This is a genomic window from Marmoricola sp. RAF53, assembly GCF_052114005.1.
Lineage (GTDB): Bacteria > Actinomycetota > Actinomycetes > Propionibacteriales > Nocardioidaceae > Marmoricola.
In genome coordinates this window covers 57672-113213 of record NZ_JBFRDX010000012.1, presented here as the reverse complement: position 1 = coordinate 113213, position 55542 = coordinate 57672, and the positions used below count along the sequence as shown (strand labels likewise).

The 55542-nt window shown below is 71.9% G+C and carries 54 protein-coding genes (2 of these 54 running past the window's edge); 34 read left to right on the top strand and 20 right to left on the bottom strand.

The window, feature by feature from the left end:
• The 3 genes in view from AB4Y76_RS12660 to AB4Y76_RS12650 are tightly spaced (at most 4 nt apart) and all read right to left on the bottom strand, a layout consistent with a single transcriptional unit that may run on beyond the window.
• Positions 1–1620 carry the 5' portion of an MFS transporter gene (locus tag AB4Y76_RS12660; RefSeq protein WP_441925748.1) on the bottom strand. The gene continues 144 nt to the left of window position 1, outside the view, so the window shows 1620 of its 1764 coding nt (coding positions 1–1620); its start codon is at positions 1618–1620; its stop codon lies beyond the left edge, outside the window.
• Positions 1617–2324 (bottom strand): LppX_LprAFG lipoprotein, encoded by a 708-nt coding sequence (locus AB4Y76_RS12655; protein WP_441925746.1) that lies wholly within the window; start codon positions 2322–2324, stop codon positions 1617–1619. The genes AB4Y76_RS12660 and AB4Y76_RS12655 overlap by 4 nt, the downstream gene beginning before the upstream one ends.
• 4 nt (positions 2325–2328) lie before the next feature.
• On the bottom strand, positions 2329–4803 hold the full coding sequence (locus AB4Y76_RS12650) for a DNA gyrase/topoisomerase IV subunit A (RefSeq protein WP_441925744.1): 2475 nt from the start codon (positions 4801–4803) through the stop codon (positions 2329–2331).
• 110 nt (positions 4804–4913) lie between these two features.
• Between AB4Y76_RS12650 and AB4Y76_RS12645 the strand changes: the two genes are divergently transcribed.
• The 3 genes from AB4Y76_RS12645 to AB4Y76_RS12635 are packed head-to-tail and all read left to right on the top strand — an operon-like array spanning position 4914 to position 9426.
• Entirely contained in the window at positions 4914–7637 is a 2724-nt protein-coding gene (locus AB4Y76_RS12645; RefSeq protein WP_441925742.1) for a bifunctional acetate--CoA ligase family protein/GNAT family N-acetyltransferase, read from the top strand.
• A 56-nt stretch (positions 7638–7693) separates the two neighbouring features.
• Positions 7694–8278 (top strand): DUF5998 family protein, encoded by a 585-nt coding sequence (locus AB4Y76_RS12640; RefSeq protein WP_441925740.1) that lies wholly within the window; start codon positions 7694–7696, stop codon positions 8276–8278.
• Positions 8279–8286: 8 nt separating this feature from the next.
• On the top strand, positions 8287–9426 hold the full coding sequence (locus AB4Y76_RS12635) for an alkaline phosphatase family protein (RefSeq protein WP_441925738.1): 1140 nt from the start codon (positions 8287–8289) through the stop codon (positions 9424–9426).
• An 11-nt stretch (positions 9427–9437) separates the two neighbouring features.
• Here the strand turns inward: AB4Y76_RS12635 and AB4Y76_RS12630 are convergent, their stop codons facing one another.
• Positions 9438–10094: a thymidine kinase gene (locus tag AB4Y76_RS12630; protein WP_441925737.1), complete on the bottom strand. Its 657-nt coding sequence runs from the start codon at positions 10092–10094 to the stop codon at positions 9438–9440.
• Between the two features lie 16 nt (positions 10095–10110).
• On the opposite strand from AB4Y76_RS12630, the gene AB4Y76_RS12625 reads away from it, so the two are divergent.
• On the top strand, positions 10111–10938 hold the full coding sequence (locus AB4Y76_RS12625) for a sulfurtransferase (RefSeq protein ID WP_441925735.1): 828 nt from the start codon (positions 10111–10113) through the stop codon (positions 10936–10938).
• Here AB4Y76_RS12625 and AB4Y76_RS12620 read toward each other — a convergent pair.
• From AB4Y76_RS12620 to sepH, 3 genes are all read right to left on the bottom strand, one after another.
• Entirely contained in the window at positions 10935–11165 is a 231-nt protein-coding gene (locus AB4Y76_RS12620; RefSeq protein WP_441925733.1) for a hypothetical protein, read from the bottom strand. The genes AB4Y76_RS12625 and AB4Y76_RS12620 overlap by 4 nt on opposite strands.
• Positions 11162–13165, bottom strand: coding sequence for an SDR family oxidoreductase (locus AB4Y76_RS12615; protein ID WP_441925731.1), 2004 nt, complete (start codon positions 13163–13165; stop codon positions 11162–11164). The genes AB4Y76_RS12620 and AB4Y76_RS12615 overlap by 4 nt, the downstream gene beginning before the upstream one ends.
• 130 nt (positions 13166–13295) lie before the next feature.
• Complete coding sequence (gene sepH / locus AB4Y76_RS12610; RefSeq protein ID WP_441925729.1) at positions 13296–14471, bottom strand: septation protein SepH; 1176 nt, start codon at positions 14469–14471, stop codon at positions 13296–13298.
• A gap of 127 nt (positions 14472–14598) precedes the next feature.
• Between sepH and AB4Y76_RS12605 the strand changes: the two genes are divergently transcribed.
• A complete protein-coding gene (locus AB4Y76_RS12605) occupies positions 14599–15228 on the top strand; it encodes a trimeric intracellular cation channel family protein (protein WP_441925727.1) in 630 nt (209 codons plus the stop codon).
• Positions 15229–15255: 27 nt separating this feature from the next.
• Here AB4Y76_RS12605 and AB4Y76_RS12600 read toward each other — a convergent pair whose 3' ends face one another.
• Both AB4Y76_RS12600 and AB4Y76_RS12595 read right to left on the bottom strand, forming a co-directional pair.
• Complete coding sequence (locus tag AB4Y76_RS12600; RefSeq protein ID WP_441925725.1) at positions 15256–16563, bottom strand: D-arabinono-1,4-lactone oxidase; 1308 nt, start codon at positions 16561–16563, stop codon at positions 15256–15258.
• Positions 16564–16572: 9 nt separating this feature from the next.
• Entirely contained in the window at positions 16573–17778 is a 1206-nt protein-coding gene (locus AB4Y76_RS12595; RefSeq protein WP_441925723.1) for an MFS transporter, read from the bottom strand.
• A 78-nt stretch (positions 17779–17856) separates the two neighbouring features.
• Here AB4Y76_RS12595 and AB4Y76_RS12590 point away from each other — a divergent pair, with 78 nt between their 5' ends.
• The 3 genes from AB4Y76_RS12590 to AB4Y76_RS12580 all read left to right on the top strand — a co-directional run bounded on the left by AB4Y76_RS12590 (position 17857) and on the right by AB4Y76_RS12580 (position 20259).
• Positions 17857–18942, top strand: a complete 1086-nt coding sequence (locus tag AB4Y76_RS12590) for a ferrochelatase (protein WP_441925721.1) — start codon at positions 17857–17859, stop codon at positions 18940–18942.
• A 4-nt stretch (positions 18943–18946) separates the two neighbouring features.
• Complete coding sequence (locus AB4Y76_RS12585) at positions 18947–19762, top strand: inositol monophosphatase family protein (RefSeq protein WP_441925719.1); 816 nt, start codon at positions 18947–18949, stop codon at positions 19760–19762.
• A 206-nt stretch (positions 19763–19968) separates the two neighbouring features.
• Positions 19969–20259, top strand: a complete 291-nt coding sequence (locus tag AB4Y76_RS12580; protein ID WP_297748736.1) for a DUF4193 domain-containing protein — start codon at positions 19969–19971, stop codon at positions 20257–20259.
• A gap of 84 nt (positions 20260–20343) precedes the next feature.
• Here AB4Y76_RS12580 and AB4Y76_RS12575 read toward each other — a convergent pair whose 3' ends face one another.
• Together AB4Y76_RS12575 and AB4Y76_RS12570 are read right to left on the bottom strand one after the other, a co-directional pair.
• A complete protein-coding gene (locus AB4Y76_RS12575; RefSeq protein WP_441925717.1) occupies positions 20344–20700 on the bottom strand; it encodes a DUF4235 domain-containing protein in 357 nt (118 codons plus the stop codon).
• 47 nt (positions 20701–20747) lie between these two features.
• Entirely contained in the window at positions 20748–21203 is a 456-nt protein-coding gene (locus tag AB4Y76_RS12570) for a DUF3093 domain-containing protein (RefSeq protein ID WP_441925715.1), read from the bottom strand.
• Between the two features lie 111 nt (positions 21204–21314).
• Here AB4Y76_RS12570 and dut point away from each other — a divergent pair, with 111 nt between their 5' ends.
• From dut to AB4Y76_RS12550, 4 genes are all read left to right on the top strand, one after another.
• Entirely contained in the window at positions 21315–21764 is a 450-nt protein-coding gene (gene dut, locus AB4Y76_RS12565) for a dUTP diphosphatase (protein WP_441925713.1), read from the top strand.
• A complete protein-coding gene (locus AB4Y76_RS12560) occupies positions 21764–22426 on the top strand; it encodes a DUF3710 domain-containing protein (protein ID WP_441925711.1) in 663 nt (220 codons plus the stop codon). Before dut ends, AB4Y76_RS12560 begins: the two co-directional genes overlap by 1 nt.
• Before the next feature lie 10 nt (positions 22427–22436).
• Positions 22437–22802: an OB-fold nucleic acid binding domain-containing protein gene (locus AB4Y76_RS12555; protein ID WP_441925709.1), complete on the top strand. Its 366-nt coding sequence runs from the start codon at positions 22437–22439 to the stop codon at positions 22800–22802.
• A gap of 112 nt (positions 22803–22914) precedes the next feature.
• Positions 22915–23526 carry a DUF3159 domain-containing protein gene (locus tag AB4Y76_RS12550; protein ID WP_441925790.1) on the top strand — a complete coding sequence of 204 codons (612 nt, stop codon included), beginning with the start codon at positions 22915–22917 and terminating at the stop codon, positions 23524–23526.
• A 15-nt stretch (positions 23527–23541) separates the two neighbouring features.
• Here AB4Y76_RS12550 and AB4Y76_RS12545 read toward each other — a convergent pair whose 3' ends face one another.
• Positions 23542–24213 (bottom strand): potassium channel family protein, encoded by a 672-nt coding sequence (locus AB4Y76_RS12545; protein ID WP_441925707.1) that lies wholly within the window; start codon positions 24211–24213, stop codon positions 23542–23544.
• Between the two features lie 7 nt (positions 24214–24220).
• Positions 24221–24883: an NAD-binding protein gene (locus AB4Y76_RS12540; protein ID WP_441925705.1), complete on the bottom strand. Its 663-nt coding sequence runs from the start codon at positions 24881–24883 to the stop codon at positions 24221–24223.
• Positions 24884–24951: 68 nt separating this feature from the next.
• Between AB4Y76_RS12540 and AB4Y76_RS12535 the strand changes: the two genes are divergently transcribed.
• Positions 24952–26973, top strand: a complete 2022-nt coding sequence (locus tag AB4Y76_RS12535) for an APC family permease (RefSeq protein ID WP_441925703.1) — start codon at positions 24952–24954, stop codon at positions 26971–26973.
• Positions 26970–28121 carry a class I SAM-dependent RNA methyltransferase gene (locus tag AB4Y76_RS12530; protein ID WP_441925701.1) on the top strand — a complete coding sequence of 384 codons (1152 nt, stop codon included), beginning with the start codon at positions 26970–26972 and terminating at the stop codon, positions 28119–28121. The genes AB4Y76_RS12535 and AB4Y76_RS12530 overlap by 4 nt, the downstream gene beginning before the upstream one ends.
• Here the strand turns inward: AB4Y76_RS12530 and AB4Y76_RS12525 are convergent.
• Positions 28118–28789 carry an ion channel gene (locus AB4Y76_RS12525; protein WP_441925699.1) on the bottom strand — a complete coding sequence of 224 codons (672 nt, stop codon included), beginning with the start codon at positions 28787–28789 and terminating at the stop codon, positions 28118–28120. The genes AB4Y76_RS12530 and AB4Y76_RS12525 overlap by 4 nt on opposite strands.
• A gap of 48 nt (positions 28790–28837) precedes the next feature.
• Here AB4Y76_RS12525 and AB4Y76_RS12520 point away from each other — a divergent pair, with 48 nt between their 5' ends.
• The 5 genes from AB4Y76_RS12520 (at position 28838) to AB4Y76_RS12500 (ending at position 34969) form a co-directional block, all read left to right on the top strand.
• Positions 28838–29722, top strand: a complete 885-nt coding sequence (locus AB4Y76_RS12520; RefSeq protein ID WP_441925697.1) for an LLM class flavin-dependent oxidoreductase — start codon at positions 28838–28840, stop codon at positions 29720–29722.
• 123 nt (positions 29723–29845) lie between these two features.
• Complete coding sequence (gene acnA / locus AB4Y76_RS12515) at positions 29846–32533, top strand: aconitate hydratase AcnA (protein WP_441925695.1); 2688 nt, start codon at positions 29846–29848, stop codon at positions 32531–32533.
• A 102-nt stretch (positions 32534–32635) separates the two neighbouring features.
• Positions 32636–34030: a hypothetical protein gene (locus AB4Y76_RS12510; protein ID WP_441925693.1), complete on the top strand. Its 1395-nt coding sequence runs from the start codon at positions 32636–32638 to the stop codon at positions 34028–34030.
• Positions 34017–34520, top strand: a complete 504-nt coding sequence (locus AB4Y76_RS12505; RefSeq protein WP_441925691.1) for a SigE family RNA polymerase sigma factor — start codon at positions 34017–34019, stop codon at positions 34518–34520. The genes AB4Y76_RS12510 and AB4Y76_RS12505 overlap by 14 nt, the downstream gene beginning before the upstream one ends.
• 143 nt (positions 34521–34663) lie before the next feature.
• On the top strand, positions 34664–34969 hold the full coding sequence (locus AB4Y76_RS12500) for an MTH1187 family thiamine-binding protein (RefSeq protein WP_441925689.1): 306 nt from the start codon (positions 34664–34666) through the stop codon (positions 34967–34969).
• Between the two features lie 103 nt (positions 34970–35072).
• Here the strand turns inward: AB4Y76_RS12500 and AB4Y76_RS12495 are convergent, their stop codons facing one another.
• A complete protein-coding gene (locus tag AB4Y76_RS12495) occupies positions 35073–35495 on the bottom strand; it encodes an SsgA family sporulation/cell division regulator (RefSeq protein WP_441925688.1) in 423 nt (140 codons plus the stop codon).
• 247 nt (positions 35496–35742) lie between these two features.
• Here AB4Y76_RS12495 and AB4Y76_RS12490 point away from each other — a divergent pair, with 247 nt between their 5' ends.
• The 8 genes from AB4Y76_RS12490 to AB4Y76_RS12455 all read left to right on the top strand — a co-directional run bounded on the left by AB4Y76_RS12490 (position 35743) and on the right by AB4Y76_RS12455 (position 43289).
• Positions 35743–36243 carry a DoxX family protein gene (locus AB4Y76_RS12490; protein WP_441925686.1) on the top strand — a complete coding sequence of 167 codons (501 nt, stop codon included), beginning with the start codon at positions 35743–35745 and terminating at the stop codon, positions 36241–36243.
• 39 nt (positions 36244–36282) lie between these two features.
• Complete coding sequence (locus tag AB4Y76_RS12485) at positions 36283–36708, top strand: hypothetical protein (RefSeq protein ID WP_441925685.1); 426 nt, start codon at positions 36283–36285, stop codon at positions 36706–36708.
• Between the two features lie 42 nt (positions 36709–36750).
• Positions 36751–37182 carry an NUDIX domain-containing protein gene (locus AB4Y76_RS12480; RefSeq protein WP_441925683.1) on the top strand — a complete coding sequence of 144 codons (432 nt, stop codon included), beginning with the start codon at positions 36751–36753 and terminating at the stop codon, positions 37180–37182.
• A gap of 32 nt (positions 37183–37214) precedes the next feature.
• Positions 37215–38150: an SMP-30/gluconolactonase/LRE family protein gene (locus AB4Y76_RS12475; RefSeq protein ID WP_441925681.1), complete on the top strand. Its 936-nt coding sequence runs from the start codon at positions 37215–37217 to the stop codon at positions 38148–38150.
• Between the two features lie 51 nt (positions 38151–38201).
• Positions 38202–40100, top strand: a complete 1899-nt coding sequence (gene dxs, locus AB4Y76_RS12470; RefSeq protein WP_441925679.1) for a 1-deoxy-D-xylulose-5-phosphate synthase — start codon at positions 38202–38204, stop codon at positions 40098–40100.
• Positions 40101–40109: 9 nt separating this feature from the next.
• Positions 40110–41390 (top strand): hypothetical protein, encoded by a 1281-nt coding sequence (locus tag AB4Y76_RS12465; RefSeq protein ID WP_441925677.1) that lies wholly within the window; start codon positions 40110–40112, stop codon positions 41388–41390.
• A 94-nt stretch (positions 41391–41484) separates the two neighbouring features.
• A complete protein-coding gene (locus AB4Y76_RS12460) occupies positions 41485–42420 on the top strand; it encodes a proteasome assembly chaperone family protein (RefSeq protein ID WP_441925675.1) in 936 nt (311 codons plus the stop codon).
• A complete protein-coding gene (locus AB4Y76_RS12455; RefSeq protein ID WP_441925673.1) occupies positions 42420–43289 on the top strand; it encodes an acyl-CoA thioesterase in 870 nt (289 codons plus the stop codon). The genes AB4Y76_RS12460 and AB4Y76_RS12455 overlap by 1 nt, the downstream gene beginning before the upstream one ends.
• Positions 43290–43329: 40 nt before the next feature.
• Here the strand turns inward: AB4Y76_RS12455 and AB4Y76_RS12450 are convergent, their stop codons facing one another.
• Positions 43330–44232: a MaoC family dehydratase gene (locus AB4Y76_RS12450; protein WP_441925671.1), complete on the bottom strand. Its 903-nt coding sequence runs from the start codon at positions 44230–44232 to the stop codon at positions 43330–43332.
• Position 44233: 1 nt separating this feature from the next.
• Positions 44234–45571 (bottom strand): 3-oxoacyl-ACP reductase, encoded by a 1338-nt coding sequence (locus tag AB4Y76_RS12445; RefSeq protein WP_441925669.1) that lies wholly within the window; start codon positions 45569–45571, stop codon positions 44234–44236.
• Positions 45572–45761: 190 nt separating this feature from the next.
• Between AB4Y76_RS12445 and AB4Y76_RS12440 the strand changes: the two genes are divergently transcribed.
• Entirely contained in the window at positions 45762–47042 is a 1281-nt protein-coding gene (locus tag AB4Y76_RS12440; protein WP_441925667.1) for an acetyl-CoA C-acetyltransferase, read from the top strand.
• 85 nt (positions 47043–47127) lie between these two features.
• Here the strand turns inward: AB4Y76_RS12440 and AB4Y76_RS12435 are convergent, their stop codons facing one another.
• The gene (locus AB4Y76_RS12435) at positions 47128–47808 is read right to left on the bottom strand and encodes a TetR/AcrR family transcriptional regulator (RefSeq protein ID WP_441925665.1); all 681 of its coding nucleotides are present in this window, start codon (positions 47806–47808) and stop codon (positions 47128–47130) included.
• A 97-nt stretch (positions 47809–47905) separates the two neighbouring features.
• Here AB4Y76_RS12435 and AB4Y76_RS12430 point away from each other — a divergent pair, with 97 nt between their 5' ends.
• Positions 47906–48451, top strand: a complete 546-nt coding sequence (locus AB4Y76_RS12430; protein WP_441925663.1) for a CYTH domain-containing protein — start codon at positions 47906–47908, stop codon at positions 48449–48451.
• On the opposite strand, the gene AB4Y76_RS12425 is transcribed toward AB4Y76_RS12430, so the two are convergent.
• Entirely contained in the window at positions 48441–49970 is a 1530-nt protein-coding gene (locus AB4Y76_RS12425) for an ATP-dependent DNA ligase (RefSeq protein ID WP_441925661.1), read from the bottom strand. The genes AB4Y76_RS12430 and AB4Y76_RS12425 overlap by 11 nt on opposite strands.
• Before the next feature lie 57 nt (positions 49971–50027).
• Here AB4Y76_RS12425 and AB4Y76_RS12420 point away from each other — a divergent pair, with 57 nt between their 5' ends.
• The gene (locus AB4Y76_RS12420; protein ID WP_441925659.1) at positions 50028–50972 is read left to right on the top strand and encodes a DNA-3-methyladenine glycosylase family protein; all 945 of its coding nucleotides are present in this window, start codon (positions 50028–50030) and stop codon (positions 50970–50972) included.
• A gap of 55 nt (positions 50973–51027) precedes the next feature.
• On the opposite strand, the gene AB4Y76_RS12415 is transcribed toward AB4Y76_RS12420, so the two are convergent.
• Entirely contained in the window at positions 51028–52278 is a 1251-nt protein-coding gene (locus AB4Y76_RS12415) for a choice-of-anchor P family protein (protein WP_441925657.1), read from the bottom strand.
• A 209-nt stretch (positions 52279–52487) separates the two neighbouring features.
• On the opposite strand from AB4Y76_RS12415, the gene AB4Y76_RS12410 reads away from it, so the two are divergent.
• The 4 genes from AB4Y76_RS12410 to AB4Y76_RS12395 all read left to right on the top strand — a co-directional run.
• Entirely contained in the window at positions 52488–53291 is an 804-nt protein-coding gene (locus tag AB4Y76_RS12410) for an SCP2 sterol-binding domain-containing protein (RefSeq protein ID WP_441925655.1), read from the top strand.
• Positions 53292–53420: 129 nt separating this feature from the next.
• Positions 53421–54248, top strand: a complete 828-nt coding sequence (locus AB4Y76_RS12405) for an MlaE family ABC transporter permease (protein WP_441925653.1) — start codon at positions 53421–53423, stop codon at positions 54246–54248.
• Positions 54245–55105, top strand: a complete 861-nt coding sequence (locus AB4Y76_RS12400) for an MlaE family ABC transporter permease (protein WP_441925651.1) — start codon at positions 54245–54247, stop codon at positions 55103–55105. The genes AB4Y76_RS12405 and AB4Y76_RS12400 overlap by 4 nt, the downstream gene beginning before the upstream one ends.
• A gap of 5 nt (positions 55106–55110) precedes the next feature.
• Positions 55111–55542 carry the 5' portion of an MCE family protein gene (locus AB4Y76_RS12395; protein WP_441925649.1) on the top strand. 669 nt of this gene lie beyond the right edge of the window, so 432 of the gene's 1101 nt are visible here — the first part of the coding sequence; it begins with the start codon at positions 55111–55113; its stop codon lies off the right edge, out of view.

The following is a 55542-nucleotide window of genomic DNA, read 5'->3' as shown; positions in this document are numbered from 1 at the left end:
CAGGTCGGAGTAGGCGTCGCAGCGGCTCTTGCCGTCACAGACCTCGGTCGGCGCCGGGAAGTCCGCGGAGACGGCGTAGTAGCGGCGCAGCCCGAGCGTCGTGAGCGCCGAGATCCCGACCAGCATGCCGACCATCCGGCTGACCACGAGCAGCGCGCTGGTGACGCCGTGGACGGCGTCGTCGGTGCAGGCCAGCAGGGCCGCGTTCACCGGGGCGAGCGCCAGCCCGAACCCGAGCCCGGTCAGCGCCAGGACAGCGCTGGACGACAGGTGGTGCAGCGCGTCGACGTCCCACCGGCTCATCGCCCAGAAGCCGACCGCGGCGGCCACCATGCCGGTGGCCGCGACCGCGCCCGCGGGGAACGCCCGGGTCAGGTAGCCGCCGAGGACCGCGCCGATCGGCAGCGCCACCAGGAACTCGACCAGCACCAGCGCGGCCTTGACCTGCGAGTCGCCGTAGATGCTGACCCGGGCGAAGACCGGGATGTCGACGAGCGCGGCGATCAGCGCCGAACCGACCAGGAAGCTGACCACCAGCGCGCCCCAGGCCGGCCGCTGCGCGAACGACCCACGCGGCACCAGCGGGGAACGCGCCCGGCGCTGGTGGAGCACGAAACCGACGGTCGAGAGGGCCGCGACAGCCAGGTACCAGGGGCCGGCGGGGGAGAAGACCTGGACCTCCGGGTCCGCGGACGCGAACGCGAGGATGACCCCGCCGAGCGCCACCGCGAGCAGCAGCGCGCCGAGCAGGTCGGCCTGCCGGGCGCTCGCGCCCCAGTCGCGCAGGTCGAGGAACGGCTGCGGCGCCAGCAGCAGCCAGGCCACCAGGGCGCACCCGAGGCCCGCGGCGACCAGGCCCAGCGGGGACCACCAGACCGAGCCGGTCAACCCGCCGCCGTCGCCGAACGGGACGAACGGCCCGCCCCAGTCGACGGAGGTGACCAGCCGGTCCGGCTGCCGCATCACCAGCAGCAGCGCCGCCAGCCACAGGCCCAGCAGGGTGAGCCCGACCAGGTCGGCGCGGCGCCGGGGCCCGGGTTCCCGGCCGGTGGCGCCGCGGCGGTGCAGGGCCGCGATGCCGGCGGCCAGGACCAGCCCGACCGCCAGGTTGATCCAGAAGATGTCGCGCCAGGTGCCGAAGACGAGCACCACCGCGCCGTACAGGGGCCCGAGCACGCTGCCGAGCTCCTGCACCGCGCCGACCACGCCGAGCGGGACGCTGCGGCGTTCGGCGGGGTAGATGTCGGCGACCAGGGCCAGCGTCACCGGGACCAGCCCGCCGCCGCCCACGCCCTGCAGGAAGCGGCCGAGCACCAGGCTCGGCAGGTCGTACGCCGCCGCGGTGACCAGCGAGCCGAACGCGAAGACGAGCAGCGACGCGGTCAGCACCGGGATCCGGCCGCGGAGGTCGGCGATCCGCCCGATCAGCGGGAGCATCGCCACGTAACCGAGCAGGAAGCCGCTGATGATCGGTGCCGCCCGCTGCAGCTCCTCGACGCTGAGCCCGACCGAGCCCATCATCTCCGGCAGCGACAGCACCACCACGTAGGTGTCGGCCGCGGCGAACGCGACCGCCACCGAGGCGAGGGCCAGCAGCGGCCCCGGACGCGGTCCGGTCACGGCGCGGTGACGGTGACGGCTTCGTCGTAGTCGGTGAACACCAGGTCGTAGGTCACGTCGCCGGAACCGGAGAAGAAGTCGCCGGTGACCTTGAGCGTCGCGATCCGGCCGTCCTCGTCGATCCCGACCACGACCTGGTAGGTCCCGGACGCGTCCGCGCTCGGGATGATCGGCGCCACCAGGTCGCCGGGCAGCGTCCCGGAGTAGGTGGTGATCACCTGCTTGCCGACCCGCTTCTGACCGGTCTCCTTCAGGTCCTCGATCTTGAGGAGCAGTCCGGAGATGCCCGTGTCCGGGTCGACGAACCCGGCCGGGTCGGGGGCGCCGTAGGCGCTCGGGTCGATCGCCGCGAACTTCGGCGTCAGCGGGATCTTCGCGTAGACCTTGCCGTCGACCGCGACCACCGGGATCGTCGTGTTGAAGCCGCTGAACAGCACCTTCACGTCGCCCTTGAAGGCGGGCTGGTCGGTGAGCGTGCCGTTCGCCCCGAGGACGGCGTTGCCCTCGGTCGGCAGCGAGTCGGTGGCCATCGCCAGGTGGACGCTGGAGGCCTCGTCGAACTGCTTCTTCGCCGCCGTCATCACGGCCTGCGGGTCCGCGCCGCCCTTCTTCTCCGACGAGCCGCCGCAGCCGGCCACCGCGACGGACATCGCGGCGACCGCGACCAGGGCGGCCGCGGCGCGACGGGTGCGGGTCAGGTTCATGCGCCTAGCCTCCCACGACGCCGTCGGCCGGCCTGTGCGCGACCGGGCCGGCGCAGGCGACGATCGGCTGGCTGGCCGGCGTACCGGAGCCGTCGCGGCGGCCGTCGGCCTCGGGCAGGTCGACCGGGGCGCCGCTGGCGGCCGCGGCCCGGGCGGGAGCCTGACCCGCCCACGCGAACACCAGGGTGTCCTCGCCCTTGAGGAAGCGGTGGCAGYGGACGCCGCCGGTCGCGCGGCCCTTGGCGGGGTACTCGGCGAACGGGGTGACCTTGACCGCGCCGGACTCCGTCCCGGGCAGGGCGGTGCTCGCGCCGGAGACGGTGACCACCACCGCGTCCTCGCCGTTCGTGATCGCGCCGAACCAGGAGACCGCGGCGCCCGGCCCGAGCTTGATGCCGGCGATGCCGCCGCCGGAACGGCCCTGCGGCCGGACCCCGTCCGCACCGAAGTGCAGCAGCTGCGCGTCGTCGGTGACGAAGCAGAGGGTCTCCTCGCCGGTGACCAGCTGGACGGCGCCGACCACGCGGTCGCCGTCCTTGAGGGCGATGAGGTCCCAGTCGTCCCTGTTGCTCAGGTACTCCTGGTTGACCCGCTTCACCACCCCCTGTGCGGTGCCGAGCGCCACGCCCTGGGCGTCGGGGTCGAAGCTCATCAGCGCCAACGGGCGCTCGTCCGCGTCGAGGGTGAGGAACTCGCCGACCGGGGCGCCGCCGGACAGGTTCGGGTGGTTGGCGGTGGCCGGCAGGGCCGGGACCTCCAGCACGCCGAGCTTGAGCACCCGGCCGGCACTCGTCACGACGCCGACCTCGCCGCGCGCGGTGGTGCGCACCGCGGAGACGATCACGTCGTGCTTGGCGCGCCCGCCGCCCTCGCCGACCGGGTCGTCGCCGGTGGTCCGGGCGAGCAGCCCGGTGGAGGAGAGGTAGACGTGGCACGGGTCGTCGGCCACCTCCAGCGGTGTGGCCGTCGCGGTCGCGGAGACGCCGGAGCCCTCCAGCAGGACGGTGCGCCGCGGGGTCCCGTAGGTCTTGGCGACCTCGGCCAGCTCGTCGGAGACGACCTTCCGCAGCGCCTTCTCGTCGCCGAGGATCTCGTCCAGGCCCGCGATCGTGGCGAGCAGCTGGTCCTTCTCCTTGTCGAGCTCGAGCTTGGAGTACTTGGTCAGCCGGCGCAGCGGCATGTCGAGGATGAAGTTGGCCTGGATCTCGGAGAGGTCGAAGACCGACATCAGCCGCCCGCGCGCCTCCTCGGCGTTCTCGCTGGCCCGGATCAGCTGGATGACCTCGTCGATGTCGAGGATCGCGAGCAGCAGGCCCTCGACCAGGTGCAGCCGGTCGGCGGCCTTGCCGCGCCGGAAGGTCGACCGGCGGCGGACGACTTCGTAGCGGTGGTCGAGGAAGACCTCGAGCATCTGCTTGAGCCCGAGGGTGCGCGGCTGGCCGTCGACCAGGGCGACCGCGTTGATCCCGAAGGAGTCCTCCAGCGGGGTGCTCTTGTAGAGCTGCTCCAGCAGCGCCTCGGGGTGGAAGCCGTTCTTGACCTCGATGACCAGGCGCAGGCCCTTCTCGCGGTCGGTGAGGTCCTTCACGTCCGCGATGCCCTGGACCTTCTTGGCCTGGACCAGCTTCTTGATCGCCTCGATCACGCGCTCGGTGCCGACGCCGTACGGCAGCTCGGTGACCACGATGCCCTTGCGGCGGGCGGTCACCGACTCGATCCTCGCGGTCGCCCGCATCTTGAACGAGCCCTTGCCGCTGTCGTAGGCGTCCCGGATGCCGTCGAGGCCGATGATCTTGCCGCCGGTCGGCAGGTCCGGGCCGGGGATGAACCGCATCAGCGCGTCCAGGTCGGCGTTCGGGTGGTTGATCAGGTGCCGCAGCGCCTGGACGACCTCGACCAGGTTGTGCGGCGCCATGTTGGTCGCCATGCCGACCGCGATGCCGGTGGCGCCGTTGACCACCAGGTGCGGGATCGCCGCCGGCAGCACCGAGGGCTCCACCTCGCGGCCGTCGTAGTTGGGCCGGAAGTCGACGGTGTCCTCGTCGATGGTCGCCGTCATCGCGACCGCGGCCGGCGCCATCCGGCACTCGGTGTACCGCATCGCGGCCGGCGGGTCGTCGGGCGAGCCGAAGTTGCCGTGGCCGTCGATGGTCGGGACCCGCAGCGACCAGGACTGGGCCTGGCGGACCAGGGCGTCGTAGATCGCCGTGTCGCCGTGCGGGTGGAACCGGCCCATCGTCTCGCCGACGACGCGGGAGGACTTCACGTGGCCGCGGTCGGGGCGCAGGCCCATGTCGTGCATCGAGTAGAGGATCCGGCGCTGCACCGGCTTCAGCCCGTCCCGGGCGTCCGGGAGCGCGCGGGAGTAGATCACCGAGTAGGCGTACTCGAGGAAGCTGGCCCTCATCTCGTCGCCGACGTCGATGTCGACAATGTGTTCCTCGAAGTCCTCGGGCGGTGCAGGTGTACGACGGGCCATGGCGGGCATTCTCGCAACAGCGGGGGACCATCCGGCGCAGGGGCACGCCAGAGCGCCCCGACTGCGCTGCCGGACACCTGCCCGTTACCTGCGCCCGGTACATTTCCATCGTGACGCCTGCCGATCCCACGCCAGCCCCAGCGGAGAGCGGAGGCCGCGACTACCCGGCCCACTGGGAGGCCGACGTCGTGCTCCGTGACGGCCGGACCGCGCACATGCGCCCGATCGTCCCCGAGGACGCCGAGGCCCTGGTCGAGTTCTACGAGCAGGTCTCCGACCAGTCCAAGTACTTCCGGTTCTTCGCCCCGATGCCGACGCTGTCGGAGCGTGACGTCCGCCGGTTCACCCAGGTCGACCACCACGCCCGGGTCGCCTTCGTGCTCACCGTCGCCGAGAAGATCCTGGCGGTCGCCAGCTACGAGCTGCTGCCCTCCGGCGAGGCCGAGGTCGCCTTCCTGGTCCAGGACGCCCACCAGGGCCGCGGGATCGGCCAGCTGCTGCTGGAGCACCTCGCGCAGGCCGCCCGTGAGCGCGGCGTGCACCGGTTCACCGCCGAGGTGCTCCCGGACAACCAGCGGATGCTGCAGGTCTTCTACGAGCAGGGCTACCAGGTGGCCGGTGGCTGGGACGAGGGCGTGATGCACCTCGAGTTCGACATCGACCCGACCGACACCGCGATCGGGGTGATGTCCGCGCGCGAGCACCGCGCCGAGGCGGCCTCGATCGAGGCGTTCCTGAGCGCCCGCAGCGTCGCCGTGATCGGTGCCTCGCGGCGCTCGGACACGATCGGTGCCGCGCTGGTCCGCAACCTCGTGCTCGGCGACTACGCCGGCCGGGTCTACGTGGTCAACCCGACCGCCGACGCGGTGGCCGGCATGCCGGCGTACGCGCGGGTGGGGGACATCCCCGGCGACGTGGACGTCGCGATCGTCGCGGTCCCGGCCGACGCGGTGCAGGACGTCGTGCTCGACTGCGCCGCCAAGGGAGTGCACGGCCTGATCGTGATCTCCTCCGGCTTCGCCGAGACCGGCGAGGACGGCCGGCTCCGGCAGCGCCGCCTGGTCGGCCTGGCCCGCTCCTACGGCCTGCGGCTGATCGGCCCGAACGCGCTCGGCGTGATCAACACCGCCTCCTCGATCTCGCTCAACGCCTCGCTGTCGCCGATCATGCCGCCGCGCGGCCGGGCCGGCTTCTTCTGCCAGTCCGGCGCGCTCGGCTCGGCGATCCTGGAGAAGGTCCAGGGCCGCGGCCTCGGCCTGTCCACCTTCGTCAGCGCCGGCAACCGTGCCGACGTCTCCGGCAACGACCTGCTCCAGTACTGGGAGGAGGACGACGCCACGGAGGTCGTGCTCCTCTACCTGGAGTCCATCGGCAACCCGCGCAAGTTCTCCCGGATCGCGCGCCGCGTCTCCCGCAACAAGCCGGTGATCGCGGTCCGCTCGGGCCGCACCACCCAGGGCGTCCCGATGGGCCACGTGGTGCGCAGCATCGAGGCGCCGCAGGCCGCCGTCGACGCCATGTTCAAGCAGGCCGGCGTGATCCAGGTCGACACCCTGGACGAGATGTTCGACGTCGCCCAGCTGCTCGCCCACCAGCCGCTGCCGCGCGGGTCCCGGGTCGCGGTCGTCGGAAACTCCGACGCGCTCGGGCTGCTCGCCGCCGACGCCGCCGCGGCCAGCGGGCTCGAGGTGACCCGGTCGGTCGCCCTGGGCGTCGAGGCAGGTGCCGAGGACTTCGAGGACGCGCTCGACGAGGTGATCGACGACGCGGACGTCGACGCGGTCGTGGCCATCTACATCCCGCCGCTGAACGCCGGTGGCGCCGACGTCGCGAACGCGCTCGCCGCGGTCGCCGAGCAGTCCGACAAGCCGATGGTCTCCACCTTCCTCGGGCGCGAGGGCGTTCCCGAGCTGCTCCGGGTGCCCGACCTGGCCGGCAACACCGCCGGCCGCGGCTCGGTGCCGTCGTACCCGGCTGTCGAGCAGGCGGTCCGCGCGCTCGCCCGCGTCGTCGAGTACGCCGCCTGGCGCGACCGGCTCGCCGGGGACGACGAGGTCCCCGCGGACATCGACCACGACGCCGCGGCCCGGATGCTCACCCAGCTGCTCATCGAGCACCCCGAGGGCCGCGACCTGTCCTTCGAGGAGATCCAGGAGCTGCTCGGCCACTACGGGGTCGTGCTCTGGGACCGGTTCCCGGTCGAGGACGCCGAGGCGGCGGTCCGGGCGGGCGCCGCGCTCGGCTGGGACGTGGTCCTCAAGGCGACCGCGGAGCCGCTCCGGCAGCGGCCGGACCTGGCGCACGTGTGGCGCAACATCTCCGACGCCGACGAGATGCGGCACGCCTTCGACTCGCTGACCCGGATCGTGCCGCCGGGCCTGGTCCCGGGGTTCGTGGTGCAGAAGACCGCGCCGCCGGGGGTGCCGGTCCGCATCGACGGCTTCGAGGATCCGTTGTTTGGCCCGGCGGTCTCGTTCTCGGTCTCCGGCGCGATCACCGAGCTGGTGGGGGACAAGGCCTACCGGATCCCGCCGATCTCCGGCGCGGACGCGGCCGAGGCGGTCCGCTCGATCAAGGCGGCGCCGCTGCTGTTCGGGCACCGCGGCAGCGACGTGGTCGACGTCGAGGCCGTCGAGGAGCTGTTCCGCAGGGTCGCCTACCTGAAGAACGACCTGCAGCAGGTCAGCTCGATCGACCTGAGCCTGGTGCACGCCACCCCGGAGGGGGTCCTGGTGCTGGACGCCGCGGTCCGGGTCGAGCCGGTCGTGGACCCGCGCTCGGACTGGTTCACGCGCAAGCTGACCTCGGCGCCCGGGGACACCGCGGCGGACTGAACCGCTGTTCGGCGGTCCCGGTTCGCGGCCGCGGGGCGCGTGACAGACTGACGCTCATGTCGCTGTCGACCAAGGACCACTCCGACGAGCTGGCCGCCGCCATCGAGCAGACCGGGTACTACCCGGCCGTCGTCCGCGGCGGGGTCTCGTCGGCGGTCGCGGGGGAGCAGGTGGTCTCCTTCCTGGTGCACCACGAGCCGACCATCGACCGGGACGAGGTCCGCCGGCACATCACCGTGGTCGTGCTCACCCCGACGCGGCTGATCCTCTGCCACACCGACGAGCACGCCCCCGACGACCTGCTTCCGCAGCCCTACACCTCGACCTCGACCGAGGCGGTCAAGCTGAACCAGGTGAAGTCCGTCGTGGTCAACCGGATGGTCGCGAACCCGGCCCAGGTCACCTCGGAGGTCCCGGCGCCGGCCGAGGCCGTGCTGACGATCGGCTGGGGCGGCATCAACCGGGTCGACCTCGAGCCTGCGGTCTGCGCCGACCCGCAGTGCGACGCCGACCACGGCTACACCGGCGTGGTCGCTTCCGACGACTTCTCGCTCCGGGTGAGCTCGGCGGCCGACGGCCAGTCGGCGGTGGACCGCCTGCTCCAGTTCGCCGAGACCCTCTCGGCCAGCACCCAGCTCTGAGGCCGGCGGTGCAGGACCAGGCCCCGACGGGCGCGCGCGCCTTCGTCGAACCGGCGTACGGCGACCGCTCGCTCGGCGACGTGCTGCCCGCGATCGCGGCCGCGCTCGGCGTGGACGTCGGGTTCCACCGGACCTCGCTGGTGCTCCCTCCGGCCCGGGCCTACGTGGTCTTCCTGGTCGACGGGCTCGGCCACCGGCTCGTCGCCCAGCACGCCGAGCACGCGCCGTACCTGCACGCGCTGCTCAACGAGCCGGGCGTGGCCGGCGTACCGTCGACGACCGCGACCAGCCTGACCTCGCTGGGGACCGCGCTGACCCCGGGCCAGCACGGGCTGGTGGGCTTCACCTCGCGGATCCCGGGCACCGAGAAGCTGCTGAACGCGCTCCTCTGGGACAAGCAGGTCGTCGATCCGGCGGAGTGGCAGCCGAACCCGACCGCCTTCGGCAGGCTGCGCTCGGCGGGCGTGCACGCGACCGTGGTGAGCAAGCGCGAGTTCGCGGACTCCGGGCTGACCCTGAGCGGCTTCCGGGGCGCCGAGTTCGTGGGCGCGGACAAGATCGGCGAGCGGATCGCGGGCGCGGTGACCGCGTCGGCCGAGCTGCCCTCGGTCACCTACGTCTACGACGGCGACCTCGACTGGACCGGGCACCGCTACGGCGTCGACTCGCCGCAGTGGCGGGCGCAGCTCTCCGCGATCGACGCCAGCGTGGAGCAGCTGCGCGAGGCGCTGGACCCGGGGGTGCGGCTGGTGGTCGTCGCCGACCACGGCATGGTGGACAGCCCGGCCGAGGCGCGGATCGACGTCGACGAGCACCCGGACCTGCGGGCGGGGGTGCACCTGCTCGGCGGCGAGGCGCGGTTCCGGCACCTGTACTGCTCCAGCGGGGCCATCGACGACGTCCTGGCCACCTGGCGGGAGCTGCTCGGCGCCCGCGCCACCGTGCTGTCCCGCGACGAGGCGATCGAGCGTGGCTGGTTCGGCACCGTCGTGCCCCAGGTCCGTCCCCGCCTCGGCGACGTCGTCGTCGCCGCCCAGGGCGACCACACCCTGATCAGCACGGCCGACTTCCCCTACGAGAACATGCTGATCGGCTTCCACGGCTCGCTGACCGCGGTCGAGATGGAGATCCCGATCCTGATCTGCTGAGCCAGGACCGCTCAGCCGGAGAACGGCAGCGGCTCGGAGACCATGCTGACGGCGCGGGCGCGGGCCGCGGTCATCCGGCGGCGGTGGTGCTGGCGGCAGAGGACCTCGTAGGCGACCTCGGCCGGCGCCTTCTCCTTGTCCTCGACGTCGCCGACGACGATCACCTCGCCCTCGGTGACCATCTCGCCGTTCTCGGTGCGGGCGTTGTGGGTGGCCGTCTTGCCGCACCAGCAGAGCGCCTCGACCTGGAGCACGTGGGTCCGGTCGGCGAGCTCGACGAGCCGCCGCGAGCCCTCGAACAGGTGGGTGCGGAAGTCGCTGAGGATGCCGAACGCGAACACGTCGATCTGGAGCTCGTCGACGACCCGGGCCAGCTGCTCGATCTGCTCGCCGGCGTAGAACTGGGCCTCGTCGCAGATCAGGTAGTCGATCCGGGCCCCGTGGGTGAGCGCGTCGACGACGTAGCGCCAGAAGTCGAAGTCCTCGGTCACCTCGAGCGCGACGTGCTCGAGCCCGAGCCGGGAGGACAGGATCGCCTCGCCCGCACGGTCGTGCGTGGTGAAGATACGGCCGATCCGCCCACGGGCGGCGTGGTTGTGGTTCGTCTGCAGCGCGAGCGTGCTCTTCCCGGAATCCATCGTGCCGGTGAAGAATTGGAGTTCAGCCATCGGGGAAGATGATCGCATGACCGGTCCTCTGATCTCGGCAGCCGACCTCGGCGACGCGCTCGGCTCCGTCACCCTCCTCGACATCCGCTACCAGACCGGACGCCCGAACGGCATCACCGACTACGTCGAGGGCCACATCCCCACCGCCCTGTACGTCGACCTGGACACCGCGCTCGCCGGGGAGCCGGGGGAGCGCGGCCGGCACCCGCTGCCGGACCCGGACGCGTTCGGCGAGGCCATGCGCCGGGTCGGCGTCCTGACCGGCAAGCCGGTCGTCGTGTACGACGACTGGGCGGGCCGTGCCGCCGCCCGGGCCTGGTGGCTGCTGCGCCACCACGGCCACCCCGACGTCCGAGTCCTCGACGGCGGGTACTCCGGCTGGGTGGCCGCCGGCGGGCCGGTCGAGGACGGGATGCGGCTCCCGGTGACGGGGGACTTCGAGCCGGGGCCGGGCGTGCTCGGCGTGGTCGAGGCCGACGACGTGCTCGCCTTCGCGGGCACCGGCACGCTGGTCGACGCGCGGGATCCCGCGCGGTACCGCGGCGAGGTCGAGCCGATCGACCCGGTCGCTGGCCACGTGCCGGGCGCGGTGAACGTGCCGACCGGGACCAACCTGCGCGTGGACGGCACCTTCCGCGGCGGCGAGGAGATCCTGGCGCTCTACACGGCCGCCGGGGTCGAGCCCGGGTCCGAGATCGGGGTCTACTGCGGCTCGGGTGTGACCGCGGCGCACGACATCCTCGCCCTGGCGGTCGCCGGGATCGACGCCCGGCTCTACCCGGGTTCGTGGAGCGAGTGGGTGGCCGATCCGTCGCGTCCGGTGGCGACCGGCGAGAGCTCCTAGTCCCGCCGCAGCCGCCGCAGCAGGAACACCCCGGCGAGCCCGCCGAGCACCAGTCCGGCGACGGCGCCGAGGAACGCGCCCCACTCGGTGGGCAGGTCCCGGCCGAGGGCCGCGCCCCCGAAGGCGCACGCCATCGCGAGCACCGCGACGCCGATGCGGCCGAACACGTCGCGCAGGAACGCCTTGCTGAACTCGGACCGGGGGGACTCGGGTGACCCCTGGGTCACCAGTGCACGCCCTTGAGGACGCGCGCCATCATGGCCTGCTCGCTCGTCGGGGCTGCGTTCTCCCCGCGGGCGGCGGCGGAGTCGGGGAAGATCTGGTAGGCCAGGTGCAGCACCCGGAACGCGGCCTTCGGGGCCAGCGTGTGCGCGAGCGCACCGAGGTTGCCGGTGAGCGTGTTGATCTCGTGCGGGCGCTGGACCAGGGCGGTGACGACCTTCTGCGCGGCCTGGCCGGGGCTGATCGTCGGGAACCGGTCGTACATCTTGGTCGGCGCGATCATCGGCGTCCGGACCAGCGGCATGTGGATGCTGGTGAACGAGATGCCGTCGCCGACGAGCTCGCTGGAGACCACGTTGCTCCAGGCGTCGAGGGCGGCCTTGGAAGCGACGTACGCGCTGAACCGGGGCGGGTTGGTGAGTACGCCGATCGAGGAGATGTTCACGACGTGCCCGGACCGCTGCTCGCGCATCTTGGGCAGCAGCCCCATCACCAGCCGGATCGCGCCGAAGTAGTTGAGCTGCATGGTGCGCTCGAAGTCGTGGAAGCGGTCCTCGGAGAGCTTCAGCGAGCGCCGGATCGAGCGGCCGGCGTTGTTGACCACGTAGTCGATGTGCTCGAAGTCGCCGGAGAGCTGCTGGGTGAGGGCGTCGATCGCCTGCAGGTCGGAGAGGTCGCAGCCGTAGGCGTAGGCCCGGCCGCCCTGGCTCTCGATGAGCGCCTTGGTCTGCTCGAGCTTGTCCTTGCCGCGGGCGACCAGGATCGGGATGGCGCCGGCTTTGGCGACCTGGACGGCGGTGACCAGGCCGATGCCCGAGGAGGCGCCGGTGATCACGACGGTCTTGCCCTCGAGCGCGGCGACAGCGGCCTTGTCGGAGCGGATCGAGTCGTCGAGCATCTCCTCCCAGTACGACCACAGCGTGCCGGCGTACGACTCGAGGTCGGGCACGGCGATGCCGGAGCCGGCGAGCGCCTTCTGGGTGGCCTTCGAGGCGTAGACGGTCGGGAAGGAGACGTGCTCGATCACCTCGGGCGGGATGCCGAGGCGGCCGAGCGACTGGTCCAGGGCGACGTGCGCCGGCGCGGAGCGGAGCATCCCGGCGATCAGGGCGCCCGGGCGGAGCTGGCGGGGGAGCAGTGCGGTGGGGAGCCGGTTGGTGACGCTGCGGTCGATCGGCACCGCGAACTGCGGCGCCTTGGCCGCGGCGGCGAAGGTGTTGACCAGCTCGACGGTGTTCTGCGGCTCCGGGTTGACGAGGTGGAAGGCCTCCCCGTCGCGGTCGGGCATGTGCCCGAGGTAGTCCATCGCCTTGGCGACGTAGTCGACGGGAACCACGTTGGTGTCGCCGAGGTCGACACCGACCAGCGGCAGCCACGACGGCAGGTTGTCGCGCATCCGCTTGAACAGCGGGAAGAAGTAGTACGGACCGTCGATCTTGTCCATCGCGCCGGTCTCGGAGTGTCCGACGACGACCGCGGGCCGGTAGACCCGCCACGGCACCGCGGACTCCTCGCGGACGATCTTCTCGGACTCGAACTTCGTCCGGTGGTACGCCGACGGCAGCCGCTGGCCCTCGTCGAACATGCTCTCGTCGAAGAGGCCGGCGTAGTCGCCGGACGCCGCGATCGAGGAGACCTGGTGGAAGCGACCGGCGCCGAGCGCCTCGGCCAGTGCCAGCGCGGAGCGGGTGCCGCCGACGTTGAGCTCCTCGTTCATCTCGTCGGTGGCGGTCATGTCGTAGATCGCCGCGAGGTGGAAGAAGTGCTCGACCTGGCCGGCGTGCTCGTCGATCCAGCCGGGGTCGACGCCGAGGCGGTCGGCGCGCAGGTCGCCGACGACGGGGACGAGTCGCGGGCTGCCGCCCCACTGCTTGATCAGCGCGTCGAGACGGCCGCGGGAGCCTTCCCGGCAGAGCAGGTGGATCTCGCCCTCACGGTTCTCGAGGAGCTCGGCGACGAGGTACCGACCGATGAACCCGGTGGCGCCGGTGACGAAGTAGGACATGCGGCCTCTTCCACTTGGCGGACGTGTGCTCATTCAACTCGCAAGCGCGCTTCCGCGTCACGGGCTGGGGGCGATGTTACTGAGCAGTAACACTCACGTCCAGTGCCACGGTCCGAAACCTCCGGCCGGACTAGTCGTTCTTGCCGCCGCCGAACATGATCTCGTCCCAGCTCGGCACCGAGGACCGGCCCTTCTTGCGCGGGCGCTGCTGCTCGGCCTCCGTGGCGGGGGCCTCCGCAGGCGCCTCCGCAGGCGCCTCCGCGGCCGCAGCCGGGTCCGGGGTCGGCTCGGGCTCCGGGTCCGACTCCGGGGCCGGCTCCGGAGCCAGGGTGAACGCGGGTTCGGGATCGGGGGTCGGTTCCGGTGCCGGCTCCAGGCGGAACGCCGGGGCCGGGACGTCCAGCGGACCGGTGAACGGCTCGTCCACCGGGGCGGCCCCGTCGGCGCGCGGCTCCTCCTGGACGTCGGCGATCCAGTCCGCGTCGGCGTGGTCGGCGGCCAGGTCGTCGAAGGTGCCTGTCTCGCGCACGGCCGCGACCGTGCGGGTCAGGTCCTCGGTCGCCTCGGGGGTCGCGGAGCTCGCGGGGGCCGTCTGGGGCTCCCGGACCAGCTCCAGGGCGTCGTCGCCGAGCGGGAGCTCGTCGTCGGCGACCGCGCTGAGGCGGCGGCCGGAGTCGCCCGGAGACTGGCCCGGAGACTGGCCCGGAGACTGGCCGGGGGACGGCAAGGTGGCCTCGCCGGTGAGCAGCCGGGCCTCGTCGTTCTCCGCGAGCACGTAGCGTCCGGGCACGTCGTAGGTGAACTCGGCACGGCGGGCGTCACCGCGGACGGCGTACACGGCGGTCAGGACCCAGCGGCCGTCGTCGCGGCGCCAGGCGTCCCAGGTGAGGTCGTCGGCGCGCACGCCGATCGCGGTCAGGTACAGGCGCGAGGCCTCGTCGACCGTGCGGCCGGCCGGGTTCGCCTCGTTGCTGCGGCGCCGGATCGAGGCCTTCAGTGCGGTTTGCGCCACGTGCGCGCGCTCGGCGAGCACCGGGGCGGCGAAGGCCATGATCGAGTCGACAGTCGTCTGGGCGGCGTCGGCGACGTCCTCGGCCGACTCACCGGACCGGATCCGGGCCTGGATGTCGCGCGGACGGAGTGCGCTTTCCATCTTCATCTCCCACTGACCGTGTCGGGCGTTGACCCCCTGGAGGGCCGTCCGGAAGCGGTGGTCCACCTCGACACCGAACTCCTCTCCGGTCTCGCTGACGAGGACCAGGCGCTTGCCGTCCTCGCTCAGCCCCACCGGGGTGAGGTGCTGCATCGTCTGCCGACTCCTTCTTCCGCGTGGGGCGAGCCTACCTTTCTCGGTCACGCCTGGACGGCGTGGCTCGCGCAGGAGTTGGCTGCTACGACGGCAACCCGCGCCAGCCACCCCGTACGCTCGCGACATGGTGGACGAGGCGGCCCTCTTGGTGACCCTGGACCTGGCCGGGATCTTCGTCTTCGCGATCTCCGGCGGCCTGGTGGCGGTCCGCAAGAACCTGGACGTCTTCGGGGTGATCGTGCTGGCCGGTGCGACCGGCCTCGGTGGCGGGTTCCTCCGCGACGTCCTGATCGGCGCCACGCCGCCGGCGGCGCTGCTCGACGTCAGGTACCTGATGGTCCCGGTCGTCGCCGGGGTGGCCACATTCGTCTTCCACCCGACCCTGGGGCGGATGGAGCGGGTGGTCAACGTCTTCGACGCCGCCGGCCTCGGGCTGTTCTGCGTCACCGGCGCCCTCAAGGCCCTCGAGTACGGGCTCCCGCCGGCCCCGGCCGCCCTGATGGGCATGGTGACCGGCATCGGCGGCGGCATCCTGCGCGACCTGCTCGCCGGACGCGTCCCGGTCGTCTTCTCCAGCGAGCTCTACGCCACGCCCGCGCTGGCCGGGGGAGCCTGGGCGGTCTTCGCGCAGCAGCAGGGCCTCCCGGTCGGGCTCGTCACCCTGCCCGGCGTCGCGCTCTGCTTCGGCTGGCGGGTGCTGGCGATCTTCCGGAACTGGAAGGCGCCGATCCCGCGCGGCCCGGCGTCGGTGTGAGGCCGGCGCGCACCTCACCGGGCCGGATCAGTCCCCGAGGACCCGGCGCAGGTAGGCGTTGCTGAAGACCCGGTCCGGGTCGAGCTTGTCGCGCGCCGCCTGGAACTCCGCCCAGCGCGGGTACGCCGGCTCGAGGTCGGCCGCGGTCCGGGTGTTGAGCTTGCCCCAGTGCGGGCGGCCGTCGTACCGGCGCAGGATCTCCTCGACCCCGGCGAAGTACGCCGTGTGGTCGGTCTGCTCGTTCATGTGGAACGCCAGGTACATCGAGTCGCGCCCCGAGGAGGTGGACAGCGCGATGTCGTCGGCCGGGGTGGTGCGGATCTCGACCGGGAAGCTGATCCGGAGCCCGGAGCCGTCGATCCAGCGCCGCACCTCGCGGAGCGCGTCCAGGCCGACCTCGCGCGGGACGGCGTACTCCATCTCCCGGAAGACGACCGTGCGCGGCGAGGTGAAGACCCGGTGCGGCACGTCGGAGTAGGTGCGCTCGGAGAGCAGCCGGCCCGAGAGGTCGTTGATCCGCGGGATCCACTCCGGGCGCCGGTTGCCGACCTTGTTCACCAGGCCGAACATCGTGTTGGAGAGGAACTCGTCGTCGAGCCAGTGCCGGAACCGGCTCAGCGGCCCGGGAAGGCCCTCTGCGTCCTCCAGGACGCGGTTGTTCTCCTTGGCCAGGATCCGGTCGGTGTGCGGGAACCAGTACATCTCGAAGTGGTGGTTCTCGGCGACGAGCTGGTCGAAGCGGCCGAGCGCCTCGTCCCACAGCATCGGGAACTCGTGCGCCTCCAGCGTGAAGACCGGCTCGACCTTGAACGTGATCGAGGTGAGGACGCCGAGGGCGCCGAGGCCGAGGCGCGCCGCACCGAACAGGTCGGGGTTCTCGCCGGCGTCGACCCGGAGCAGCTCGCCGGTGCCGGTGACGAGCTCGACGCCGGCGATCTGCGCGCTGAGCGAGGCGACCAGGCCGCCGGTGCCGTGGGTCCCGGTCGAGGTGGCGCCGGCGACCGTCTGCTCGGCGATGTCGCCCATGTTGTGCAGCGAGAGGCCGAGGCTGTCCAGGGTGCTGTTGAGGACGTGCAGCGGGGTCCCGGCGCGCGCGGTCACCGTGTTCGCGGCGTGGTCGACCTCGAGCAGCCCGGAGAGCGCCGTCGGGTCGAGCATGATCCCCTCGGGCGCCGCGATGCCGGTGAAGGAGTGCCCCGTCCCGGGCATCTTCACGGTGGTCCGCTCCTCCCGGGCCCGGTTGACGGCGGCGACCACGTCGGCCGTGCTCGTCGGGACCAGGACCTCGGTCGGCCGGGTGGTGGTCAGGCCGGACCAGTTGCGCCAGGAGTTCATGCCCGAACGTTAGTCAACGCTCACCGCGGACTCGTCGTCGCGTCGCGCCGGGGCCGGCTTGCAGGCCAGCGTCGCCACCGTGCTGAACACGCCGGCGACCGCGCAGACCCAGTACGTCGACGCACCGGTGGTGTGGTCGGCGACGAGCCCGGCGACGTACGCGCCCGGGGCCAGCCCGGCCGAGATCCCGGTCTGGAAGACCGCCATCGCCTCGGTCAGGCGGGACCGCGGGGTGCTCGCCTCCAGCAGGGTGACCCCGGCGATCAGTGTCGGCGCCAGCGTGGTGCCGACCACGAGCAGCACCACCCCGAGGAGGACGAGGTCGTCGAGGAACGGCAGCACGAACAGGGCCCCGGCGAGCAGCGCGACCCCGATCCGGACGCGCTGCAGCGGCGACCGCTTCCAGGTAGTCGCGCCCGCGACCAGGCCGGCCGCCATGCTCCCCAGCGAGAAGACGGTGAGCAGCAGGCCGGAGGCCGACTTGTGGCCGGCGTCCTCCGCGACGGCGACGGTCGCGACCTCCAGCGCGCCGAACAAGGTGCCGAGGAAGATCGCGACCGTCCCGATCGGGATCAGCGCGTCCCAGGGGAGCGGGTCCGGTCCGTGCTCGGCGTGCCGGTGGCCGGGCGGCACGGTGCGGCGCTGCAGGGCGAGCAGGACGGTGCCGATGGTGCCGACGACCACGGCGACCACCAGCCCGGTCTGCGGCGCGTAGATCGTGGACAGGAAGGTGACCACCGTCGGGCCGGCGACGAAGACCATCTCGTCGCCGACGGCCTCCACCGCGAACGCGGTGTGCCGCTCGGTGTCGTCGGTGGCCAGGTCCGCCCACCGGGCCCGGACCATCGAGCCGATCTGCGGCATCGAGGCGCCGGCGAGGGCGGCGAGGACGTGCGGCCACGGGTTCGCCCAGCCGTCGGTGACCGAGCGCACCAGCAGACCGGTGGTCGCCGCGAAGAGGATCGCGTCGACCCAGAGCACCACCGTCTGGCCGAACCTGTCCGCGGCCCGGCCCTGGACGAGCGCCAGCGCCGCGTTGCCGATCACGTACGCCGCCGCCACCTGACCGGCCAGCGCGTAGGAGCCGCTCTGCTCGCTGACCAGGATCACGATGCCCAGCGTCATCATCGACATCGGGAGCCGGGCGACGATCCCGGTCGAGGAGAAGGCGAGCGAACCGGGGTGGGCGAAGACGCGGCGGTAGGAGTCGAGCATGGCCCTGCGAGGCTATGTCATCGCCCCGGCCTGCTCCCATCCGGTTTCGCGTGCCCTGGCGCTGTCTAGGATTCGAGCATGCCCTCTGTCGCGGAACCGTACGACGCCCTCCTGCTGGTCTCCTTCGGCGGACCGGAGCGGCCCGAGGACGTGGTGCCGTTCCTGCGCAACGTGACCGCCGGCAAGGACATCCCGGACGAGCGCCTGGTCGAGGTGGGCGCGCACTACAGCCTCTTCGGCGGCCGGAGTCCCATCAACGACCAGAACCGGGCACTGCTGGCCGCGATCGAGGAGGACCTCCGGTCGGCCGGCGTGGACCTGAAGGTCTACTGGGGCAACCGCAACTGGGACCCGTACCTGACCGACGCCCTGGAGCAGATGAAGGCCGACGGCGTCCGCCGGGCCGCCTGCATCCTGACCTCGGCGTACTCGTCGTACTCGGGGTGCCGCCAGTACCGCGAGGACCTGGCAGCGGCCGTCGCGAAGGTCCCCGGAGCACCGCGCCTGGACCGGCTCCGCGCCTACTTCAACCACCCCGGCTTCGTGGAGCCGAACGTCGACGCCACCCTGGCCGCGCTGGCGCTGCTGCCCGAGGACGTCCGCCGGGACGCGCACCTGGTCTTCGTCACGCACTCCGTCCCGGAGTCGATGAACGGCGCCAGCGGCCCCCTCGGCGGCGCGTACGTCGCCCAGCACCGCAGCGTGATGGACGAGATCGGCGACCGGGTCCGGGAGGAGACCGGCCACCGCTACCCATCCGCGCTGGTCTACTGCTCCCGCTCGGGGCCGCCGGCGGTCCCGTGGCTGGAGCCGGACGTCAACGACCACCTGGAGAAGCTGGCCGCCCAGCAGGTCCCCGGCGTCGTGGTGGTGCCGATCGGCTTCGTCTCCGACCACATGGAAGTCATCTACGACCTCGACACCGAGGCCGCGGCGACGGCGAAGGAGCTCGGCATCGCGTTCGAACGCGCGTCCACCGCAGGGCTGGACCCGCGGTTCGTCGCGATGGTGCGCGACCTCCTCCTCGAGCGGGCCGCCGTCGAGCGCGGGGAGGACGCGGAGCGGGACGCGGTCGGGGCACTGCCTCCGGCCTGGGACGTCTGCGCTCCCGGCTGCTGCGCGAACCCGCGCGGTGCCCGGCCGGCCCTCTGCGGGTCGGACTGAGCCCGTGACTGATCCCGTGACCGGCGCCGACCACGACGAGCTGCTCGCGCTGGCGCTGGCCACCGCGCGGGAGGCGGCGACGCTGATCGCCGAGCGTCGCCGTGCCGGCGTCCGGGTCGCGGACACCAAGACCAGCCACACCGACATCGTCACCGAGGCGGACCGGGCCAGCGAGGAGCTGATCCGGTCACGGGTGCTCCGCGCCCGGCCCGACGACGGGATCCTCGGCGAGGAGCAGACCGAGACGTCCGGGACCAGCGGCGTCCGCTGGGTCGTCGACCCGATCGACGGGACCGTCAACTACCTGCTCGGCCTGCCGCAGTACGCCGTCTCCATCGCCGTCGAGGTCGACGGCGAGGCCGTCGTCGGCGTGGTCGTCAACGCCGCCACCGGCACCGAGTACACCGCGCTCCGCGGACGCGGCGCCCACGTCGACGGCCGGCCGGCGTCGGTCCGCGCGGTGGTGCCGCCGGACCGCAGCGTGGTCGCGACCGGCTTCAACTACGAGCCCGAGGTCCGCGCCCTCCAGGCCGCGGCGGTCGCCGTGCTGCTCACCAAGGTCGCCGACGTCCGGCGGTTCGGCTCGTGCGCTCTAGACCTGTGCGCGGTCGCCGACGGTCTCCTCGACGGGTACGTCGAGGAGGGCTGCAAACCGTGGGACTACGCCGCCGGGGCGCTGATCGCCCGCGAGGCCGGCGCGGTCGTCGAGACCGTGGCGGGAGCCTCCGGACGCACCCTGGTGGTGGCTTCACCGGCCGCGTCGTACCCCGAATTCCGGGATCTGGTGGCCTCCTGCGGCTTCGTCGCCGCCGGCGCCTGAGGAGCCGTCCGGGGTCGCCGGCGACCCTCCGGGAACAACCGGGGCGTCCGCGTGGTTGAGCGGATCGCCCGGCTCGCCGGGGAATGGATGTGCACTTTTCACTCAGGTGGTGCACAATCTGCGCGCTGTCTCATTGAGGCCGCGTGGGAGAACCGGTTCACCAGAGCCACGCACGGGCAAGGAAAACGGGGGACAGGAGAGGGACGATGGCAACCGATTACGACGCGCCACGCAAGACCGAGGAAGAGCAGAACGAGGACAGCCTCGAAGAGCTCAAGGCACGGCGCCACGACAAGAACTCCGGCAAGGTCGACGAGGACGAGACGGAGGCCGCGGAATCGTTCGAGCTTCCCGGCGCCGACCTCAGCCACGAGGAGCTCGCCGTCGAGGTGATGCCCCGCCAGGACGACGAGTTCACCTGCATGAGCTGCTTCCTGGTGCACCACCGCAGCCAGCTCGCCGACGCGAAGAAGCTGATCTGCCGCGACTGCGCCTGATCTCGGGCCCGATCTCGGGCCTGATCTCGGCACGAACGACACAAGGCCGCCGACCCCGTCCGGGGCGGCGGCCTTCGTCGTACCTCAGGCCTTCTGCTCGTCGGCCTGCAGACCCGGCGGCAGGTGACCGGTGGAACGCGTGTAGTAGCGCGCCGCGCGGCGCGAGGCCAGCATCCGGACGACCGCGATCAGGGTGCCGCTGACCACGGCCCAGGCGAGCGCCTCGCGGAACTCGACGTCCGGGTCCGCCGGGTTCGCCGGTGGCTGCTTGCCCGTCGCCGCCTTCCAGAACGCGTTCAGGCCCTTGCGCGCCAGTGTCGCGGCCAGCACGGCCGCGGCCAGCGAGAAGACGCTCCACACCTTCGACGAATCCGGCGCCTCCGGCTCCGTGGCCTCCACGGGCACGGCCTCGGCGGCTTCCTGCTTCTTCTTCCGGCTCACGCTGGTCCCTTCCTGGGTGGTCGTCCGCTCACCCTAGCGAGATCCGGTCAGCCGGCGACGCTGCGACCGGCGAGCGCCGCGGCCAGCGTGCGCGGGTGCCGCGTCGAGATCAGCCAGTACGGCGTCGGGTCGGCGGGGTCGGCGACCGCGACCTTGACCGCCCGGGACACGTAGGGCCGGGTCAGCAGGAACGCCCGGACGTCCGCGTCGACGCCGTGCACCCGCCGGGTCTCCTCCTTGTCGAGGGCCTCGGCCTCGCCGAGCAGCTCCAGCGGGATCCGTGCCGAGCCCGCGGTCAGGGTGCCGTCCGCGACCGTGATCCGGACCGAGCCGATCCAGGCGAAGAGCCCGAACGTGACGGCCAGCAGGACTCCTGCTCCCGCCCAGGCGATCCACGCCGGCAGCGCCACGATGAACGCCAGCCACACCGTCGCCAGGAACATCGTGGCCTGGACCCACCAGCGCAGCGGCACGTTCAGCCGTTCGGCGTACGTGGTCGGCATGACGGGATTCCTCGGCTCTGGTCGTGGGGTCGGGACAGCGGGGATGCACTGCGGTGTCCGGGGCAAAGCCTGACATCCCGGTGGGTACGGCCCGCCGGTAGGGTCCCACCCGTGGTTGCCCAGCAGATCCCCGTGAAGATCCACCGGCTCGATCCCGAGCTCCCGTTGCTGTCGTACGCGCACCCCGGCGACGCCGGCGCGGACCTCTACGCCCGCGAGGACGTGACGCTGGCCCCGGGGGAGCGCCGGCTGGTCCCGACCGGGGTGGCGATCGCGCTGCCCGAGGGGTACGTCGGTCTGGTGCACCCGCGCTCCGGCCTGGCCCACAAGCACGGGCTGTCGATCGTGAACGCGCCCGGCACCGTGGACGCGGGCTACCGTGGGGAGATCAAGGTGAGCCTGGTCAACCTCGACCCGGAGACGCCGATCGCCCTCAAGCGCGGCGACCGGATCGCGCAGCTGGTGATCCAGCAGGTCGCGGCGGCGGACTTCGTCGAGGTCGACGAGCTGCCCGACTCGGTGCGCGGCGCCGGCGGCCACGGATCCACGGGAGGTTTCTGATGAAGTTCGGACGTAGGAAGGACGAGGACCTCGGTCCCACCAGCGAGCCCGGCTCGGCGGAGGAGGCCGAGGTCGCGGAGGCGCTCGGCGCCGCCCCGGTCGCGGAGCCCGCCGGTCCGATCGACATCAGCCAGGTGCAGCCGGAGACCGTCTACATCGACCTCGGCAGCATGCTGGTCGAGCCGCCCGCCGACGGACTCGACCTCCGGCTCCAGGTCGACGAGGAGACCGGCGCCGTGGTCACGGTGCTCGTGGTCGGCGGGGAGGGCGTGCTGGAGATGCGCGCGTTCGCCTCCTCGCGCGGGGGCGACCTCTGGGCGGACGCCCGCCGCGAGATCGCGGCCGACACCGTCCGTCGCGGCGGCACCGCGGAGGAGCAGGACGGCCCGTTCGGGCCCGAGCTCTCCTGCGAGGTGCCGGTGGAGGGACCGGAGGGGGAGAGCATGGTGCAGCCGTCCCGGGTCCTCGGCATCAGCGGTCCGCGCTGGTTCGTCCGCGCGACGATGGCCGGCCGGCCCGCCCTCGACCCCGACTACGCGGCTCCGTTCGAGCAGGCGATCCGCACCCTCGCGGTCCGGCGCGGCACCGAGGCGATGGCCCCGGGCGAGCCGCTGCCGCTCAAGCTCCCGCCGGAGGCGACCCCGGCTGGTGCGGACGCCTAGGCTTAGCGGCATGGGAACCACCAGCGGCCGGCTGCGCAGCGGCATCCAGCAGTGGGCCAGCCACGCGCGCGCCGAGGCGATGGACCTCCAGCGCGACGTCGCGAAGGCCGGCTGCCTGCCGATCCAGGACGCGCCCGACCGTGAGCTCGTCACCGTCCAGGGCACGCTCAAGACCGTCACGCTGCGTCCGCGCGGCGGTGTGCCGGCCCTCGAGGCCGAGCTGTACGACGGCACCGGGACGATCACCGTGCTCTGGCTCGGCCGCCGGCGCATCGCCGGGATCTTCCCGGGCCGCAGCATCCGCGTGACGGGTCGGATCGGCGTCCACGGCGGCGTCCGGACGATCTACAACCCGCGTTACGACCTGCGGTACTGACGTGACCGACCAGCACCAGCAGACCGAGCAGCAGCACGAGACCGAGGTCGAGCGGACCGTCGAGGAAGTGGTCCGGGGCCAGCTCGCGACCGCGCTGGGCGGCCGCCGCGGGATGGTCGAGGCGGCGGTGCCGACGCTCACCTTCACCCTCATCTTCCTGCTCAGCCACGAGCTCAAGCTCGCCGTCCTGGTCTCGGTGGCCTTCGCCGGGCTGCTGCTGGTGATCCGGCTGGTGCAGCGCTCCAGCCCGCAGTTCGTGCTCAACAGCCTGATCGGCATCGGGCTCGGCGCCGCGTTCGCGTGGCGCGCCGCCCGCGGCGGCGGCGACGCCACCGACCAGGCGCTGGCCTACTTCCTGCCCGGACTGCTCTACAACGCCGGGTACGCCCTCGTGATCGGGATCAGCATCGCCGTCCGCTGGCCGGTGGTCGGCTTCATGGTCGGCAGCGTCACCGGGGATCCGACCGCCTGGCACCAGGACAAGGCGGTGGTGCGGCTCTGCAGCCGGCTCACCTGGCTGCTGGTGCTGCCGTGCGTCCTGCGGGTGCTGGTGCAGGCGCCGATCTACCTGGCCGGCAAGAACGGCTGGTGGGACGAGGACCGCGCGGTCGCGGCGCTGGGCATCGCGAAGATCGCGATGGGCTGGCCGCTCCAGCTCGCCGCGCTCGGTGCGATGGTCTGGCTGCTCAGCCGGAACCGGACGCCGGTGGCCCCGACGGCCTRACCACCGGCCGCTCCGTCACAGGTGGTGCGTGCTCGGGTTGAGGAGCCGCTCGAGCTCCTCCTCGACGTCGGCCTGGCAGACGAACAGCAGCTCGTCGCCGGACTCGACCGGCTGCTCCGGCGTCGGCGTGTAGACCTGGCCGTCGCGGAGGATCGTCACCAGCGAGCAGTTGTCCGGGAACGGGATCAGCCCGGACGGCTTGCCGACGTACGGCGATCCCGCGGGCAGCGTCATCTCGACCAGGTTGGCGTTGCCCTGGCGGAAGGTGAACAGCCGCACCAGGTCGCCGACCGTGACGGCCTCCTCGACCAGCGCGGACATGATCCGCGGCGTCGAGACGTTGACGTCGACGCCCCAGGCCTCGGTGAACAGCCACTCGTTGTTGGGGTGGTTGACCCGGCCGACGGTCCGCGGGACGCCGAACTCGGTCTTCGCGAGCAGCGAGGTGACCAGGTTGGCCTTGTCGTCGCCGGTCGCCGCGATCACGACGTCGCACTTGTCGAGCCGGGCCTCCTCCAGCGAGGAGAGCTCGCAGGAGTCGGCGAGCAGCCACTCGGCGTCCGGGACGCGCTCCGGCTTGATCGAGGACGGCTCCTTGTCGATGAGGAGGACCTGATGGCCGTTGCCGATCAGCTCACGGGCGATGGAGCGGCCGACGGCACCGGCTCCGGCGATGGCTACGCGCATGGACGGGTCACTCCTCTTCCGGGCCGCGGTCGATGACCGAGTAGGCGTGGGTGGCGTTCTCCTCGCGGAGCACCAGGTGCAGCAGGTCGCCCTCCTGGATCACCGACTCGCGGGTCGGGAGCATGCCCTCGCCGAGCCGGTCGATCCAGGCGATCCGGCATCGCGACTGCTCCTGGAACAGCACGGTGCGCTGACCGATCCAGGCCTCGGTGGCCGGGACCTGGTCGAGCCGGATCGTCCCCGAGGGGTCGCGGAAGTCCGGCTCGGCACCGGCCGGCAGCAGCCGGCGCAGGACCTGGTCCGCGGTCCACTTGACGGTGGCGACCGTGGTGACGCCCAGGCGCTGGTAGACCTCGGCGCGGCCGGGGTCGTAGATCCGGGCGACGACCTGCTGGATGCCGAAGGTCTCGCGGGCGACCCGGGCGGCGATGATGTTCGAGTTGTCACCGCTGCTGACCGCCGCGAAGGCGTCCGCGCGCTCGATCCCGGCGTCGGTGAGCACCTGCTGGTCGAAGCCGTAGCCGGTCACCTTCAGACCGTTGAACGACGGCCCCAGGCGCCGGAACGAGTCCGGGTTGGAGTCGATCACGCTGACGGTGTGGTTCCGGTCCTCGAGCGAGCGCGCCAGGGTCGAACCCACCCGGCCGCATCCCATGATCACGACGTGCACAGCCGAAACGCTACTGCACCGGGCCGCCGGTGGCGTCGCCGCCGGTCGGATGCCCTACCGTTCATCTCGTGGGTGTCGGTGGCGTCTCCAAACGGATCATCCTCGGTCGCAAGCTCCGGAGCTCGCAGCTCGGCGAGACCTTGCTCCCGAAGCGCATCGCCCTACCCGTCTTCGCCAGCGACGCGCTCTCGTCCGTCGCCTACGCGCCGGACGAGGTCTTCATCATGCTGTCGGTCGCCGGTGTCTCGGCGTACGCCTACAGCTGGAAGATCGGTCTCGCCGTCGCGGTGGTCATGCTCACCGTGGTCGCGTCGTACCGGCAGAACGTGCACGCCTACCCGAGCGGGGGCGGCGACTACGAGGTCGCGACCGTCAACCTCGGTCAGAACGCGGGTGTCACCGTCGCCTCGGCGCTGCTCGTCGACTACGTCCTCACGGTCGCGGTCTCGGTCTCCTCGGGCGTCCAGAACGCGGGCTCGGCGCTGTCGTTCGTGCAGGGGCACGAGACCGAGTGGGCGGTGCTCCTGGTCGCCCTGCTGGCCGCGCTCAACCTGCGCGGCGTGCGCGAGTCCGGTGCCGCGTTCGCGATCCCGACGTACGGCTTCATGCTGGGCGTGCTCGGCATGGCGGCGTACGCCGCGTACCGCGCCTCGATGGGCGAGCTGCCCGACGTCGAGAGCGCGCACCTGCACATCGATCCCGCGCCGGGCTACTCCGGCGAGATCAGCCAGGCCGCGCTGATCTTCCTGCTCGCCCGGGCGTTCTCGTCCGGCTGTGCGGCGCTGACCGGCGTCGAGGCGATCTCCAACGGCGTGCCCGCCTTCCAGAAGCCGAAGAGCAAGAACGCCGCCACCACGCTGCTGCTGCTCGGTGCGATCGCGATCACGATGCTGCTCAGCATCATCCTGCTGGCCTACAAGATGGGCCTGAAGTACGTCGACCCGCACGACCTGGACCGGCTCACCCTGCCCGACGGCTCGCCGCTGCCGGAGGGCTACGACCAGCACACCGTGATCGCGCAGATCGCCCAGGCGGTCTTCAACGAGTTCACGCCCGGGTTCTACTTCGTCGTCGCCATGACCGGGATCATCCTGGTGCTCGCGGCGAACACCGCGTTCAACGGCTTCCCGGTGCTCGGCTCGATCCTGGCCCGCGACGGGTTCGCCCCGCGCGCGCTCGGGTCCCGCGGCGACCGGCTCGCCTACAGCAACGGCATCCTCTTCCTCGCGGCGCTGGCGATGGTCCTGATCATCGCGTTCCAGGCCGAGCCGACCCGGCTGATCCAGCTCTACATCGTCGGGGTGTTCGTCTCCTTCAACCTGAGCCAGCTCGGCATGATCCGGCACTGGACCCGGCACCTGAAGACGGAGACCAACCCGGCCGTGCGGCGCAAGATGATGCGGTCGCGGCTGATCAACACCTTCGGTCTGGCGATGACGGCCGCGGTCTTCGTGGTCGTCCTGCTCACCAAGTTCCTGGCCGGCGCCTGGATCGCGATCCTGGCGATGGTCGTCTTCTTCGTGATCATGAAGGGCATCCGCCGGCACTACGACCGGGTCGAGGAGGAGCTGGTCGTCGGCGACGAGGACCCGATCATGCCGACCCGGGTGCACGCGATCGTGCTGGTCTCCAAGCTGCACAAGCCGACGATGCGGGCGCTCGCCTTCGCCAAGGCCACCCGGCCGAACCTGCTCGAGGCGGTCTACGTCGGCTTCGACCAGGAGACCACCGACCGGCTGCTGGAGGAGTGGGACGAGCGGCACATCGACATCCCGCTGAAGGTCCTCTACTCGCCGTACCGGGAGATCATCCGGCCGATCGTGCAGTACGCGGTCGAGATCCGCCAGGCCAACCCGCGCGGCGTGGTCGCCGTCTACATCCCGGAGTACGTCGTCGGGCGCTGGTGGGAGCAGCTGCTGCACAACCAGACCGCGCTGCGGCTCAAGGGCAGGCTGCTGTTCACCCCGGGCGTCATGGTGACCTCGGTGCCCTACCAGCTGCGGGGCTCGGAGATCGGCAAGGAGCACGCGGACTGGGAGCTCGAACGGATCCGTCCGGGCGACGTGCGCCGCGGACGCATCGGCCGATGAGCAGGCAGCGGACCTCGTTCGCGGTCGGTGACCGGGTCGAGGCGGTCATGGGCCCGATCGCCCACGGCGGCCACGTGGTCGCCCGGGTCGCCGACCCGGAGGCGCCGGCGGACGCCCGGCCGGTGGTGGTGTTCGTCCGGCACGCGCTGCCGGGCGAGCGGGTGGTCGTGGAGATCACCGAGCTCGACAAGACTTTCCTGCGCGGCGACGCGGTCGAGGTGCTGGAGCCGTCTCCGGACCGGGTCCCGGCGCCCTGCCCGGTCGCGCACCCGGACGGCTGCGGCGGCTGCGACTTCCAGCACGTCGCGCTGCCGGCGCAGCGGGCGCTGAAGGCGGCGGTGGTGGCCGAGCAGCTGCAGCGGCTGGCCGGCCTCACGACCGACGTGGTCGTCGAGGCGGTACCGGGTGCGGTGTCCGATCCTGGGCAGGACGGACTCCGCTGGCGGACCCGGATGCAGTACGTCCCGGCCCCCGGCGGTGGCCGCGGGCTGCGCAAGCACCGCTCCCACGAGGTCGTCCCGGTCGAGGACTGCCTGATCGCGGCCCCGGGTGCGCGCGAGGTGCTGGACCGGGCACCGAGCGAGGACACGGTGACCGAGCGGGTGCGCGGCCGTGCCTTCGAGGTCGCCGCCGACGGCTTCTGGCAGGTGCACCCCGGCGCCCCGGAGGCGCTCGTCGCCGCCGTGCTGGAGGCGCTCTCGCCGCGGCGCGGGGACCGCGTCCTCGACCTGTACGCCGGCGTCGGGCTGTTCTCGGCCTTCCTGGCCGAGGCCGTCGACGTGGTCGGCCACGTGACCAGCGTCGAGGGGGACCGGCGGGCCACCGAGCTCGCCGCCGGCAACCTCGCCGACCTGCACCAGGTCGACGTCCGGCACGGCCGGGTGGACCGGGTGCTGGCGACGCACGAGGGTCGCGTCGACCTGGTCGTGCTGGACCCGCCGCGCGAGGGCGCCAAACGCCCGGTCGTGGACGCGATCGCCGGCTTCGGTCCGCGGTCGGTCGCCTACGTCGCCTGCGACCCGGCCGCGCTGGCCCGGGACGTCGCGACCTTCGCCGGGCACGGGTACCGGCTCGCGGGTCTGCGCGCCTTCGACCTCTTCCCGATGACGCACCACGTGGAGTGCGTGGCGCTGCTGACCCGGGACTAGGTCGGGTCGCGTCCCCTGCGCGAGGAGTTCAGGGCCACCAGGCGGGTCACCACCATCGCGATGTAGAACAACCCGGCGACCTGCTCGATCATCACCACGCTGCGGGCGTGGGCGGTGATCGGCACGACGTCGGAGAGCCCGGTGCTCGACAGCGTGGTGAAGGAGAGGAAGAGCACCTCGATCCAGGTGCGGTCCGCGGTCGGGTTCACCGCGGCCGTGAACGCACCCGGATCCAGTGCCTGGACCACGACGAACAGGTGGGCGAACGCCCAGGCGAGCACGGTGAAGACGGCGCCGATCGCGAAGAGCTCGTCGGTGGTCACGTGCTCGTCGTCGAGCATGTAGATCAGCATCGCGGCGGCCGCGTAGAAGTACAGCGCGGACTCGAACCCGGACGCCCAGGGCGCCAGGTCCTCGTCGGCCGTGGCCACCTGGATCAGGAGCAGCACCAGGGCCGGGAACGCGAGCAGCCCGGCCACCCAGGACAGCAGCGGGGTGGCGCGGACAGCGACGATCGCCAGCGCCAGCACGACCAGGCCGAAGAGCGCGAAGAGCTGGCGGCCCACGAAGGAGTTGTCCAGGAACGGGTAGATCAGCACCGCGCCGAGCTGGGCGGCGAGCAGGACCGCGCACGGGGTCTGCCGCACGAACCGGATCACGCCGCCCATGCGCACGAGGCTAGAGCAGCGGCGTGGTCCGCGGGCAGACTGACTCCCATGACACCCGGAATCCGACTCGGCGTGGTGATCCCGCAGACCCGGCGGTGGAGCGAGCTGGCCCAGGACTTCGCCTGGGCCGAGGACATCGGCTACGACGTCGCCTTCACCTACGACCACCTGACCCACCCGACGGCCGCGGGCGGCTGGCTGGGCGACGGGTTCTCGGTGCTGGCCGCGGCCGCGGCGACAACGTCGCGGATCGGGCTGGGCACCCTGGTCGCCTCCGCCACGCTGCACTCCCCGGTGGCGCTGGCCCGGCTGGCGGCGACCACCGACGACATCGCCGGCGGACGGCTGGTGCTCGGGCTCGGCGCGGGGTCGCCCCGGTGCGCGGACGCCGACCGGGGTGAGTCGCCGACCCCGGGGGAGATGTACCAGCGGCTCGCCGACGTCGTCGCGGGGTACGTCGCCGTCTTCGACGGGGCCACCGAGTGGCAGGGCGCGACCCGGTCCTTCGCCGGGCTGGAGACCACCGCGACCCCGCCGGACGGGAAGCGGCCACAGCTGATGCTGGCGGCGCACGGGCCGCGGTCGATCGACCTGACCGTCCGGTACGCGGACGCCTGGAACACCTACGGCGGCCCGGCCGCGGTCGCGCTGGAGCCGGAGGACTACTGGACGGAGGTGGCGGCCCAGGTGGCGAGGGTCGACGCCGCCTGCGTCGCGGCCGGGCGTGATCCGGGGTCGTTGCGGCGCTCGCTGCTGCTCGGCTACGGCACCGTGCGGCCGACCGAGAGCGTGGCGGCGTACACGGAGGCCGCGGAGCGGGCGGTGGGTCTCGGGTTCGGCGAGCTGGTCGTCTACGGGCCGGGTGCGCCGGGGGAGGCCTTCACCTCCGACCCGGTCGTTCACGCCGAGGCGGTCAGCCGGATCCGGGCCTGAAAGTTTGATATCGTTTATCTTGACGTCAAGATAGTTCAGTAAGGCAAGCCTTCCTTTCCCGCTGCTCACCGGCGTGGGCAAGATGGCGTGCAGAGACCGCTTCGATATACGAGGAGACCGCCGATGGCGAGCGTCGACAGCTTTGGTGCCAAGGGCACGCTGGACGTGCAGGGCAAGACCTACGAGATCTTCCGGCTCAACGCCGTGACCGGAGAGGGTGTCGACGTCGCGTCGCTCCCGTTCTCCCTCAAGGTGCTGCTGGAGAACCTGCTCCGCACCGAGGACGGCGCCGACATCACCGCCGACGACATCCGCTTCCTGGGTGCCTGGGACGCCGACGCCCAGCCCGACCGCGAGATCCAGTACACGCCGGCCCGCGTGATCATGCAGGACTTCACCGGCGTGCCCTGCATCGTCGACCTCGCCACCATGCGCGAGGCGATGGCCGAGCTCGGCGGCGACGCCACCAAGATCAACCCGCTCGCCCCGGCCGAAATGGTCATCGACCACTCCGTGATGGCCGACGTCTTCGGCACCCCCGAGGCCTTCGAGCGCAACGTCGAGATCGAGTACGAGCGCAACCGCGAGCGCTACCAGTTCCTGCGCTGGGGCCAGGGCGCCTTCGACGACTTCAAGGTCGTCCCGCCGGGCACCGGCATCGTGCACCAGGTGAACATCGAGCACCTCGCCCGCACGATCTTCACCCGTGAGGTCGACGGCGTCCTGCAGGCCTACCCCGACACCTGCGTCGGCACCGACTCGCACACCACCATGGTCAACGGCATCGGCGTCGTCGGCTGGGGAGTCGGCGGTATCGAGGCCGAGGCCGCGATGCTCGGTCAGCCGGTCTCGATGCTGATCCCGCGCGTCGTCGGCTTCAAGCTCAGCGGCGACCTGCCCGAGGGCACCACCGCCACCGACCTCGTGCTCACCATCACCGAGATGGTCCGCAAGCACGGCGTCGTCGGCAAGTTCGTCGAGTTCTACGGCCCGGGCGTCTCGGCGCTGCCGCTGGCCAACCGCGCCACCATCGGCAACATGAGCCCGGAGTTCGGCTCCACGATCGCGGTCTTCCCGATCGACGAGGAGACCATCAAGTACCTCAAGCTGACCGGCCGCTCCGAGGAGCAGCTCGCGCTGGTGGAGACCTACGCCAAGGTGCAGGGCCTCTGGCACGACCCGTCGGCCGAGCCGCGCTACTCCGAGAAGCTCGAGCTCGACCTCGCCACCGTCGTCCCGAGCCTCGCCGGCCCGAAGCGACCGCAGGACCGTGTCGAGCTCTCCCGCGCCGCGTCGGCCTTCGCCGGCGAGCTGCCGGGCTACACCTCGAACCCCGACGCCAAGATCCCGGTGACCCTGGCCGACGGCACCTCCTTCGAGCTCGAGAACGGCGCGGTGACGATCGCCTCGATCACCTCCTGCACCAACACCTCGAACCCGTCGGTGATGATCGGCGCCGCCCTGCTGGCCAAGAAGGCCGTCGAGAAGGGCCTGACCCGCAAGCCATGGGTCAAGACCACGCTCGCGCCGGGTTCCAAGGTCGTCAGCGACTACTACGAGAAGGCCGGCCTGACGCCGTACCTGGACAAGCTCGGCTTCAACCTCGTCGGCTACGGCTGCGTCACCTGCATCGGCAACTCCGGCCCGCTCATCCCCGAGGTCTCGGCCGCGATCAACGAGAACGACCTCGCCGTCGTCTCGGTGCTCTCGGGCAACCGCAACTTCGAGGGCCGGATCAGCCCGGACATCAAGATGAACTACCTGGCCTCGCCGCCGCTGGTCGTCGCGTACGCGCTCGCCGGCTCGATGAAGGTCGACCTGTTCAACGACGCGCTGGGCCAGGACACCGACGGCAACGACGTCTTCCTCAAGGACATCTGGCCGAGCCCGAGCGAGGTCGAGGAGACCATCGCCGGCGCGATCAACTCGGAGATGTTCGGCGACTCCTACGCCGACGTCTTCGCCGGTGACGACCGCTGGCGCTCGCTGCCGACGCCCGACGGCGCCGTCTTCGACTGGGACCCGAGCTCGACGTACGTCCGCAAGGCGCCGTACTTCGACGGCATGCCCGACGAGCCGCTCCCGGTCAGCGACATCGACGGCGCCCGGGTGCTGCTGAAGCTGGGCGACTCGGTCACCACCGACCACATCAGCCCGGCCGGTGCGATCAAGAAGGACAGCCCCGCCGGCCGCTACCTCACCGAGCACGGCGTCGAGCACCGGGACTTCAACTCCTACGGCTCGCGCCGGGGCAACCACGAGGTGATGATCCGCGGCACCTTCGCCAACATCCGGCTGCGCAACCAGCTGGCTCCCGGCACCGAGGGCGGCGTCACGCGCGACTTCACCGCCGGCGGCGAGGTCACCTCGGTGTTCGAGGCCAGCGAGAACTACATCGCCGCGGGCATCCGGCTCGTGGTGCTCGCCGGCAAGGAGTACGGCTCCGGCTCGTCGCGCGACTGGGCGGCCAAGGGCACCTCGCTGCTCGGCGTGAAGGCCGTGATCGCGGAGTCCTACGAGCGCATCCACCGCTCGAACCTGATCGGCATGGGCGTCGTCCCGCTGCAGTACCCCGACGGCCAGAACGCGGAGTCGCTCGGCCTGACCGGCGAGGAGACGTTCTCGATCACCGGGATCGCCGAGCTCAACGAGGGTCGTACCCCGCGCACGGTGAAGGTGAAGGCAGCCGGGGAGAACGGGCAGAGCGTCGAGTTCGACGCCGTCGTCCGCATCGACACCCCCGGCGAGGCGAACTACTACCGCAACGGCGGCATCATGCAGTACGTCCTGCGGAACCTGCTCAACGGCTGATCCCGGCTGCCGAAGAAGTTCCGGCCCGGACCCCACCTTCCGGCCCTGCCCGTGCGTGTCACGGGCAGGGCCGAAGGCTTTCCGGAACGCAGGAGAAGGACGATGGACGAACTCAGCACCGCGCTGCGCGAGCTCGCGCGCGACGCGGCACCGACCCCGGTCGACCCGGCGAGCCTCTGGCACGCCGGGCGTGCCCGCGTACGCCGCCGCCGGGTCRCGGGGGCCGCGGTCGTCGCGGTGGTCGCGGTGCTGGTCGGGTCGCTCGCCTGGGTGCGCTCCGAGCCGGTCGTGGTGATGCCGGCGGGGGAGGTGCACCGGGCTGCGATCCCGAGGAACGTGTATCAACCTGGCGGCTGGATCGCCGGCGTGTCCGATGCGGGTCCGCCAGGTCCCCTGGCCGTCATCGCGCGTGACGAGGGAGACTCCGACGGCCGCGGCGACTGGTTCGGAATCTCGGCAACGACCGGCGCCTACCGCTACCTCGACCTGCCGCACATCGCGGCGGACAGCGACATGAAGCTCTCGCCGGGCGGGACCCGGATCGCGTACTGGGTCACCGGTCCGACTGAGAAGGACGACTTCGGGCCCGGTGACGGGGTCAACGTGGGTGGTCCTGTTCCTGATCGCCCGGCGACCGGCATCGGCGTGTACGACACCCGGGACGGCACCCTGGTCCGACACATGGTCCCCAGCACCTACGGACTCGACGTGGACAGCGGCGGCATCGGGGGCCTCGCTTGGCTCGGTGACGATTCGCTGGTGTTCGGCTTCGGCAAGTACGTCGGCAGCAACACCTCGAACGACGACCAGGTGTACCGCTGGGTTCCAGGCCCAGCCGAGCCGACGCGGCTCCCGGGCGCAGACATCTCGTCGGCGGCGTACGGGCCGCTGGAGCCGGGAAGGACCTCCCTGCGGTTCGCCGACAGCGAGGACGGGCCCAACCTCGTCGAGGTCGGTGACGACGCGGTGCCGACCGGTCGCACGTTCAACGTTCCCGGCGCCTGGATCGGTGCGTTCGGGGTGCGCGCCGGAAGGATCGCCACGACCGGGACGACCACGAACAGGAACGACGGGAATGTCCAGGTCGGTCGGCTGCGCACCGGACCGACGTCGTTGCACCGCGTCAGCGAGCTCACGTCGGCACAGTTCCTCGGATGGCTGTCGGACCACACCGTGCTCGTCACGGCCTGGCCGGGCGAGACGCGCGACGGACAGGTGCAGGCCGAGCTCGACGGCGTGGACGCGTCGGACCGCGCGCTCTATGTCGTCGACGTCGACTCGGGGCGCGCTGAGCGCGTGGGCCAGGTCGACGACGACCTGGTCGACGTCGACCTGCAGGTGGCCCGCTCGCTCCTCGCCGAACCGCTCGTCGCCGGCCGCAAGCCTCCCGGTCTGCTCGAGTCGTTCGGCACCGAGCTGGTCATCGTCTCCGGCTTGGCCGGCGCTTCGGTCGCTGCCTGGCTCCTCGTCCGACGGAGGCGCCGTGCGCAGGGCTGACCTCGAGGCGTCCTTCACCGAGTACGTCACCGCCCGGCGCCACGCGCTCGTGCGGACGGCGTACCTGTTGTGCGGGGACGAGCACGCGGCCGAGGACCTGGTGCAGGTGGCGCTGATCAAGGCGGTCGGGCACTGGCGGCGGATCGGGGACCACCCGGAGCCGTGGCTGCGGAAGGTGATGGTGAACGACCACATCTCCGGCTGGCGCAAGCACCGCGGACGGGAACGGCTCAGCGCCGACGTGCCCGAGTCCGCCGTACCGTCCCGGGACCGTGACCGCGACCTCAGCCTGGCCGCTGCCCTTGCTCTGCTCGCGCCGCGCCAGCGTGCGGTGATCGTGCTGCGCTACTACGAGGACCTCACCGAGACCGAGACCGCGCGGGTCCTCGGCATCAGCGCCGGTACCGTGAAGTCGCAGCACCGCGACGCGCTGCAGCGGCTTCGCGGGGTGGTGCCGGGACTGGGCGCGGAAGCGACGCCGGTCGGCTGATCATCGGACCGACTGCGGCGTACGTGAGCCGGGCTTCCGACCCGTTGCTGTCGCTTCCAGCCCGATGCATTGGGCTGGATTGCCGGTTTCCCAAGGGGAGAGGGGATTCCGCGCGCCGTACCGCCCCTCGCTAGCGTGGGCCCATGATCGTCGCCATCAGCATCAGTCCCTCGGGAGCCGCGGACGAGGACGGCAGCGTCAGTGCTGCGGTCGCCGATGCCGTGAAGGTGATCCGGGACTCCGGGCTGCCGAACGAGACCAACTCCATGTTCACCAACATCGAGGGGGAGTGGGACGAGGTGATGGCGGTGGTGAAGGCGGCCGTCCTCAAGGTCGCCGAGTCCTCGCCCCGGGTCGGGTTGGTGCTCAAGGCCGACCTGCGCCGGGGCTTCGACAGCGGCCAGCTCACCGCGAAGGTGGAGCGGGTCGAGGCGCACCTGACTGACTGACTGACTGACGGACTGACCGGGGGAACGGCCCCGGGTACGACGAAGCGCCGAGCCCCTCCCAGGTTCGCTCGGCGCTTCGTCGCTCCTCCGACAGGAAAGAAAGTCAGACGGCCCCGTCGTCCAGCAGCTGGTTCAGCCACTCGTCGACGTCGACCTGCTCGGCGCCGGCGGGCACCTGGTCGAGCGACGCGTAGACGAAGTCCTGGACGGCGCGGGTCGGGAACTGCAGCAGCGTCTCGCCGGCCGGGGAGTCGAGCTCGACGATGACGACGGCCTCGCCGCTCGGGCTGAGGCACGGCCAGACGTGCACGTCGCCGTCACCGGCGGGCTCGTACTGACCTTCGACGAGGAGGTCGCGGGCGAAGGTCCACCGGACCTGGCCGGACGGCGTCTCGAGCGCCATGGTGACCGCCCACGGGTCGGTCGGGTCGTAGGAGAACTCCGCGGAGAGCGCGTGGTCCTCTTCGGCGTTGACGGTCGCGATCTGCACGGCAGTCGTGCAGATGGTGGTGAGGTTGCGGTCCATCGTGGTTCCCTCTTCGCCTGGGTGCTGAGTGAGTTGGGTTCGTGCGTTGCTCTTCGGCAGAGAAACGGGGCTGTTGCGCGTTCCTGACGGGACGAATTGGACTGGTCCAGTTTTCGGTACCAACTGGTCCACTTTCGTGTCCCATTCGCACCCGAAGATCCAGAAATGACCTCGTCCGGATTGTCTGGAACCCGTTCTCGCGGCGACCCGTCGTTTGGCCCGTCCGGCGCCGGGTAACGGCTCTGGCATGAACATCGGCAGGTTGGCGGCCCGGGTCCTCATCGGTGGTCTGTTCGTCGGTCACGGCACCCAGAAGCTGTTCGGCTGGTTCGGTGGCGGCGGGATCGAGGGCACCGCCGGGATGATGGAGCAGCTCGACATGAACCCGCCCCGCCGCAACGCGGTGCTGGCCGGCGTCACCGAGACCGGAGGCGGAGCCCTGCTCGCGCTCGGGCTGGCCACGCCGCTGCCGAGTGCGGCGCTCATCGGCACGATGGTCACCGCGATCCGCAAGGTGCACGCGCATCGCGGGCCCTGGGTGACCGAGGGCGGCTACGAGTACAACCTCGTCCTGATCGCCGCACTGCTCGCCCTGGCGCAGGAGCAGCCGGACGACGTGTCGGTGGACGCGCTGCTCGGGATCCGGCTCTCCGGGATCGGCTGGCCGGTCGCCGCCCTCCTCCTGGGGGTCGCCGCCTCGGAGGTCTCGGTCCGCGTCGGCGAGGCGATGCCCGCCGGTTCGATCTGAACCTCGAACACCTGTTCGAATTCGTGCGATGATGGACAGGTGTTCACCCCACGTCGCGAACCCGGAGCAGTTCCCCGCACCGCGCGCCCCGGTGCCGCACCGGTGGCGCCTCCCGGATGGCCGGCCGAGGTCCGGCCGCCCGGCTCGGCCGACTGGGAGCGGACCGCGGTCAACTGGCTCCTCGACATCTGCCCGCCGGAGTACCGCGGTTACCCGGGCCTGCGACGGCACCCGGTCGTGCTCGCCCGGTTCGGCGTCCTCCACGTCGAGGCGTCCCAGGCTGCTGTCGACCGCGGCCTGAGCGAGGGCCGCGGGATCCTGCGCGACGTCGCCGACGCCGGCGAGGTGGCGGCGGCGGTCCAGGTGTGGGAGTGCGAGAAGGCCCGGCTCCTCGGCGTACGACGGGCGGTCGGTCTGGTGGAGGAGGCGCTCCGCGGCCGGCGGTACGTCTCGCAGATGTCGTAGCGTCGCGCAGGTCCGCGCGCGCGATCTGGAAGAGTGCGCCCCATGGCCAGACTCGCGGTGGTGCTGCTCGTCGACGAGCGCGGCTGGGTGCTGCTCCAGGAGCGCGACGAGAACGCGCCGCGGGCCGCGAACCAGTGGGGGATGGTCGGGGGCCACGTCGAGGACGACGAGGACTTCGAGACCGCCGTGTACCGCGAGGTGGCCGAGGAGACCGGCGTCGACCTGCCGCCCGGCACGCTCGCGCTCTGGCGCGACGACGAGTACACCTACCCGGACGGCCACCGCGGCCGCTACCACGTGTACGCCGCCCGCGTGGACCTCACCGACGACGACATCGTCGTGGGCGAGGGCCGGCAGATCGTCTTCGTCGACCCCGACCGGATCCTCGACCTCGACCTGGCCGGCTCGTCGCGGTACTTCCTGCCGGACTTCCTGACCTCCGACCTCTTCCGCACGCTGCAGGGAGCCCTGTGAGCGGCCCTGTGAGCGACCCTGTGAGCGACCCTGTGAGCACGACCGTCCGGCCGCTGACCCTGCACCCGGTCCCCGGGCACGGCACCGAGGACGTCGTCATCGGGCGCGACGGCACCGTCTACACCGGGACCGTCGGTGGGGACGTGCACGCGCTCGACCCGGCCACCGGGAGCGTCCGGACGGTCGGCAGCACGGGCGGCCGGCCGCTGGGGCTGGAGCTGCTGCCGGACGGGCGCCTGCTGGTGGCCGACGCCCACCACGGCCTGCTGGCCCTCGACCCGGCGGACGGCGAGCTGGAGACCCTGGTCGACGAGGTCGGCGGGACGCCGCTGGTCTTCTGCAACAACGCCGCCGTCGCCGCGGACGGCACGATCTGGTTCTCCGACTCCTCGACCGTCCACGGCATCGAGGAGTGGCGCAAGGACTTCGTCCGCAACACCCGCACCGGCCGGCTGGTGCGGCGCGACCCGTCCGGCGCGCTCGAGGTCGTGCTCGACGGGCTGGCGTTCGCCAACGGGGTCGCGCTCGCCCCCGACGAGTCGTTCGTCGCCGTCGCCGAGACCGTCGGGCGCAGCGTCGTACGGATCTGGCTGACGGGGGAGCGGGCGGGCGAGCGCGACCTGTTCTGCTCGGACCTGCCCGGCTACCCGGACAACATCGCGCTCGGCTCCGACGGGCTGATCTGGGTGAGCATCCCCTCGACCACCGACGCGGTCGCGGAGCGGGTGCTGCGGCTGCCGCGCCCGCTGCGGGTGCTGCTGTCGAGCCTGCCGCAGCGGTTCCAGGCGCGGGAGACACGCGTGGTCCGCGCGCTCGCCTTCGCCCCGGACGGCACCCTGGTCCACGACCTCGGTGCGGACGCGACCCGGTTCCACATGGTGACCGGGCTGCGTGAGCACGACGGCGTCCTCTGGCTGGGCAGCCTCGAGGAACCGGCGGTTGCCGCGATCCAGGTACCCGCCGACTAGACTCCGTTGTTCGAGAACCACCACCCCAGATCAGATCGGAGGACCCGCGGCATGGGCCATCTGGAGTCGATCACCGGGCCGCAGGACCTGCACCGGCTCGATGACGCTCAGCTCACCGAGCTCGCCGCGGAGATCCGTGACGAGCTGGTCCGCACCTGCGCCCCGCGCGGTGGCCACCTCGGCCCCAACCTGGGCGTCGTGGAGCTGACCATGGCCATCCACCGGGTCTTCGACTCGCCGCGCGACAAGATCGTCTTCGACACCGGCCACCAGGCCTACGTGCACAAGATGCTCACCGGCCGCGCGAACCAGTTCGACACGCTGCGCACCGAGGGCGGGCTCTCGGGCTACCCGAGCCAGGCGGAGTCCGAGCACGACCTCGTCGAGAACTCGCACGCGTCCACCGCCCTCTCCTACGCCGACGGCCTGGCGAAGGCGTACGCGATCCGCGGCGAGGACCGGCACGTGGTCGCGGTCGTCGGCGACGGCGCACTCACCGGCGGCATGTCGTGGGAGGCGCTCAACAACATCGCGATCGGCAAGGACCGGTCGCTGGTGATGGTCGTCAACGACAACGGCCGCTCCTACATGCCGACCGTCGGCGGCCTGGCCAGCGCGCTGACCGCGCTGCGCACGAACCCGCGCTACGAGCAGGTCCTGGACCAGGTGAAGCGGCGGCTCAACGGCGTCCGCGGCGTCGGCCCGGCCGTGTACGACGCCCTGCACGCGATGAAGAAGGGCATGAAGGACGCGCTCGCCCCGCAGGGCCTCTTCGAGGACCTCGGGCTGAAGTACGTCGGCCCGATCGACGGCCACGACCGGGTCGCGGTCGAGCACGCGCTCACCCAGGCCAAGCGCTTCGGCGGCCCGGTGATCGTGCACGTGATCACCCAGAAGGGCTTCGGGTACGACCCGGCCGAGAACCACGAGGCCGACCAGATGCACCAGGTCGGGCCGATGGACCCCGAGACCGGGGAGGCGAGGCCCAAGGGCCGGATCTGGACCGACTTCTTCACCGACGAGATCGTCACGATCGGCGAGGAGCGCAGCGACGTGGTGGCGATCACCGCGGCGATGCTCTACCCGGTGGGCCTGGACCGCTTCGCGGCCCGGTTCCCCGAGCGCACCTTCGACGTCGGGATCGCCGAGCAGCACGCGGTGACCAGCGCCGCCGGCCTCGCGATGGGCGGACTGCACCCGGTGGTCGCGATCTACGCCACCTTCCTCAACCGCGCCTTCGACCAGGTCCTCATGGACGTCGCGCTGCACAAGCTCGGCGTCACCTTCGTGATCGACCGGGCCGGCGTGACCGGCGACGACGGCGCCAGCCACAACGGCATGTGGGACATGTCGATCTTCCAGGTCGTCCCCGGCCTCCGGCTGGCGGCGCCGCGCGACGGCGCCCGGGTCCGGGAGCTGCTCCGCGAGGCCGTCGCCGTCGACGACGCCCCGACGATCGTGCGGCTCCCGAAGGGCGCACCGCCCGCAGACGACATCCCCGCCGTCGACCGCCTCGGCGGCTGCGACGTCCTGGTCCGCCAGGGCGCGAAGGACGTCCTCCTCGTCGCGGCCGGCTCGATGGCCGGCACCGCGGTCGAGGTGGCCGCCCGGCTCAGCGACCAGGGAATCGGCGTCACCGTCGTCGACCCCCGCTGGGTCAAGCCGATCGACCCGGCGCTGGTGGCCGCGGCGTCCGCGCACCGTCTCGTGGTCAGCGTCGAGGACAACGGCCGGGTCGGCGGTTTCGGCGCCAACCTGCTCCAGCTGCTGACCGACGAGGGCGTGACGACCCCGTTCCGGCTGCACGGGATCCCGCAGGAGTTCCTCGGCCACGCGAAGCGGGACGCGATCCTGGACCGGATCGGGCTGACCGCGCAGGCGCTCGCGCGCCGTATCGTCGAGGACGTCACCGCGCTGGACTCGGGCCACTCGCTGGTGGACATCGACTAGGCAGGGTCGATGCGTTCGTCCCGTCACGGCGCCGGCGCCGTGCTCCTCGTCGTGCTCGCGCTGTGCGGGTCCCTGCTGGTCGGCTGCTCCGACGACCGGGACACCGGTGGGAGCAGCGACGCCGGGCAGGGTCGCGCGGTCACGATGGCCGAGGCGCAGCGGCTGCTCGGCGCTCGGGCGCGCGCGATCCGCGACCACGACCTGGACGCGTTCCTCGCCGGGCTGGACACCGGCGACGCCGCGCTGGTCCGCCGGCAGCGCCGCTACTTCGCGAACATGCAGCGGCTGCCGCTCGCCGTCCTGCGCTACCGGGTCCTGAAGGCGCAGTGGCCGGTCGCGCTGCGGGACGACGCCTGGGGCGACCACGTGCTGCTCCCGCAGGTCCGCGTCGTCACCCAGCTCGACGGGTTCGACATCGAGCCGGTGATCCGGGTGACCGGCTTCGCGATCGCGCGGCGCGGTGGGAAGCCGGTCGTCGTCTCGGACCTGACCGCGCGCGGCCGGCAATTCCCCGGCTACAACCCGGCGCCGTGGGACCTCGTCCGGATCCACGTGCGCACCGACGCCGGCACCCTGCAGCTGTACGACGACGACACCTGGTCGCGCGCGGGCACGGTCGACAAGACGCTGCGCCGCGGGATCCGCGACGTCCAGGACGGGGTGCCGTGGACCTGGAGCGGGCGGGTCGTCGTCTACGTCTTCGCCAAGCGGAAGGTGCTCAACAGCTACGAGGGCGTGCCGGGCGGCAACATCAACCACCTCGGCGCGATGACGTTCCCGATCTACGCGGTGCTCGGCCGCGAGGCGGTGGCCGGCGTCCGGTTCACGCTGCTGCCGAGCTCGCTGCGGGCGGGTCAGTCGTTCCTGGACCGGATCACCCGGCACGAGCTGACGCACGTGGCCGTCGGCCCGCGCGACGACGGCGCGCCGATCTGGATCGCCGAGGGGATCTCCGAGTACATGGGCGTCCGCGACGTCCCCGAGGACGAGCGCCGGATCGCGACCGTCGCGGCCAGCCGGGCGCGCGGCTTCGTCGACCACATGCCGGCGTCGGCGGGCTTCAACGGCCAGGACCAGGCCTGGAACTACGCGCTCGCCTGGATGGCCTGCGACTACATCGCCGCCACCCAGGGGGAGCCGCGCCTCTGGGAGCTGATGGACGCGCTGCACAACTCCGGCGAGGGCACCCTGGACGACGGCCAGGACGCCGTCCTCCAGCGGGTGATCGGGATGGACAGCCACGAGCTCGCGCGCCGCGCGGCGCACCGGATCGTGAACATCTACGGGTGATCCGGGCCACCCGGATCGCCGGGCATATCAGGCGCCACCCCGGCGTTGCGCACCCTAGGGTGGGAGCACCACCTCAGACCCGGAGGAGCGAGCAGTGACCCAGGCACGATTCGTGCACATCGTCGACGACGTCCCCGAGCTCGAGGGGCTCTCCGACGGACCGGTGATGGTCGTGGCGCTGGACGGGTTCCTCGACGCCGGCAACGCCTCGGCCCTGGCGGTGGCGCACCTGCAGGAGGACCGGGCGAGCAGCGTCGTCGCGAGCTTCGAGGTCGACGAGTTCTACGACTACCGCGCGCGGCGACCCCCGATGACGTTCCTGGAGGACCACTACGGCGACTACGAGGCCCCGCGGCTCGTCGTACGGCTGCTGCACGACGACCGCGGCACCCCGTTCCTGCTGCTGGCCGGCCCGGAGCCCGACACCCGCTGGGAGGGCTTCGCCGACGCGGTCCGCAAGGTCGTCGAGCACTTCGAGGTCCGGTTGACGGTCTCGCTCGGCTCGGTACCGATGGCGGTGCCGCACAGCCGCCCGGTGCAGCTCACCAACCACGCGACCTCCAAGCGGCTGCTGCTGCACGACAACGTCTGGCAGGGCGAGATCCGGATCCCGTCGAGCGCGCAGGCGCTGCTGGAGCTGCGGCTCGGGGAGTGGGGCCACGACGCCACCGGCTTCGTCGCCCACATCCCGCACTACGTCGCCCAGTACGGCTACCCGGAGGCGTCCTCGGCGATGCTGCAGCAGGTCGGCACGCTGACCGGGTTGGTCTGGGACACCTCGGTGCTCGACCGGGCGGCCGACGAGCGGCGGGCCGAGATCGCGGCGCAGGTCGACGACTCCGACGAGGTCCGGGCCGTCGTCGAGGGCCTGGAGCAGCAGTACGACGCGTTCCACCGGGCCGGCACGAACCTCCTCGACGACGCCGACGGCCGCGCCCTCGAGACCGGCGACCTGCCGACCGGGGACGAGCTCGGCGCGCAGTTCGAGCAGTTCCTCGCCGGGCTGGACCCGACCGAGGGCGAGGACTGATGCCCCGCGACCTGACCGAGTTCCTGGAGCTGCTCGACCTCGAGGCGATCGAGGACAACCTGTTCCGGGGCCGGCAGCCGGACACGGTGATGCAGCGCGTCTTCGGGGGCCAGGTGGCCGCGCACGCGCTGGTCGCGGCGACCCGGACCGTGAAGCCCGAGTACGTGGTGCACTCGCTGCACTCCTACTTCCTGCGCCCCGGCGACACCGCGGTCCCGATCGTGTACGACGTCGAGGCGGTCCGCGACGGCCGCTCGTTCGCGACCCGGCGGGTGCTCGCCCGCCAGCACGGCCGGCCGATCTTCGTGATGACCGCGAACTTCCAGGTGCCCGAGGAGGGCCTCGAGCACCAGGAGGTGATGCCCGAGGTGCCGGCACCGGAGGACTGCATGGACCTGGTCGAGATCTTCAACACCCGGTTCGCCGGGGTGGAGAACCTCTTCCAGCAGGAGTGGGGCGCTCTGGAGGTCAGGTTCGCCGGCAACTCCCGTCCGGGTGGCGAGCTCGCCGACCCGGCCGTGCCGGCGCAGTCACGGCTCTGGATCCGGGTCAACGGCGACCTGCCCGACGACCCGCTCTTCCACACCGCGGCGTTCACCTACGCCAGCGACATGACCCTCCTCGGCGCGACCCTGGTGCCGCACCAGGTGTTCATCGAGTCGCCCGGGATGCAGGCCGCCTCGCTGGACCACACCATCTGGTTCCACCGGCCGTTCCGGGCCGACGAGTGGTGGCTCTACGACCAGCACAGCCCGGCCGCCTCGGGCGGTCGCGGCCTGGCGATCGCGCGGATCTTCACCCAGGACGGGACCCTGGTGGCGAGCGTCGCCCAGGAGGGCCTGATCCGGTACCACCCGCCGGCCGGCTGACCCGAGGGGGCAGCCGGCCCGGCAGGCGGTCGAGCAGGGGTCAGCGCACCCGGCCGACCAGGTGCGGCTTGCCGTTCTTCGGGTTGGTGAGCGAGAAGTCCAGGCCCTGGTTCGGGCCGTCGTCGACGATCCGGGACCCGAAGGCCACCTTGGCCGGCAGCAGGACCGGCTTGCGGAACTCGACCTCGACGCATGCGCTGTCCGGGATCCGGCTCTCCATCGCCGCCACGCAGCGCGCCTTGGTCCAGATGCCGTGGGCGATCTGGCTCGGGAAGCCGAACGCCTTCGCGGTCAGCCCGTAGAGGTGGATCGGGTTGTAGTCCCCCGACACCGCGGCGAAGCGGCGACCGAGGTCGGCGCCGAGCTTCCACTCGGTGCCGTTGCCCGGGATCACCTCGAACGGCGTCCCCTCCGGCTTCGCGTCCTTGTCGCCCTTGCCGGGGCGCAGGTAGGTCGAGACCGACTCCCAGATGACGTCGTCCTCGCCGGCAGGCGTGATCGTGGTGACGAAGTCGAAGATCGTGCCCTTGCTGTGGCCGCGCTTGTTGGTCGCGGTCGCGCTGACGTCGAGCCGTTCGGTCGGCGCGATCGCCCGGTGCTGGGTCATCGAGTTGCGCAGGTGCACGCTGCCGATGGCGGCGTACGGGAAGGACGCGTCGGTCATGATCCCCATGTGCAGCCGGAAGGCCAGCATGTGCGGGTAGGTGAGCGGCAGCGTCTGGCCGGGGCCGAACCCGCACACCTCGCGGTAGGAGGCGAGGTGCTCGGGGTCGATCGCGACGTCCTTGCGGGTCAGCCGCAGGTCCGGGAGGTCCCCGCCCTTCTTCGCGACGCCCGGGACCAGGTTGACGCCGGGGACGACCGGGAGGGCCGCCTTCAGCATGGTCGGCAGCGGCGAGCCGCCGCCCTCGACGATCCGCTCGGTCTCGGTGCCTTTGCTCACCTCAGGCGCCCAGCATCATCTGGCCGCAGACCCGGACGACGTTGCCGTTGACGGCCGACGAACCCGGGCTGGCGTACCAGGAGATCGCCTCGGCCACGTCGACCGGCAGGCCGCCCTGGCTCATCGCGTTCATCCGCTGGCCGACCTCGCGGGTCGCGAACGGCACGGCCGCGGTCATCTGGGTGATGATGAAGCCCGGCGCGACGGCGTTGATGGTGATGTCGTTCTTCAGCTCGCCGGCCAGCGCGTCGACCATGCCGATCACGCCGGCCTTGGAGGCCGCGTAGTTGGTCTGCCCGACGTTGCCCGCGATGCCGGCGATCGAGGAGACGCCGATGATCCGGCCGTTCTTGTTGATCAGGCCCTGGTCGAGCAGCTCGCGGCTGATCCGCTCCGGGGCGGTGAGGTTGACCGCGATCACCGAGCTCCACCGGTCCTCGGCCATGTTCGCGAGCTTCTTGTCGCGGGTGATGCCGGCGTTGTGCACGACGATGTCGACGGCGCCGAACTTCTCCTTGACGTGGTGGGCGATCCGTTGCGGGGCGTCCTTGCCGGTGATGTCGAGGGTCAGATGGTCGCCGTCGAGCTCGTTCATCAGGGTGAGGAGCTCGCTCGCGGCCTGCGGGACGTCGATGCCGAGGACGGTCGCGCCGTCGCGGTGCAGCACCCGGGCGATCTGCTCGCCGATACCGCGCGAGGCACCGGTCACGATGGCGACCTTGCCGGCCAGCGGCTTCTCGACGTCGGTGACCTTGCCGGCCTTCTTGGTGCCGGTGGCGCCGAGGCGGGCGACCTGGCCGGAGACGTAGGCCGACTTGGGGGAGAGGAAGAAGGCCAGCGTCGAGTCGAGCGTGGACTCCGCACCGGGGGCGACGTACGCCAGGTTGACGGTGCTGCCCTTGCCGATCTCCTTGCCGAGCGAACGGGTGAAGCCCTCGAGCGCGCGCTGGGCGATCCGCTCGTCGGAGGTGGCGGTCTGGGTCGGGTTGGTGCCGAGCACGAGCACGTGGGTGCAGGGGAGCAGGCTCCGCATCAGCGGCGTGAAGAACTTCTGCAGCGCGATCAGCTCCTCGGGGGAGCCGATGCCGGTGGCGTCGAAGACGATGCCCTTGAACTTCGCACCCTCGGCCGGCTCGCGGGTCGAGGCGATGCCGAGGCCGTCGAGGGACGCGACGACGCCGTCGACCAGGCGGCCGGCGCCGCCGACGACCACGGTGCCGTCGACCAGCGGGGTGCCGGGCGTGTACCGGTCGAGCTCGACCGGGTTCGGCAGGCCGAGGTTCTTGACGAAGAGCTGTCCGACGGGGCTGGAGGTGAAGGACTGGTAGCGGTCGGTCATCGGTCTTCCTTGGTCGGGAACGGGAGGCTGGTCGTGATGGCTGGGGAGGAGGAGACACAGCGCGTCAAGAAATGTAACTTCATGTGTAACTCAGTGTCCAAGAATCGTGACGTGCCCCTCACTCGGTTTCCTCCACCGATGTTACCTGTCAGTATTGTTAGAACCGTTCGCAGATCAGGAGAGATCCCTCATGCAGGCCAACACCCGCCGCGTCGCCGTCCTCGGTGGCAACCGGATTCCGTTCGCGCGTTCCAACTCTGTCTACGCCACCGCCTCCAACCAGGAGATGCTGACCGCGGCCCTCGACGGGCTCGTCGCCCGCTTCGGCCTCGAGGGCGAGGTCCTCGGCGAGGTCGCCGCCGGTGCCGTCCTCAAGCACTCCCGCGACTTCAACCTCACCCGTGAGGCCGTCCTCGACACCCGCCTCGCGCCGCAGACCCCGGCCGTCGACCTCCAGCAGGCCTGCGGCACCGGGCTGCAGGCGATCATCTACGTCGCCAATAAGATCGCCCTCGGGCAGATCGACTCCGGCATCGGCGGTGGCACCGATACCACCTCCGACGCCCCGATCGCGATCGGCGAGAAGCTCCGCAAGAAGCTGATCAAGCTCAACAACGCGAAGAGCAACAAGGACCGGCTGGCGATCCTCGCCTCGATCCGCCCCGGCGACATCAGCCTGGCGATCCCGTCGAACGGCGAGCCCCGCACGGGCCTGTCGATGGGCGAGCACCAGGCGCTCACCGCCCTGGAGTGGCAGATCGCCCGCGAGGCGCAGGACGAGCTCGCGGTGAACTCGCACCACAACCTGGCGGCGTCGTACGAGGAGGGGTGGCAGGACGACCTGATCACGCCGTTCAACGGCATCGAGCGGGACACCAACCTGCGCGCGGACTCCAAGCTGGAGAAGCTCGCCACCCTCAAGCCGGTCTTCGGCAAGGGTGAGGCCGCGACGATGACCGCCGCGAACTCGACCCCGCTGACCGACGGCGCCTCCGTGGTGCTGCTCGGCTCCGAGGAGTGGGCCGCCGAGCACGGCCTGGAGCCGCTGGCGTTCCTCGCCGACTACGAGACCGCCGCGGTCGACTTCGTCCACGGCGGCGAGGGCCTGCTGATGGCGCCGGCGTACGCCGTGCCGCGGATGCTCGCCCGGGCCGGCCTGACCCTGCAGGACTTCGACTTCTACGAGATCCACGAGGCGTTCGCCTCGCAGGTGCTCTCCACGCTCGCGGCGTGGGAGGACCCGGTGTTCTGCAAGGAGCGCCTGGGCCTGGACGCGCCGCTGGGCTCGATCGACCGCAGCAAGCTCAACGTGAAGGGCTCCTCGCTCGCGGCGGGTCACCCGTTCGCCGCGACCGGCGGCCGGATCGTCGCCAACGCCGCGAAGCTGCTCGCCGAGAAGGGCTCCGGCCGGGCGCTGATCAGCGTCTGCGCCGCCGGCGGCCAGGGCGTCGTCGCCATCCTCGAGCGCTGAACCACGCCGACCCGGCTCAGACCCGCAGCATCATCGTGCGGGTCCGAGCCGGGTCGCCGCGTCCATGGCGCGGGCTCGAGCCGGGTCAGCGGCTGGTGAGGGCGACCGCGGTGGTGGTGAGGTAGTCGCGGACCTGCTCGCCGGAGACGTGCGAGATGGTCGGGATGCCGGGGGCGCTCTCCTTGACGAGGAGGCCGATCCGGGCGAGCTGGAGGGCGCCGAGCCCGGAGGCGTACATGTAGTTCGCGACCAGCGCGCTGTCCGCGTCCTGGAGGTTGAACGCGCCGCTGGCGACGCCGGCCTCGAGGGTGTCGGTGAGGGTGCGCAGGCAGGCGGAGATGGCTCTGCCGAGCCGGAAGAGCGCGCCCTCGCTGACCTGCTCCAGCAGCTCCGGTCCGGGGCGACGCATCAGCGTCTGGGCGCAGTCCACGAACGCCGGGTACTCCAGGCCGTAGTCGACGAAGGCGCCGACGACCGCGCGGAGCCGTTCGGTCGGGTCGTCGCCGGCCGCCTTGGTCGCGGCCTCCTCCAGGCGCTGCTTCAGCTCCTCGAGGTAGCCCTCCACGGCGAGGGCGAACAGCTCCTCCTTGCCGCTGAAGTGCCGGTAGATGATCGCGCGGTTGATGCCGACCGCCTTGGCGATGTCGTCGATCTGGGCGTCGCGGACCCCGTTCTCGTCGAAGAGGCGGCGGGTGGCGGCGAGGATCTCCTGCTCGCGGGCGCGACGGCGGGCCGCGGCGGCGGACTGACGACTTTGCGTGGCCATGGTGCGACTCTAGTGCAACTCGCGTTTACACACATGTCACACGGGAGTTCCAAGAATTCGGAGGATCGTAAACGCGTCGTACGGGCATGATGGGGTCGTGCAGGTGGGGACGGACTGGAGACGGAGCCCGGGCGAAGGGCGCTACGCGTGGCCGGAGCGGGAACGCCGCTTCACCGTCGTCGGAGCCTTGCCCGGAAACGTGCCGGGCCTGCACGATCCGCGCCGGATCGAGGACCGCTACCTCCACGGCACCCGGCTGCGGCTCCGGCACGTCCAGGTCTGGGACCAGTCGGTCTACAAGCTGACCCAGAAGGTCCGCACCCAGGCGCACGACCCGGCGGAGTCGGCGATCACCAACACCTACCTCGACCGGGCCGAGTACGACGTCTTCGCGAGCCTGCCCGCCGCGGTCCTGCGCAAGACCCGCAGCATCGTCACCCACGGCACCGCCACGTTCGCGGTCGACGTGTTCGAGGGAAGGCTCGCCGGCCTCGTGCTCGCCGAGGTCGAGGTCGAGGACCTCGCCGCCCCGCTCGACCTCCCGGCCTGGATCGGCCGCGAGGTCACCCGGGACGACCGGTACGCCGGAGCCTCGCTCGCGAATCTCGGGGCGAGCGAGGCCCAGGCACTGATCAGCGGCTGAGCGCGCGCACGGTCTCGATCGTGTCGGCCTCGGCGGCCGACTTGTCGTCGCGGTAGCGCAGGACCCGCGCGAACCGGAGCGCGACGCCGCCGGGGTAGCGGGTCGACCGCTGCAGGCCGTCGAAGGCGACCTCCACGACCTGCTCCGGGCGGACGGTCACCACCCAGCCGTCGTCCTCGGTCTGGAGCTCGCGGAACCGCTCGGTCTGCCAGACGAGCATCTCGTCGGTCATGCCCTTGAAGGTCTTGCCGAGCATCACGAAGCCGCCCTCGCCGTCGTTCGCCCCCGGGTCCCGGGCGCCGAGGTGGATGTTGGAGAGCCAGCCGCGGCGGCGGCCGCTGCCGTGCTCGACGGCGAGAACGACCAGGTCGAGGGTGTGCCGCGGCTTCACCTTCACCCAGGCCGCGCCGCGCCGGCCGGCGTCGTACGGGGCGTCGCCGCGCTTGAGGATGACACCCTCCTGGCCGTCGGCGACGCGGGCCTCGAAGAAGGCCGTCGCCTCCGCCGGGTCGCTGGTGACCAGCCGGGCGGTCCGCATCGCCGGCGGCACGATCCGGTCGAGCGCGTCCCAGCGGTCCGCGCCCGGCGCCTCCAGGAAGGACTCGCCCTCGGCGGCGAGGAGGTCGAAGAAGAACGGGACCACCGGGCCGTTGCCGGTCCCGTCGGTCGACGCGGTCCGCGACGCGGTCTCCTGGAACGGTCGCGGCCGGCCGTCCTCGGTGAGGGTGAGTGCCTCGCCGTCCAGGATCAGCCCGTCGGCGGGCAGCGACCGCACCGCGGCGACCACGTCGGGCAGCCGGTCGGTGACGTCGTCGAGGCTCCGGGTGAAGACCCGCACGTCGTCGCCGCTGCGGTGCACCTGGATCCGGATCCCGTCGAGCTTGGTGTCGACGACCACCGGCCCGGCCGCGGCCAGCGGTCCGAACCCCGCCGCCACGTCGGCCGCCGAGGACGCCAGCATCGGCCGGATCGGCCGGCCGACCTCGAGCCCGAACGACTCCAGCGCCGCGACGCCGCCGGTCAGCGCCGCACGGGCGACCGGCCCGGTCGGCGCGCTGAACATCGCCGCCCGGCGCACCGCGGCGAGCGGTACCTCGGCGGCCTCGGCGATCGCGTCGAGCAGCACCGAGTCGAGCGCACCCTGCCGGACCGCACCGGTCATCACCGCGCGCAGGTAGTCCTGCTCGTCCGCGGTGAGGGCACCGAAGAGCTCCGCGACCGCGGCCCTGCGCGCGGTCGCCGAGCCCTCGCCGGCGAGGGCGGAGAGCGCCTCCAGCCGGGCGTCGATCGCGGTCAGGTGCAGGGACGGCCCGGCGGCCGGCGCGGGCAGGTCGGCCAGGCCGCGCCAGCCGACGCCGGTACGCCGCTGCCGCAGCGTCCCGGACAGGTACGCCGCCGCGATCTCGATCTCGTCGGCCGGCACCGCCCGCAGCAGCTCGGCGAGGAAGCCGCGCTTGGCCGTCCGCGAGCGGGTCCCGGCGACGCGGGCGGAGGTGGTGACGAGATCGGCGAGCAGCACGGGTCCATCCTGCCGCCCGGCACCGACAGCGGGGGAGCGGCCGTCTACGTTGTCCGGGTGACCCCCGCTCGCACCTCGACGGCGCTGAGCCGTACCTGGCGGCCGGACTGGCCGTGCCCGGTCGGCGCGGTCCTCGGCGTGCACCGGCGCGGGGCCGGCGACCCGACGTACCGGGCGCTGCCCTCGGGGACGCAGGTGCGCGCGCTGCGCACCCCGGTCGGCCCGGCCACGCTCGAGGTCGACCCGCTCGGCACCGACGCCCACGTCGCGGCGCGGGCCTGGGGACCGGGAGCGTCCTGGGTGCTCGACGCGCTGCCGCGGATGCTCGGCGCCGACGACGACCCGCGCGGGTTCGAGCCGCCGGAGGTCCTGGCCGACGCCTGGCGCCGGCAGCGGCACTGGCGGCTCGGCGCCACCGGTCTGGTCTGGGAGTCCCTCGTGCCCACGGTGATCGAGCAGAAGGTCACCGGGCAGGAGGCGTTCACCGCCTTCCGCCGCCTCGTACGCCGCTTCGGCGAACCGGCCCCCGGGCCACGCGGGGAGGCCGGCGAGCTGTGGCTGCAGCCGACTCCCGAGCAGGTCCGCGCGATCCCGTCCTGGGAGTGGCTGAAGCTCCCCGTCGACGGCGGTCGGTCCCGCCCGCTGCTGGCGCTGGCCCGGGTCGCGGACGCGCTCGAACGTGCCGGCCGGGAAGGTCCGGAGGTCTTCGACCAGCGGGCGCGCACGATCCCGGGTGTCGGGGTCTGGACGAGCGCGGAGGTGCGTTCCCGGGTGTTCGGCGACGCGGACGCGGTCAGCTTCGGTGACTACCACATCGCCAAGAACGTGGGCTGGGCGCTGACCGGCGAGGCGGTCGACGACGACGGCCTCGCCGAGCTGCTCGAGCCGTACCGGCCGCACCGGCACCGGGTGCAGCGCCTGGTCGAGGCGGGCGGTCTGGGGCGTCCCCGGCGCGGGGCCCGGATGGCGCCGCGCAGGCACCTGCCGGGGCGCACCGGGTAGAAGGACGGGGTCAGTCCCCGAGAGGACCGACCCCGACCTGGGCGTGCGCGTCGGCTCAGCCGACGACCCAGCTGCTGGCGACGCCGACCTGGATGTCGGTGCCGACCGGCAGCCCGAGCTTCGCGACCGACAGGATCACCCGGATCCCGACGACCATGCTGTAACCGGGCTTGGTGACCTGCTGGTTGAGGTAGACCACGCCGAGGCCGAGCACGTTGATGGCGGTGTTCGGCTTGACGTTGATCGGGATGACCTTGCCGGCCACCTTGAGGTTGACGAACTCCATGCTCTGCTCTTCGAGGTGGGTGTCCGGCGTCTTGGCGACGTGCGACGTCACCTTGACCGCGTCGGCGGTGATGATCCCGCCGAGGACGTTGACCCTGGCCAGCTGCGACTGCGTTTGGACGTCCGCGGAGCCGGGCACCGTGTTCGCCTTGACCTTGCTCTCCAGGGCGCCGACCTGGGCGATCGCGCCGAGGTCGACCGCGGCGGTCGAGGTGCCGTACTCCTGGCCGCCGGTCCCGACCGACGGAACCATCAGCAGGTTGGTCGGCGGGACGTTCGCGGCCGCGTTGCCGGCGACCAGGGTGGCCGCGGCGCCGTACGCGAACCCGCCCACGGGGAGCGCGTTGCTCGGGCTGCCGTTGACCAGGGTGACGGTCGAGGGGTCGATCAGGATGGTCGAGCCGATCTTGCCGCCGGCGATGTCCTTGAGCAGCGTCACCCGGAGGGCGGCCGCGCGGACCTGCATGGCCGACGCGCCGGTGGACGCCTTCTGCTCGTTGATGACGACCTCGGCGATGCCGGGGATCGTGATCTTCGTGTTCGGTGCCGCCGAGAGCGGGATGGACGTCGAGCCGAGCTTGAGGTTGACCAGCTTGGAGTCACCGGTGTGGGTGAAGCCGGCGCTGGTGACCCGGCCGGTGTTGACGACCTCGAGGGCGTCGGCCTTGATGACGCCGCCGAGCAGGCTGACGCCGGCGATCTTGGCCGTCGAGGTGACCTCGATGCCGTCGCCGTACGCGTTGGCGGTCTGCTTGGTGGTGATCGCGCCGAGGCTGACCAGCCCGGGGACGCTCGCCGAGGCGACGGCGTTGCCACCGGTGGCGGGGATCGCCTGGCCGCCGATGTTCGAGGCGCCGGTGAGGCCGGAGACGACGGTCGACCCGATCAGGTTGGCCTGGCTGCCGCCGGAGGTGGCGGCATAGGTGTACTGGGCGGCCGCGTCCGCGGGTGCGGCGAGGCCGAGGCCGGTGGCGGCGACCGCGAGTGCGGTCGCAGCGACGGCTGCAAGAGTGCGACGCATGGGGTGCTCCAAAGATCGCTGGGAGGGCGCGGGTCGGGGGACCCGCTGTGGGAGAGGTGCTGGCCCGAGTATGGCATCGATTTTCAGATGCGATCCCGCTCAGGTAGACCAGACCTCTTCCCTTCTGTAAACGGTTGTGACATTCTCCGTTACATTCGTGACCAGATCCGCCCCTGCCGTACCGGAAGAGGCGCCGACCAGGGGGACTCGTGCCGGTTTCCGTTGCTGCCGCGGACGCGCTCGTCGCGGCCCTGACGCCGGCGCACGACGTCGCCTGGAGCGGCCCCGCGGGAGAGCTGGAGATCGCCGAGACCGGCGACCCCGGCGGCGCGCGCCGGATCCGCTTCGGCGCCCCCGCGTACGACGCCCGCTCGGTGCGCATCGCCGCCAGCGCCGCCGACCTGGCCGGCCTGGCCGCGGGCACGGCCGACGGCGCGCTGCTCCACCTCGGCGGCCGGCTCGACCTCGACGGCGACACCGGCTTCCTGCTGGACCTCGCCCCGCACCTGCGGGTGCCGGGCTCCGGTCCTGGATCGGGTCCTGGATCGGGCCCTGGATCGGGTAGGGCGTTCATCGATCCGCGGGCGCTGGCGCCCGAGGCTGTCGCCGCCGCGATCAAGGAGGTGCCGGACGCGCACCTGGCCACGGTGATGGCAGGCCCGTTCCGCCCGCTGGTGCTCGGCGAGGTCTTCCGACGGCTCCCGGAGTTCCTCGACCAGCAGAAGGCCGCGCGCGCCCGCGTCACGATCGCGTTCGTGGTGGGCGGCCGGACCGACGGCGGCACCGACCGGTACGTCGTCCGGGTCGAGACCGGCACCTGCACGGTCCAGCCCGACCCGGCGGCGGAGCTCCGGGCGGACGCCAGCCTGCTCCTGGAGGGACCGCAGTTCCTGCGCCTGGTGCTCGGCCAGGTGAACCCGGTGCGCGCCGTGCTCGGCGGCGAGGTGCGGGTGCAGGGGGAGCTGATCAAGGCGCTCGGCTTCAACTCGGTCATGCGGATTCCCGGAATCTGAGACGGTGCCAGAGATGACAGCGGCACTGGCACAGTCCTGCTGGAAACAATTTGTGATCTGCGTAACTCCACTGCGCTCGCGACGTTCTTCCCAGTACGCGCAGGACGCACACACCAGGAGGGGGCTGACGTGAGTTCGTTGGCTGTGACCGGCCGCTCGGGCCTCGCCTCGATGCGGGACCGCTCCCGCAAGGGCGTCGTCACCAGCGGCAACCTGGTCGTCCTGGCCGTGGAGGCGGTCGCGTCGCTGTTCAGCGACATCATCGGCCGGCGGTTCTCCTGGACCGAGTTCATGCTCCAGGCCTGGTTCATGACCCGGGTCTCGCTGCTCCCGACGATCCTGGTCGCGATCCCGTTCGGCGTCATCACCTCGGTGCAGATCGGCGCGGTCGCCAACCAGATCGGCGCCACCTCGTTCAGCGGAGCGGTCAACGGCATCGGCGTGCTCCGGCAGGGCGCGCCGCTGGTGACCTCGCTGATGATCGCCGGCGCGGTCGGCTCGGCGATCTGCTCCGACCTCGGCGCCCGCACCGTCCGCGAGGAGATCGACGCCCTCAAGGTGATGGGCATCTCGCCGATCCAGCGCCTGGTCGCGCCGCGGATCCTGGCCGCGCTCGTGGTCGCGCTGCTGCTCACGGTGATCGTCTCGATGACGGCGATGACCACCGCCTTCATCATGAACGTCGGCGGCGGGTCGATCAGCGCCGGCGCCTACCTCGACTCCTTCGTCAGCTTCAGCCAGCCGACCGACTTCCTGCTCGCCGAGTTCAAGGCGCTCGTCTTCGGCTTCATCGCGACCGTGGTCGCCTCGCACAAGGGCCTGGGTGCCTCCGGCGGCCCGAAGGGCGTCGCCGACGCGGTCAACCAGGCGGTCGTGCTCAGCGTGATCCTGCTGGCCTTCGCCAACGTCGCGATCACCCAGGCCTACGTGATGCTCGTCCCGCAGGGAGTGGCATGAGCACCCCGCTCACCTCGCGGCCGTCCGTCAGCGACCTCCTCGTCGGCGCCCTCGACAAGGTCGTCGCCACGCTCGCCCAGATCGGGGACTTCGGCACTTTCGCCGGCAAGGTGATCTGGTCGGTCCCGGCGACGATCGCGCTCTACCACCGCGAGGTGCTCCGCCAGCTCAAGGACATCGCCTGGGGCAGCGGCGCGATCATCGTCGGCGGCGGCACCGTCGGCGTGATGATCCTGCTCGCGCTCTCGGCCGGTACGTCGCTCGGCATCGAGGGCTTCAACGGCCTGGAGATCGTCGGCCTGGCGCCGCTCACCGGCTTCATCTCCGCGAGCGCGAACACCCGCGAGCTCGCCCCGCTGATCGCCGCCCTCGCGCTCGCCTCCCAGGTCGGCTGCCGGTTCACCGCGCAGATCGGCTCGATGAAGATCCACGAGGAGGTCGACGCGCTCGAGGTGATGGCGGTGCAGCCGATGCGCTACCTGGTCACCACCCGCGTGATCGCCACCGGGATCGCGATCATCCCGCTCTACCTGATCGGCCTGATCGGCTCCTACATCGCCTCGATGTTCTCGGTCGTGGTGATCTTCGGGCAGTCGCCGGGCCAGTACGACCACTACTTCTCCACGTTCATCCTCGGTCGCGACGTGGGCCTGTCGGTGGTCAAGATCATCGTGTTCGCCACCGCGGTCACCCTGCTGCACAGCTGGTACGGGATGCGCGTCGGCGGCGGTCCGCAGGCGGTCGGCGAGGCCACCGGCCGGGCGATCCGCGCCAGCATCGTCTCGGTGGTCCTGCTCGACATGGTCATGACCCTGCTCTTCTGGGGCAGCAACTCCGGCTTCCGGGTCTCGGGGTGATCGGGGTGGCCAAGGTGCGCAAGGAGCTGAAGCGGAGCGACTACGCCAAGCGCGGCCTGGTGGTCGTGGTCGGTGTCGCCGTCGCGCTCGGCCTGCTGTTCCTGCGGTCGACCGGCACGTTCGGCGGCCCGATGCACGTGCAGGCCCAGCTCGCCGACGCCGGCGGGTCGCTCGGGCAGAGCGCGGACGTCAAGGTCCGGGGCGTCATCGTCGGCAATGTCTCCGGGGTCGAGGCCGGTCCGCAGGGCGGCGTCCGGGTGAAGATCAACATCCCCGCCGACCAGCTCGACATGGTCCCGGCCAACGTGGTCGCCCGGATCCTGCCGGCCACCGTGTTCGGAACCTCCTTCGTCGATCTCACCGTCCACGGCGAACCGGCCCCCGAGGCACTGCAGGCCGGGGCCGTGATCCCGGCCGACAAGACCCAGGGGACGCTG

What these genes read in the sequence shown, in the direction of transcription:
- AB4Y76_RS12655 (WP_441925746.1), bottom strand. Translation starts at nt 2,324, where the DNA reads ATGAACCTGACCCGCACCCGTCGCGCCGCGGCCGCCCTGGTCGCGGTC.
- AB4Y76_RS12640 (WP_441925740.1), top strand. Translation starts at nt 7,694, where the DNA reads ATGTCGCTGTCGACCAAGGACCACTCCGACGAGCTGGCCGCCGCCATC.
- AB4Y76_RS12630 (WP_441925737.1), bottom strand. Translation starts at nt 10,094, where the DNA reads ATGGCTGAACTCCAATTCTTCACCGGCACGATGGATTCCGGGAAGAGC.
- AB4Y76_RS12625 (WP_441925735.1), top strand. Translation starts at nt 10,111, where the DNA reads ATGACCGGTCCTCTGATCTCGGCAGCCGACCTCGGCGACGCGCTCGGC.
- AB4Y76_RS12615 (WP_441925731.1), bottom strand. Translation starts at nt 13,165, where the DNA reads ATGTCCTACTTCGTCACCGGCGCCACCGGGTTCATCGGTCGGTACCTC.
- sepH (WP_441925729.1), bottom strand. Translation starts at nt 14,471, where the DNA reads ATGCAGCACCTCACCCCGGTGGGGCTGAGCGAGGACGGCAAGCGCCTG.
- AB4Y76_RS12605 (WP_441925727.1), top strand. Translation starts at nt 14,599, where the DNA reads ATGGTGGACGAGGCGGCCCTCTTGGTGACCCTGGACCTGGCCGGGATC.
- AB4Y76_RS12600 (WP_441925725.1), bottom strand. Translation starts at nt 16,563, where the DNA reads ATGAACTCCTGGCGCAACTGGTCCGGCCTGACCACCACCCGGCCGACC.
- AB4Y76_RS12595 (WP_441925723.1), bottom strand. Translation starts at nt 17,778, where the DNA reads ATGCTCGACTCCTACCGCCGCGTCTTCGCCCACCCCGGTTCGCTCGCC.
- AB4Y76_RS12590 (WP_441925721.1), top strand. Translation starts at nt 17,857, where the DNA reads ATGCCCTCTGTCGCGGAACCGTACGACGCCCTCCTGCTGGTCTCCTTC.
- AB4Y76_RS12580 (WP_297748736.1), top strand. Translation starts at nt 19,969, where the DNA reads ATGGCAACCGATTACGACGCGCCACGCAAGACCGAGGAAGAGCAGAAC.
- AB4Y76_RS12570 (WP_441925715.1), bottom strand. Translation starts at nt 21,203, where the DNA reads ATGCCGACCACGTACGCCGAACGGCTGAACGTGCCGCTGCGCTGGTGG.
- AB4Y76_RS12560 (WP_441925711.1), top strand. Translation starts at nt 21,764, where the DNA reads ATGAAGTTCGGACGTAGGAAGGACGAGGACCTCGGTCCCACCAGCGAG.
- AB4Y76_RS12555 (WP_441925709.1), top strand. Translation starts at nt 22,437, where the DNA reads ATGGGAACCACCAGCGGCCGGCTGCGCAGCGGCATCCAGCAGTGGGCC.
- AB4Y76_RS12545 (WP_441925707.1), bottom strand. Translation starts at nt 24,213, where the DNA reads ATGCGCGTAGCCATCGCCGGAGCCGGTGCCGTCGGCCGCTCCATCGCC.
- AB4Y76_RS12530 (WP_441925701.1), top strand. Translation starts at nt 26,970, where the DNA reads ATGAGCAGGCAGCGGACCTCGTTCGCGGTCGGTGACCGGGTCGAGGCG.
- AB4Y76_RS12525 (WP_441925699.1), bottom strand. Translation starts at nt 28,789, where the DNA reads ATGGGCGGCGTGATCCGGTTCGTGCGGCAGACCCCGTGCGCGGTCCTG.
- AB4Y76_RS12520 (WP_441925697.1), top strand. Translation starts at nt 28,838, where the DNA reads ATGACACCCGGAATCCGACTCGGCGTGGTGATCCCGCAGACCCGGCGG.
- acnA (WP_441925695.1), top strand. Translation starts at nt 29,846, where the DNA reads ATGGCGAGCGTCGACAGCTTTGGTGCCAAGGGCACGCTGGACGTGCAG.
- AB4Y76_RS12500 (WP_441925689.1), top strand. Translation starts at nt 34,664, where the DNA reads ATGATCGTCGCCATCAGCATCAGTCCCTCGGGAGCCGCGGACGAGGAC.
- AB4Y76_RS12495 (WP_441925688.1), bottom strand. Translation starts at nt 35,495, where the DNA reads ATGGACCGCAACCTCACCACCATCTGCACGACTGCCGTGCAGATCGCG.
- AB4Y76_RS12490 (WP_441925686.1), top strand. Translation starts at nt 35,743, where the DNA reads ATGAACATCGGCAGGTTGGCGGCCCGGGTCCTCATCGGTGGTCTGTTC.
- AB4Y76_RS12480 (WP_441925683.1), top strand. Translation starts at nt 36,751, where the DNA reads ATGGCCAGACTCGCGGTGGTGCTGCTCGTCGACGAGCGCGGCTGGGTG.
- dxs (WP_441925679.1), top strand. Translation starts at nt 38,202, where the DNA reads ATGGGCCATCTGGAGTCGATCACCGGGCCGCAGGACCTGCACCGGCTC.
- AB4Y76_RS12465 (WP_441925677.1), top strand. Translation starts at nt 40,110, where the DNA reads ATGCGTTCGTCCCGTCACGGCGCCGGCGCCGTGCTCCTCGTCGTGCTC.
- AB4Y76_RS12455 (WP_441925673.1), top strand. Translation starts at nt 42,420, where the DNA reads ATGCCCCGCGACCTGACCGAGTTCCTGGAGCTGCTCGACCTCGAGGCG.
- AB4Y76_RS12445 (WP_441925669.1), bottom strand. Translation starts at nt 45,571, where the DNA reads ATGACCGACCGCTACCAGTCCTTCACCTCCAGCCCCGTCGGACAGCTC.
- AB4Y76_RS12440 (WP_441925667.1), top strand. Translation starts at nt 45,762, where the DNA reads ATGCAGGCCAACACCCGCCGCGTCGCCGTCCTCGGTGGCAACCGGATT.
- AB4Y76_RS12435 (WP_441925665.1), bottom strand. Translation starts at nt 47,808, where the DNA reads ATGGCCACGCAAAGTCGTCAGTCCGCCGCCGCGGCCCGCCGTCGCGCC.
- AB4Y76_RS12415 (WP_441925657.1), bottom strand. Translation starts at nt 52,278, where the DNA reads ATGCGTCGCACTCTTGCAGCCGTCGCTGCGACCGCACTCGCGGTCGCC.
- AB4Y76_RS12400 (WP_441925651.1), top strand. Translation starts at nt 54,245, where the DNA reads ATGAGCACCCCGCTCACCTCGCGGCCGTCCGTCAGCGACCTCCTCGTC.